This window comes from Rhizobium sp. BK008, assembly GCF_014197345.1.
Classification (GTDB): domain Bacteria; phylum Pseudomonadota; class Alphaproteobacteria; order Rhizobiales; family Rhizobiaceae; genus Rhizobium; species Rhizobium anhuiense.
Genome location: NZ_JACIFK010000013.1, coordinates 56,513 through 102,143 on the forward strand (window position 1 = coordinate 56,513; position 45,631 = coordinate 102,143).

The 45,631-nt window shown below is 56.9% G+C and carries 48 protein-coding genes and 5 pseudogenes (1 of these 53 only partly in view); 27 read left to right on the forward strand and 26 right to left on the reverse strand.

Going from position 1 to position 45,631, the window contains the following annotated elements:
• From FHT69_RS32365 to FHT69_RS32385, 5 genes are all read right to left on the reverse strand, one after another.
• Nucleotides 1-37, reverse strand: partial view of an ABC transporter substrate-binding protein gene (locus tag FHT69_RS32365; RefSeq protein WP_246721397.1) — the beginning only. Its footprint begins 881 nt before the window's first position; 37 of the gene's 918 nt are visible here — the first part of the coding sequence; the start codon lies at nt 35-37; the stop codon falls past the left edge of the window.
• Between the two features lie 8 nt (nt 38-45).
• Nucleotides 46-771, reverse strand: a complete 726-nt coding sequence (locus tag FHT69_RS32370) for an ABC transporter permease (RefSeq protein WP_183906513.1) — start codon at nt 769-771, stop codon at nt 46-48.
• A gap of 4 nt (nt 772-775) precedes the next feature.
• Nucleotides 776-1,420 carry an ABC transporter permease gene (locus FHT69_RS32375; RefSeq protein ID WP_153368342.1) on the reverse strand — a complete coding sequence of 215 codons (645 nt, stop codon included), beginning with the start codon at nt 1,418-1,420 and terminating at the stop codon, nt 776-778.
• Nucleotides 1,410-2,537, reverse strand: a complete 1,128-nt coding sequence (locus FHT69_RS32380) for an ABC transporter ATP-binding protein (protein WP_183906514.1) — start codon at nt 2,535-2,537, stop codon at nt 1,410-1,412. The genes FHT69_RS32375 and FHT69_RS32380 overlap by 11 nt, the downstream gene beginning before the upstream one ends.
• A gap of 269 nt (nt 2,538-2,806) precedes the next feature.
• On the reverse strand, nt 2,807-3,517 hold the full coding sequence (locus FHT69_RS32385) for a UTRA domain-containing protein (RefSeq protein WP_183906515.1): 711 nt from the start codon (nt 3,515-3,517) through the stop codon (nt 2,807-2,809).
• 389 nt (nt 3,518-3,906) lie between these two features.
• Here FHT69_RS32385 and FHT69_RS34465 point away from each other — a divergent pair.
• Nucleotides 3,907-4,146: pseudogene (locus FHT69_RS34465) on the forward strand (TetR/AcrR family transcriptional regulator); the annotation flags it as partial.
• Nucleotides 4,147-4,353: 207 nt separating this feature from the next.
• On the opposite strand, the gene FHT69_RS32390 reads toward FHT69_RS34465, so the two are convergent.
• Together FHT69_RS32390 and FHT69_RS32395 are read right to left on the reverse strand one after the other, a co-directional pair.
• On the reverse strand, nt 4,354-4,929 hold the full coding sequence (locus tag FHT69_RS32390; protein WP_183906516.1) for a hypothetical protein: 576 nt from the start codon (nt 4,927-4,929) through the stop codon (nt 4,354-4,356).
• Between the two features lie 76 nt (nt 4,930-5,005).
• A complete protein-coding gene (locus tag FHT69_RS32395; protein ID WP_183906517.1) occupies nt 5,006-5,881 on the reverse strand; it encodes a ribokinase in 876 nt (291 codons plus the stop codon).
• Between the two features lie 258 nt (nt 5,882-6,139).
• Between FHT69_RS32395 and FHT69_RS32400 the strand changes: the two genes are divergently transcribed.
• The 3 genes from FHT69_RS32400 (at nt 6,140) to FHT69_RS32410 (ending at nt 10,146) form a co-directional block, all read left to right on the forward strand.
• Complete coding sequence (locus FHT69_RS32400) at nt 6,140-7,009, forward strand: IclR family transcriptional regulator (protein WP_246721398.1); 870 nt, start codon at nt 6,140-6,142, stop codon at nt 7,007-7,009.
• A gap of 648 nt (nt 7,010-7,657) precedes the next feature.
• Nucleotides 7,658-9,343: an FG-GAP repeat domain-containing protein gene (locus FHT69_RS32405; RefSeq protein ID WP_183906518.1), complete on the forward strand. Its 1,686-nt coding sequence runs from the start codon at nt 7,658-7,660 to the stop codon at nt 9,341-9,343.
• Nucleotides 9,340-10,146 carry a shikimate dehydrogenase gene (locus FHT69_RS32410; protein WP_254955799.1) on the forward strand — a complete coding sequence of 269 codons (807 nt, stop codon included), beginning with the start codon at nt 9,340-9,342 and terminating at the stop codon, nt 10,144-10,146. Before FHT69_RS32405 ends, FHT69_RS32410 begins: the two co-directional genes overlap by 4 nt.
• 232 nt (nt 10,147-10,378) lie before the next feature.
• On the opposite strand, the gene FHT69_RS32415 is transcribed toward FHT69_RS32410, so the two are convergent.
• Both FHT69_RS32415 and FHT69_RS32420 read right to left on the reverse strand, forming a co-directional pair.
• On the reverse strand, nt 10,379-11,437 hold the full coding sequence (locus FHT69_RS32415; protein WP_183906519.1) for a Gfo/Idh/MocA family protein: 1,059 nt from the start codon (nt 11,435-11,437) through the stop codon (nt 10,379-10,381).
• Nucleotides 11,438-11,553: 116 nt separating this feature from the next.
• Nucleotides 11,554-12,561 carry a Gfo/Idh/MocA family protein gene (locus tag FHT69_RS32420; RefSeq protein ID WP_183906520.1) on the reverse strand — a complete coding sequence of 336 codons (1,008 nt, stop codon included), beginning with the start codon at nt 12,559-12,561 and terminating at the stop codon, nt 11,554-11,556.
• Between the two features lie 185 nt (nt 12,562-12,746).
• On the opposite strand from FHT69_RS32420, the gene FHT69_RS32425 reads away from it, so the two are divergent.
• From FHT69_RS32425 to FHT69_RS32490, 14 genes are all read left to right on the forward strand, one after another.
• Nucleotides 12,747-13,577: an IclR family transcriptional regulator gene (locus tag FHT69_RS32425; RefSeq protein ID WP_183906521.1), complete on the forward strand. Its 831-nt coding sequence runs from the start codon at nt 12,747-12,749 to the stop codon at nt 13,575-13,577.
• 145 nt (nt 13,578-13,722) lie between these two features.
• Nucleotides 13,723-14,775: an ABC transporter ATP-binding protein gene (locus FHT69_RS32430; RefSeq protein ID WP_183906522.1), complete on the forward strand. Its 1,053-nt coding sequence runs from the start codon at nt 13,723-13,725 to the stop codon at nt 14,773-14,775.
• Between the two features lie 53 nt (nt 14,776-14,828).
• Complete coding sequence (locus FHT69_RS32435) at nt 14,829-15,770, forward strand: carbohydrate ABC transporter permease (RefSeq protein WP_183906523.1); 942 nt, start codon at nt 14,829-14,831, stop codon at nt 15,768-15,770.
• Between the two features lie 11 nt (nt 15,771-15,781).
• Nucleotides 15,782-16,627, forward strand: coding sequence for a carbohydrate ABC transporter permease (locus FHT69_RS32440; protein WP_183906524.1), 846 nt, complete (start codon nt 15,782-15,784; stop codon nt 16,625-16,627).
• 50 nt (nt 16,628-16,677) lie between these two features.
• Nucleotides 16,678-17,976, forward strand: coding sequence for an ABC transporter substrate-binding protein (locus tag FHT69_RS32445; RefSeq protein ID WP_183906525.1), 1,299 nt, complete (start codon nt 16,678-16,680; stop codon nt 17,974-17,976).
• A 240-nt stretch (nt 17,977-18,216) separates the two neighbouring features.
• A complete protein-coding gene (locus FHT69_RS32450; RefSeq protein WP_183906526.1) occupies nt 18,217-19,284 on the forward strand; it encodes an aldo/keto reductase in 1,068 nt (355 codons plus the stop codon).
• A gap of 134 nt (nt 19,285-19,418) precedes the next feature.
• Nucleotides 19,419-20,222 (forward strand): sugar phosphate isomerase/epimerase family protein, encoded by an 804-nt coding sequence (locus tag FHT69_RS32455; protein ID WP_183906527.1) that lies wholly within the window; start codon nt 19,419-19,421, stop codon nt 20,220-20,222.
• Between the two features lie 4 nt (nt 20,223-20,226).
• On the forward strand, nt 20,227-21,054 hold the full coding sequence (locus FHT69_RS32460) for a shikimate dehydrogenase family protein (protein ID WP_183906528.1): 828 nt from the start codon (nt 20,227-20,229) through the stop codon (nt 21,052-21,054).
• A gap of 29 nt (nt 21,055-21,083) precedes the next feature.
• Entirely contained in the window at nt 21,084-22,016 is a 933-nt protein-coding gene (locus tag FHT69_RS32465; RefSeq protein ID WP_183906529.1) for a dihydrodipicolinate synthase family protein, read from the forward strand.
• A gap of 280 nt (nt 22,017-22,296) precedes the next feature.
• Nucleotides 22,297-22,944, forward strand: coding sequence for a 2-keto-4-pentenoate hydratase (locus tag FHT69_RS32470; protein ID WP_183906530.1), 648 nt, complete (start codon nt 22,297-22,299; stop codon nt 22,942-22,944).
• 228 nt (nt 22,945-23,172) lie between these two features.
• Entirely contained in the window at nt 23,173-23,982 is an 810-nt protein-coding gene (locus tag FHT69_RS32475) for a sugar phosphate isomerase/epimerase family protein (RefSeq protein ID WP_183906531.1), read from the forward strand.
• A 180-nt stretch (nt 23,983-24,162) separates the two neighbouring features.
• Entirely contained in the window at nt 24,163-24,951 is a 789-nt protein-coding gene (locus FHT69_RS32480; protein ID WP_183906532.1) for an SDR family NAD(P)-dependent oxidoreductase, read from the forward strand.
• 609 nt (nt 24,952-25,560) lie between these two features.
• Entirely contained in the window at nt 25,561-27,225 is a 1,665-nt protein-coding gene (locus FHT69_RS32485) for an N-6 DNA methylase (RefSeq protein ID WP_183906533.1), read from the forward strand.
• Entirely contained in the window at nt 27,215-28,246 is a 1,032-nt protein-coding gene (locus FHT69_RS32490; RefSeq protein WP_183906534.1) for a hypothetical protein, read from the forward strand. Before FHT69_RS32485 ends, FHT69_RS32490 begins: the two co-directional genes overlap by 11 nt.
• A gap of 55 nt (nt 28,247-28,301) precedes the next feature.
• Here FHT69_RS32490 and FHT69_RS32495 read toward each other — a convergent pair whose 3' ends face one another.
• The gene (locus FHT69_RS32495) at nt 28,302-28,730 is read right to left on the reverse strand and encodes a DUF4259 domain-containing protein (RefSeq protein ID WP_183906535.1); all 429 of its coding nucleotides are present in this window, start codon (nt 28,728-28,730) and stop codon (nt 28,302-28,304) included.
• A 121-nt stretch (nt 28,731-28,851) separates the two neighbouring features.
• Nucleotides 28,852-29,076 (reverse strand): annotated as a pseudogene (locus FHT69_RS34470) (GIN domain-containing protein); the annotation flags it as partial.
• Nucleotides 29,077-29,275: 199 nt separating this feature from the next.
• On the opposite strand from FHT69_RS34470, the gene FHT69_RS34475 reads away from it, so the two are divergent.
• Together FHT69_RS34475 and FHT69_RS32505 are read left to right on the forward strand one after the other, a co-directional pair.
• Nucleotides 29,276-29,563: a hypothetical protein gene (locus tag FHT69_RS34475; protein WP_246780786.1), complete on the forward strand. Its 288-nt coding sequence runs from the start codon at nt 29,276-29,278 to the stop codon at nt 29,561-29,563.
• Nucleotides 29,564-30,686: 1,123 nt separating this feature from the next.
• Entirely contained in the window at nt 30,687-30,920 is a 234-nt protein-coding gene (locus tag FHT69_RS32505) for a hypothetical protein (protein WP_246780787.1), read from the forward strand.
• A gap of 232 nt (nt 30,921-31,152) precedes the next feature.
• Here the strand turns inward: FHT69_RS32505 and FHT69_RS32510 are convergent, their stop codons facing one another.
• Nucleotides 31,153-31,686 carry a GNAT family protein gene (locus FHT69_RS32510; protein WP_312865657.1) on the reverse strand — a complete coding sequence of 178 codons (534 nt, stop codon included), beginning with the start codon at nt 31,684-31,686 and terminating at the stop codon, nt 31,153-31,155.
• 138 nt (nt 31,687-31,824) lie between these two features.
• Here FHT69_RS32510 and FHT69_RS32515 point away from each other — a divergent pair, with 138 nt between their 5' ends.
• A complete protein-coding gene (locus FHT69_RS32515; protein WP_183906537.1) occupies nt 31,825-32,436 on the forward strand; it encodes a L,D-transpeptidase in 612 nt (203 codons plus the stop codon).
• 397 nt (nt 32,437-32,833) lie between these two features.
• Here the strand turns inward: FHT69_RS32515 and FHT69_RS32520 are convergent, their stop codons facing one another.
• A complete protein-coding gene (locus FHT69_RS32520; protein ID WP_183906538.1) occupies nt 32,834-33,406 on the reverse strand; it encodes a GNAT family N-acetyltransferase in 573 nt (190 codons plus the stop codon).
• 274 nt (nt 33,407-33,680) lie between these two features.
• Between FHT69_RS32520 and FHT69_RS32525 the strand changes: the two genes are divergently transcribed.
• Nucleotides 33,681-34,580, forward strand: coding sequence for a LysR family transcriptional regulator (locus FHT69_RS32525; RefSeq protein ID WP_246780788.1), 900 nt, complete (start codon nt 33,681-33,683; stop codon nt 34,578-34,580).
• A 419-nt stretch (nt 34,581-34,999) separates the two neighbouring features.
• Here the strand turns inward: FHT69_RS32525 and FHT69_RS32530 are convergent, their stop codons facing one another.
• From FHT69_RS32530 to FHT69_RS32535, 3 genes are all read right to left on the reverse strand, one after another.
• Nucleotides 35,000-35,347: a sigma factor-like helix-turn-helix DNA-binding protein gene (locus FHT69_RS32530; RefSeq protein WP_312865659.1), complete on the reverse strand. Its 348-nt coding sequence runs from the start codon at nt 35,345-35,347 to the stop codon at nt 35,000-35,002.
• Nucleotides 35,322-35,615 (reverse strand): hypothetical protein, encoded by a 294-nt coding sequence (locus FHT69_RS34740; RefSeq protein WP_312865660.1) that lies wholly within the window; start codon nt 35,613-35,615, stop codon nt 35,322-35,324. Before FHT69_RS34740 ends, FHT69_RS32530 begins: the two co-directional genes overlap by 26 nt.
• Nucleotides 35,616-35,768: 153 nt before the next feature.
• Nucleotides 35,769-36,047: a hypothetical protein gene (locus FHT69_RS32535; protein WP_246780789.1), complete on the reverse strand. Its 279-nt coding sequence runs from the start codon at nt 36,045-36,047 to the stop codon at nt 35,769-35,771.
• Nucleotides 36,048-36,266: 219 nt separating this feature from the next.
• Between FHT69_RS32535 and FHT69_RS32540 the strand changes: the two genes are divergently transcribed.
• Entirely contained in the window at nt 36,267-36,671 is a 405-nt protein-coding gene (locus FHT69_RS32540; protein ID WP_246780790.1) for a hypothetical protein, read from the forward strand.
• Nucleotides 36,672-36,774: 103 nt separating this feature from the next.
• Nucleotides 36,775-37,503 (forward strand): Crp/Fnr family transcriptional regulator, encoded by a 729-nt coding sequence (locus FHT69_RS32545; RefSeq protein WP_183906539.1) that lies wholly within the window; start codon nt 36,775-36,777, stop codon nt 37,501-37,503.
• A gap of 123 nt (nt 37,504-37,626) precedes the next feature.
• Here the strand turns inward: FHT69_RS32545 and FHT69_RS32550 are convergent, their stop codons facing one another.
• Together FHT69_RS32550 and FHT69_RS34620 are read right to left on the reverse strand one after the other, a co-directional pair.
• A complete protein-coding gene (locus FHT69_RS32550) occupies nt 37,627-38,169 on the reverse strand; it encodes a sigma-70 family RNA polymerase sigma factor (protein WP_183906540.1) in 543 nt (180 codons plus the stop codon).
• Between the two features lie 524 nt (nt 38,170-38,693).
• A complete protein-coding gene (locus tag FHT69_RS34620) occupies nt 38,694-39,041 on the reverse strand; it encodes a CGNR zinc finger domain-containing protein (RefSeq protein WP_281414294.1) in 348 nt (115 codons plus the stop codon).
• Between FHT69_RS34620 and FHT69_RS34480 the strand changes: the two are divergent.
• Nucleotides 38,973-39,316, forward strand: a pseudogene (locus tag FHT69_RS34480) (hypothetical protein); the annotation flags it as partial. The gene FHT69_RS34620 and the pseudogene FHT69_RS34480 sit on opposite strands and share 69 nt — an antisense overlap.
• A 34-nt stretch (nt 39,317-39,350) precedes the next feature.
• Here FHT69_RS34480 and FHT69_RS34845 read toward each other — a convergent pair.
• The 6 genes and pseudogenes from FHT69_RS34845 to ligD form a co-directional block, all read right to left on the reverse strand.
• Nucleotides 39,351-39,653 (reverse strand): FAD-dependent oxidoreductase, encoded by a 303-nt coding sequence (locus FHT69_RS34845; protein ID WP_409527540.1) that lies wholly within the window; start codon nt 39,651-39,653, stop codon nt 39,351-39,353.
• 482 nt (nt 39,654-40,135) lie between these two features.
• Nucleotides 40,136-40,276, reverse strand: coding sequence for an FAD-dependent oxidoreductase (locus FHT69_RS34485; RefSeq protein ID WP_246780791.1), 141 nt, complete (start codon nt 40,274-40,276; stop codon nt 40,136-40,138).
• 226 nt (nt 40,277-40,502) lie between these two features.
• Nucleotides 40,503-40,697 (reverse strand): general stress protein, encoded by a 195-nt coding sequence (locus FHT69_RS32565; RefSeq protein ID WP_183906541.1) that lies wholly within the window; start codon nt 40,695-40,697, stop codon nt 40,503-40,505.
• A 150-nt stretch (nt 40,698-40,847) separates the two neighbouring features.
• A complete protein-coding gene (locus FHT69_RS32570; RefSeq protein ID WP_183906542.1) occupies nt 40,848-41,384 on the reverse strand; it encodes a response regulator in 537 nt (178 codons plus the stop codon).
• Between the two features lie 481 nt (nt 41,385-41,865).
• Nucleotides 41,866-42,171 (reverse strand): annotated as a pseudogene (locus FHT69_RS32575) (Tn3 family transposase); the annotation flags it as partial.
• A gap of 470 nt (nt 42,172-42,641) precedes the next feature.
• Entirely contained in the window at nt 42,642-43,691 is a 1,050-nt protein-coding gene (ligD, locus tag FHT69_RS32580; RefSeq protein ID WP_183906543.1) for a non-homologous end-joining DNA ligase, read from the reverse strand.
• A 579-nt stretch (nt 43,692-44,270) separates the two neighbouring features.
• Here ligD and FHT69_RS32585 point away from each other — a divergent pair.
• Together FHT69_RS32585 and FHT69_RS34850 are read left to right on the forward strand one after the other, a co-directional pair.
• Entirely contained in the window at nt 44,271-44,588 is a 318-nt protein-coding gene (locus tag FHT69_RS32585) for a hypothetical protein (protein ID WP_246780792.1), read from the forward strand.
• An 80-nt stretch (nt 44,589-44,668) separates the two neighbouring features.
• Complete coding sequence (locus FHT69_RS34850; RefSeq protein ID WP_409527538.1) at nt 44,669-45,025, forward strand: hypothetical protein; 357 nt, start codon at nt 44,669-44,671, stop codon at nt 45,023-45,025.
• A 227-nt stretch (nt 45,026-45,252) separates the two neighbouring features.
• On the opposite strand, the gene FHT69_RS32595 is transcribed toward FHT69_RS34850, so the two are convergent.
• Together FHT69_RS32595 and FHT69_RS34490 are read right to left on the reverse strand one after the other, a co-directional pair.
• Nucleotides 45,253-45,546 (reverse strand): type II toxin-antitoxin system RelE/ParE family toxin, encoded by a 294-nt coding sequence (locus FHT69_RS32595; RefSeq protein WP_183906544.1) that lies wholly within the window; start codon nt 45,544-45,546, stop codon nt 45,253-45,255.
• Nucleotides 45,543-45,631 (reverse strand): annotated as a pseudogene (locus tag FHT69_RS34490) (type II toxin-antitoxin system RelB/DinJ family antitoxin); the annotation flags it as partial. The gene FHT69_RS32595 and the pseudogene FHT69_RS34490, both read right to left, overlap by 4 nt.

The window sequence follows — 45,631 nt, forward strand, 5'->3', positions numbered from 1 at the left end:
TAGCGCCGATTGCAAGCATGTTTCGCTTTATCATCATCGTTCTTCCTAGCTGTTCCGTTGTTTTTCGTTTGCAAGCTGGCGTCGGCTGGCGACGCCTTTCACAGTCCGGCGCGTCAAGCCGGGCGAGACTGCGATCCTGGATGCGAGGCCGAAGAACAGGTCGACGATCAGGGCGAGAACACCCACGAGAACGGCGCCAGAGGCCATCTGCATGTAGTCGTTTTGGGCGCGGCCATCGATGATGAGCCGGCCGAGGCCACCAAGCGAGACGTAGGCAGCGATTGTCGCTGTCGAAATCACCTGCAAGGCCGCACTGCGGAAGCCCGAAAAGATCAGCGGCAATGCACAGGGAAACTCGACGGTGAGCAGCAAGGCGAGTGGTCTGTATCCCATGCCTCTGGCCGCATCGACAGCCGCCGGATCCACCGAGGTGATTCCGGAATAGGCGCCCATCATGATCGGCGGCACCGCGATCAGCACCAGAACGGCGATACTCGGCACCAGATAGGCCAGGTCCGATTTGAAGTAAGGCCCGACGAGAATGACGAGCAGGACGATCAGGCCGAGGCTCGGCAAGGCGCGCGTGGCGTTCGCAAGGCCGGCGATCAGGAAAGTCCCCTTGCCGGTATGCCCGACATAGAGGCCGGCAGGCAGGCCGATGAGCGCCGCGATGAAAAGCGAGATGAAACTATATTGCAGGTGCTGGGCAAGAAGGTTCGGGATGCCCTCCGAGCCCTGCCATTGCGCTGGATTGAGAAACCATTCGATCATGAGCTCACACCTTTCTCGGCCGCCAGGGCGTCAGCCAGCGATTGAGCAGGATGACGAGACCGTCGAGGACGACGGCAAGCAACAGGCAGAGCACGATGCCGGCGATCAGCGGCGTGACGAACCGAAGCTGAAGACCTTGCGTGAACAGCAGCCCGAGCTGCGGTGTCCCAATCAAGGCAGCGACGGAAACGATGCTCACATTGGAGACGAGCGCCACGCGCAGACCGGCGGCGATAACGGGCACGGCAATCGGCAGCTCGACCATGAAGAACCGCTGCAAGGGCCGGTATCCCATGGCGGTGGCGGCCTGCAGCGTATCCGGGGGCACGGCGCCGAGGCCATCGCTGACGGTGCGGACAAGCAGGGCCAGTGAATAGACCGTCAGTGCCACAACCACGTTGAGCGGATCGAGGATTTTCGTGTGCAGCACCAGAGGCAGAAGAACGAAGAGCGCGAGCGACGGAATGGTGTAGAGCAGGCCCGCGACCCCGAGGATCGCCGACTTGAACAGCCCGCTCTTATGCGCCAGCCATCCAAGCGGCAGCGAAAGAATGAGAGCGGCGATGACGGGAATAACGGAAAGACCGACATGCCACCAGAACAGGTTGGCAATATTTCCGGACTCACGTAGCAGCCAGTCAAACCGCATGGTCCGCTCCCTTCACCGAAGCCGCCGGATCTTCCGATCCATCCAGCAGCGCAACCAGATCCGCAACCCCGATGGAGCCCATCAGCTGGCCCTTGTCGTCGACGACGACACCGCGGCGGCTGGGCGAGCTCAAAGCCGCGTCGAGAAGCTGTCGTAGCGAGCCGTCAGCCGAAGCGAGCGTGCCACTGAGATTGAGGTCGCCCATCCGGACTGGTCCCTGCAGGCTTGCCGGTTCCGTCCAGCCAAGCGGCTCTCCGCGCTCGTTGGTGACAAGCAGCCATCGATCCTTGGTAGCACCTCGCGCTGCTTCCGGCGTATCGCCGAGGCGCACGGTCGGCTCGGTCTTGACAGCCAGTCGTCCATGGGCGCCGACGAAACCCAGGAAACGATAGCCTCGGTCGCGGCCGACGAAATTGGCGACGAAGGCATCGGCCGGTTTCGTCAGCAGCTCCTGCGGCGTCGCGATCTGCGCGAGCTCGCCGCCGACGCGCAGGACGGCGACCTGGTCGCCGAGCTTCAGCGCCTCGTCGATATCATGGGTGACCATGATGATGGTCTTGCCCATTTCTCGCTGAAGACGCAGGAACTCGTCCTGAAGCTGTGTGCGGACGATGGGATCGACCGCGCTGAAGGGCTCGTCCATCAGCATGAACTTGGGATTGGAGGCGAGCGCGCGCGCCACGCCGACGCGCTGCTGCTGGCCGCCCGAAAGCTGCCAGGGATAACGGTCCGCAAAGCTTTCCGAGAGACCGACACGCTCGAGCAGCTCCAGCGCGATCGCGCGGGCCTGCTTCTTCGGCGTGCCGTTCAGGCGGGCGGTCGTCGCAACATTGTCGATGATCGTCCGGTGCGGGAAGAGGCCGGCATGCTGGATGACATAGCCGATCCGACGCCGAAGCACCGCTTCGTCCATCCGCGATGTCGGTTCGTCGCCCAGCCGGATCGTACCGGAGCTCGGAGCCACGAGGCGATTGATCATGCGAAGCGATGTGGTCTTGCCACATCCGGACGGCCCGACAAGCACCGTCAATTTACCGGTCGGCGCCGTGAACGACAGTTCGTTCACCGCCACAACATCGCCGTGATAGCGCTTCGTCACATTTTCGAAAGTGATCAACCTGGCTCACCATACCTATATGTACTTGTATATATAGGTTACATAAAAGTGAGGGGCACGCAACCGGGCAAGGCCAGTTTTTAGCCTTTGTGGTGCATTGCACATAAAATGTGCGATTGGAGGATGGTGGCGCTTAAAGACGCGCCACAAGCTGCATCAAATGCGCTACCACGGACGCCAGGTTTCCCCCGGTCGATGCGCCAATGCTGGGATGTGGATGGCCAGCAGCGCTCGTTCCAAGATCAAAGCTGCCGCCTTCGCGCCGGTCATCAGCGGCTATCTTGAGTGATGAAAGTATGGCGGGTCCCGGGATGGATGAACCGTGTGAATGTTGTGACATCATCACCGACCCAAGTCTTTCTCGTGACAACAAGGCAAGGATCACTCTCGTTCAGTTCGAGAAGTTGTGCTTCTCTGGCAGTTGGAAGGACGGCCTGGATCTCGTTCTCGGTGCGCGTTGGAAGCGCGATCGACTGGAGATAATCTGTCGTGGAATAACTGGTGAAGTTCTGGTTGAGATAGCCGGGAGCGAAGCCAGGAGACACAAATCGGTCTTCTAGTTGCACCGGGCTGCCGTTTGCGCAGTAGACGATAAGCGAGTGGAAGATGGGAACCCGAGCTCTTGTTCCCATTCGCTGAGCAACGTCGGGCGGGACACTTGTCTGCTCGACGGCGTGCACGCGAATCGATAGAACTTCTCCGCGGTTTCGTATGTCGTCCGCAATGTTGTGCAACAACACGAAAGTAGACGAAGCTCGGGGCGGAGCAACAAACGTTCCAACGCCGGCAATCCTCTGCAGCACACCGCTCACGGTCAACTCACGCAGCGCGCGATGGGCGGTCAATCGAGATGATCCCAACTCGGCGGCAAGCTGGTTTTCGCTTGGTATTTTCGCGCCGGGCCGGAATGTGCCATCCGCGATTCGGTTTAGCACATGGAGTTTGATTTGTTCGTATAAAGGCTGCGGCTGCGAGAGCATGCAATCTCCATGTAAAAATTCAAGGCGAGCGCTTACGCCAGCGAGTTCTTTTCTTTTTCGCTGACAATGCAACCTTATAGCACGTGAACTTGTATAGGCGATGGCTCTTGGAGAACGACCCAAGGCCGACCGCCCCTGGTGATGTCAGATTAACTTTCCTTGAAGGCGTTCGCTATTAGCTGGCCGCCATGAACCTGAAACCGGTCAACTACAAACGGCATCGCTTTCACCCGACAGATCAAAAGGCTGTTGGGCGAAGAGGTGCACGACCTCCCCTCCCCGCTGGATCCGACCATTGATCGCCATCATGCTCGATCCCAACACGACGCGCCGACGGCGCTCGAATAACATGGGCCAGACGACGACATTTGAATGGCCGCTGTCGTCTTCAAGAGGTAAGGCGGCCATTTGAAGACGGTATCCGCGCTCACATCGAAGTGCTGAAGGAAATAATCGAGGACGCTAAGGCCTCCGGACAAGGTAGTAGCAGGGCCATGGCGATACTTTCTCTCATGGTAGGCCCCGTCACGCTGTCGCGGATCGCAGAGGATGAGACTTTGTCGAAAGGCATTCTCAGTGCCGCGGCAGCAGAAATCCGGCGGATAGCTCGGGGCGACGGTGCCGCCTGAATGCCAAGGCGGGTTCAACGAGTAGGCGTGGCGTTGCCAGAGTGACGACTTCGTGGTCGATGGATCTGCTGACGATGCGGATGAGCGCGAGGTGCCCTAAGCAAGCTGTCATCGCGCGGTCGTCCAGACCGGGCTGAGGAATTCGATCTTGCAGCGTCAGTATTGCAGGGTGCTCAGATGCGAGCTAGACCGATCATATGCATGGTATTAGGCTGGAAAGAGCCCCGCGGCCACCGTGCAGGATACGATAACGAGCCAGATGGACGCCGCCCGCTGAAGTATCATTAGGCGCCTCTGGGTTCGCGCACCGACCTGCGTCAAGCTGCCGATCAAACCCCAAATCGCGGCAACGATGCTTGCCAGCGCGACAAAAATCCCTAGCTTTGGCAGCAAGTCCGGCGCGGTCGGCGAAGGTAGAAGAACAAGTCCGAAGACGAGGGCCTTGGGGTTAAGCGTCGTCGTCACATATATGCGTCCCGCGGTCACGCTGCGGTCCGTGATATCTTTGTTTTCCGCCACCCAAAGCTTTGTTGCGAGATACATAACCCAAATCGCCGCTGCGGCCTTCAAAATCAGGGCGGTTTCCGGCCAACGGCTGATCAGCGCTCCCCCAAGCCACGTTAGGGGCACGATCATAGTGAGGTAACCGAGCAGTTCGGCAGGGAGTAGTTTCGGAACGAGCCAAAAACTGTTGCGTGCCGATGCCAACCCCATCAGCGTATTGGTCGGCCCGGGGCTCAAGAGGAGAATGAACACCGCCGAGATAAATGCTGGATAGCTCATTGCAGGTCGTCTGTAGTGGTAGGGTCTTCAGTCAATTTCGATGGGGGTACAGGCAGGTGCTTGCCCTTGGCTTCTCTCAGGTCCAACTATCTGTCTCGTCGTTGTGAGGAATGCTCGACTGGCTTCCCGGACGCGAGCAGGCAATCGCAGCCGCCTTTGCGGCTCGTCGCATTGCCGCGTCGAGCGAGAGGCCTCGATCCAGAGCTGACGCGAGGACGCCTACAAAACAGTCGCCAGCTGCAGTCGTATCCACGACATCAACGCGCAGCGCCGGAACCCTTGCGTTCTCGCCGTTGATAAACGCTTCTGCTCCCTCTCCTCCCATTGTGCGTAGGACACCGGTGTTGAGAACATCAGACAAGGATCTCGCGCTCGGCTCGCAACCAAGCCAACCGGCAAGGGCTTCGGCCTCGTCTTCGTTCACGATTACGATATCGACGAGAGAGAGAAGGTCGCGATCCAGCCGGTAGGCCGGCGCGAGGTTGAGAATCGATTTTGCGGGATGGTTGGAAACCCGTCTGACTAGATTTTCGATCTGGGTAGCGTCGTTTTCCATCTGCATCAGGACGTAACCTGCATTTCCAAGCAGCTCATCTTCAACACCATCAGACTGCGCGACGAGGTTGGCGCCGGCTGCAACCGCAATCATGTTGCGGCCATTGGCATCGATCATTATCGCGGCGGAGCCAGTGGGTTCGCTCGATCGAACCACGCGGCTGATATCGACCTCGCCCTCCAAATTCTGAAGGGCGATGGGGGCCATGGCGTCGTCACCCACCGCCCCCGTCATGATGACTTTTGCGCCATCCCGCGCAGCCGCCAACGCTTGGTTGGCTCCCTTCCCTCCGGCCTCGGTTCGCGATCCGCGGGCTAAGACGGTCTGACCCGCCTGAGGTATTTCGTCGACCAGGTAGATGAGGTCAACATTGATTGATCCAAACGTGACGATCATAGGGTACCAATCCTCAGCTTACTTTTGGACGGCTGCGCGAAAACGTTCGGTTCCCTGATGACCCGCCCTGTCAATGGGATCGTCGTCGGTCATCTGAATATCATCACCGGAACTCCATAATCAACACTCTCCTGAAATTGTTTTTTACTTTAGAATCGATTTCTATTTTCAGCAAGCGTGGTGAGGATTGGAGCCCTATAGCGAACGTTCCCTGTCTGCCGACGACCCGATCTAGAATTTGTGGAAGCCTATTCCAAAATGGAAACAAACCTTATAGGCTGCATAAAAAAGGAGATCTCAAGTTTGACTGTCGCAGCCGTATCACGGTGCTTGACCCTTTTGGAGGTGCTGGCTGGAGAAGCAGGATCCGTCGAGTTATCCGACCTAGCTGGACGTCTTGATATGCCAGCGAGTGCAGTGCATCGCCTTTTGACTACGCTGATTAGCCACGGTTGGGTCACCCAAGACGCTGCGAGCCAAAACTATGCCCTTTCTCTTCGATTGAGCGCCTTGGCGTTCCGGAACCTTGATGCTCGGAATGTCCCCGACGTGGTCCAATCTGTTCTGAATCGGCTGGCCGCGGAAACGAAAGAATATTGCCGTCTCGCAATCCTGGAAAATGAGGATCTGATATGGGTGGCACGGGCACAAGGTGCGACAGCCGGCCTCCGATATGATCCGGACATGGGACAAGAAATTGTTCTTCACGCAACGGCGAATGGAAAGGCGTGGCTTTCCACTCTGCCCGAAGAACGCGCGTTGGAGATCGTCTATTCTCGCGGTTTCACGGCAAAACGAACGCTTGGTCCCAATTCTGCTCGATCAATTGATGAACTCAGAGTCCGACTGAATGAAACCCGGGAGCGGGGCTTTGCAACCTCTGTCGAAGAGGGTGAAGCTGGCACCGCAGCGGTTGCGGTTCCCTTTCGAACGAGTTCTGACGCTGAAGCACCGGTCGCTGGAACGATCTCCGTTGCGGGACCTCTTATGCGCATAACCGAAGATCGTTGGCCCGACCTCGTCCGTTCTCTCAATAAGGCAGCGGCAGAACTGAGCGATATCTGGCCTCTGCGAGTTCGTCAGCGAACCCTGACGCCACTGATCGTCGCCACCGGCGCAGTCCGGTAGCTGGCGTCTACAGTTTTACTTTGAAGTACAATCACGGCTGGCGTGAATCGCTGCAAAGGATCGCCGAGCTCTGGCATTGCAGACATCATCATATGCCATCACGCAGGAGGCTCTGCGCCTCCCGCGCCCTCGCTAGGGCCGTTTTGTCCACCGGGGGTCGGCTGCGAGGCAAGCTGTTTGGGAGTACATTCCCGTTTAACCTCTGGTCTCTGCCGATATTCACTCTCCGCCTCCAATTATATTGCGGTTCCCGATGTTCTGCACCCGAGACGCACTCAACCCAATTTTTCACTGGATTTGAAAGACTGTTTCGTTTTAGAAATCATTTCCAATTAAGTCTGCAAGTAGAGAGGATTTGCGATGAGCGTAAAGCGATGGGAGGACGACGCAACTCTTTGGCACGGTCCGGATTATGGCTCGGAGGCTTTGAAATACCACCCAGACGTCAAATCCGCCGCAGTCGCAGGCCGGATCATCACCTGTGTCGAGATCGTCGATTGGAGCGGTACGGGTACGAAGGATATGCTGATTTCTGCGTGGGACGCATGCTATGACGGTCGCGTCTTCCTGCGTCGCCAGATCGGCACCAATCCTGACGGCACACCCATTCTGGGTGAAGAAGAGCTTGTCGAAGGCGTCCGCGGCTACGTGACGGCCGTCAAGGATGGGGATATCTTCCATCTTGTCTCCGCGTCGCGGCTGCGCAGGCAGATTTATGTGTTTCCCAACGTTGGTAAAAAAGGCGCGCCTGAATTTGGCGATCCCGTCCGCCTCGACCTCAATGCCGACTGGGTTAAGGGTAACGAATATTTCCACATGGCCCGGTTCCACGATATCGATGGTGACGGAGTGCCGGAACTGATTGTCGGTAGCGACTACTGGAATGACTACTGGCCGAACGGTCTCGAATGGAACGACGAAGGTTATCGCGGTTATGACGACGCGGGCCGTTGGCTCGGCGGTCCGCTGCGTGGCTTCCTCTATGCATTCAAGAACAAAGGTTCACTCGCAGCTCCCGTGCTGGAAAAAGGTCATGCACTCATTGCCGGCGAAACGCCACTTGAGGTCTATGGGCAGCTGGCGCCTGCATTCGGCAAGTTCGGGACTAAGCAGCAACACGTCATCGCAGGCGAGTTCTGGAATATCCTGCATATTGCCCGACAGCGCGAAGACGGAACCTTCGAGCCGACCAGTCTTATCCGCGATGTCGACGACAAGGTTCTGGAACTTCAACAGTGCATCCACCTCCCCTGCGTCGTCGATTGGGATGGCGACGGTCGCGAAGATATCGTTTACGGCGCCGAGGATGGCTACATCAGCTTCCTCAAGAACGTCGGAGATGGCGAAGACGGACTTCCACGTTTCGAGCAGCGCGGCCGCATCGAGACCACGAAGCCATTGATTCACGCGGGTATCCTGCCAAGCCCCGCAGCCTATGACTTCAGCGGTGACGGCCACTACGATCTTGTCGTCGGAAACAGCACAGGCGAACTTCTCTTCTACCAGAGCCGGGAAAAGGACGGGATCATTTATCTCGACAAGGAAGTCATGCTGAAGGGCGGCGACGCTCCGATCCGGCTTGCAGCCGGATTGACGGGCTCTATCCAGGGACCGTCGGAAAAGATGTTCGGCTATTCCTGCCCGACCCTTGCCGATTGGACCGGCAATGGCAGCATGGACATATTGGTCAGCGACGTCACGGGCCGTCACCGGCTATTCCGCAACACCGGCGAAAAGGTCCTGCCGCCACGCTTCGGCGAGGAGGAGTTCCTAACCTTCAAGGGCAAGCTGTTGAAGACGGTCTGGCGGGTTCGGCCGGCAGTCGTCGACTGGCTCAAGGACAACGACCTCCATTATGTTGCATTGGATGAGGACGGAGTCCTCAGCGACTGGAGGAAGGCGTCCGACACGGAACTCGTCGACAAACGTTTCCTACGTTGGGAAGACGGCGAAGCTATTCGCTTTACGGTCGATGTCGGCGGCGGGCGCGGGCGCATAAAGCTGTGCTTCTGCGATTGGGAAGGCACAGGTCGCACGGACCTTATTTTTGGTACCCATGCCCGCGCCTGCGTACCACCGGATCCAACGACCGGCGCGCCACGCAATACAACGAAGCAGGCGGGCCTCTTCTACTCCCGCAATGTCGGAACACCAGAAGAGCCGCGGTTTGCCTTGCCAATCCCCATCAAGCACCGCGACGAGACCATTCAGATGGCGATGCATGTCGCCTCCCCGGAAGTCGTCGATTGGGCCGGCCGTGGGAATCTTGATATCATTGTCGGGATCGAGGACGGCAGCATCGTCTGGCTCAAACGCGAGGAACTGTCGTGGTGAGTAGTGTCAACATTCGAGGCACAACCAGGCTGGTCGGCATCATCGGCGACCCGATCGCCCAAGCCAAGTCGCCGGCGGCGGTCAATCCGCTCTTTGCGGCGCGCGGAGCAGATATCGTATCTGTCCCGCTCCATGTACCCGCAAAGGACCTGACTACCATCTGGGCCGGTCTGAAGGCGATGCCGAACCTCGTGGGGTTCGGCATCACCCTACCTCATAAACAGACAGCGATCGATCTTTGCGACAGTCTCGACCCGGTGGCTACCCGGGTCGGCGCCGTCAATTTCGTCCGGCGTGAACGCGACGGCAGCTTTCGAGGCTACCAGTTCGATGGCAAAGGCTTTGTGCGTGGCCTCCAATCCAAGGGGATCGCGATTGAGGGTCGCGACGCGCTCATCGTCGGAGCCGGTGGTGCTTCGGTCGCTATAGCGTTCGCACTCGTCGAGGCAGGTGCCAACAGTATCACAGTGTCGAATCGTACCTTTGACAAAGCCGAAGCGCTGGCGGAGACGGTGAATGCTGACTTTGGTAGGAAGGTTGCCAAGGCAGGCAAACCCGAGCCGGCAGCAGGCCAGCTCGTCGTCAACGCCACATCGCTCGGTCTTCAGGATACAGACGCGCTCCCGCTTAATCCGGATCTCCTGCAGCCCGGAATGACCTTCGCCGAAGTCATTGCCCAACCCGAGACCACCAGACTTCTCGCACTGGCTGCAGCAAAGGGTGTCGAAACCCATTCCGGCATGCACATGATCACCGGACAAGCCGACCTCACCGTCGACCATATCTGTGAGCTTTGGGCCTAGCTGCCGGCATACCCTACCCGTCAGCATGCCGTTCTCGCGGGCCATCCGGCCTCGCAGGAAATCTCGCATTATCTCACCCGCCGCCCCTCAAACTCAACGACTGGGACGTCGGAGCCAAGGCCGCGACTCTGGCACACGGTCCTCAAAGCCAGCGTTTCGATGAAAGCACCTGGGCTTCGGAACAACGTCGCCAACTATGCGGCCAGTTTGCCTCTCTGCCGCCAGCTCGTTTCTAATCCATTGCAGTGGTGACGGGCATTCCGGTTTCTGCGGATTCGTGGATTGCTAGAGTTGCCGTGAGCGTGCGCAGACCATCTTCACCATCGATCAGTGGCGCTTCTTCACGTCGGATAACGCGGCAGAAATGCTCTAGTTGAGCGATATAAGCCTCGTTCTGCTGAATAACGCGCGATTCACGGGAGATCGGCGATAGCCAGCCTGGTTTTTCCTGGTCGACGTATCGCCAGATAAAAAGGTCTGGAAATTCGAGTGAGCCTTTTGATCCTAGAAAACGAAAAGCATTTTCCCGGCCCTGGTAAATCGCCGGGTTTTCCCCTGTGGCTGAATCCCACGACCAAGGCGCAGGAGTAGCATCGGAGGCAGTAATCGTTCCAACTGCGCCGCTATTGAACTTAAACATGGCGACCACAGTGTCCTCGACCGAATTTCCCCGCCCCTCGCTGGTGACGATCGCAGAGACTGTTTCAATCTCCCCGCAGAGATGTCGAAGCAGGTCGATTTCATGGATCAGATTAATCAGGACGGGGCCTGCGCCTTTTTCCTTCCGCCAGGACACGTCGAAGTAATCGTCTGGCTTTTTGACAGCCCAGAGCACGTTTACCGCGAGCAATCGACCGATGTCACCTTCGATCAGCAGCCTTCGTGCCTCCTTTACCGCTGAGTTATGGCGCCGATGATGCCCGATCAGGATTGGGGTATTCTTTCGCTTCGCAAGGTCAACCAACATCCGAGCGTTAGCGACCGTGTCGGCTATAGGCTTTTCAATCAGAACCGCAACGCCCCGCTCGAGCGCATTCCCGGCTGTCTCAAGATGGAGTTGCGTCGGCGTTGCAATGATCACACCGTCGGGCTTGACGCGATCAAGCAGCTCGTCAACTGACGCAAAGCAGGGGACACTAAGTTCAGCCCCGACTTTCGCAGCAACTGGTCCAGGATCGCTCACGCCGACCAGTTCGCAGCTGGAGTATGAGCCGCAATATTTCGCATGACGATACCCGATCCAACCCACCCCGATCACGCCGATCCGCGGCTTGTCTACACGCTTGTTCATTTCCAGGATGCCTTCCACCGTTGAATGAAGGTTTGTGGGCAGCCTGAAGCGCCGCGGCTGACTATCCAGCACGAGACGAGAGTCATCGCGCCGCCGGACAACTGTTAAGCACCGAACTAGGTATTAGGATCGACCTGTTCAGGGGCTCCCCCGTTTGCCGCCGAACGGTACCCCGCTTCGATGACGGCCAGTGCGCGTTCCGCTTCGAGCAGGCCTGCAACGGGAGGGCGACCATTTGCGAGATCCGCCCAGCTGCGGCGAAGGAAAACCGGGTAATACTCGTCCGTATTGTATTCGATAGTCGTCGAGCTAGCCTTCTCGGTTTCACGCGACTTCGCATAGAACTGGTCAGCGTAACCGCGAATGTAAATTTGACGATGCGAGATCGAGAACGCAAAATCTCGCTGATCCTCGGCTGTGGAGGGATACAAATAGCCAGTCTCGACTACGCTGATCTGTCCTGAACCATTGCGGCAGGTGAACACAGCCTGTTCGTCGACAGTTACATCAGGTCGGTAAATCTGGACTTGGCCTGAGACATGAGTGATCGGGGATTGCGTCAAGTTTGCAATCATGTCGATGAAGTGAACGCCAACGTTCAGCATCGACCCACCTCCCGCGAGCGCCTTGTCAAGCATCCAACCGCATCCGTTTCGCTCATAACGAGCCACCGACCCTACAATAAACCTGAAGGAGAGATGCTGGAATCCTTCCGGCGTGAATCCTGCAGCCGGCGAGAGGCGATCGCCCAGGTCGCTCACGCGCATAATGAGAGGCACGCTTACAAAGACGCCATGTTTCTCAGAAAGTTTGCGGATATGACGAACTTCCTCGAGATTTGCCCCGCATGGCTTCTCTATGAGGAAGGGCTTGCCTTTGGCGATCAGCAGCTCAGCGAGTTCAGCCATGTCGGAATGACGGCTAAATACGAGCGCGAAGTCGAAGTCCTGACTGATGAGCTCATCATTGGAACCATAAAGCTTGCAGTTGAGCAGATCGGAAAAACGATCCCCAGCAAATGAAGCGCTGTCCGAAATGCCGATTACCTCGATACCCGGATCCTTCAGCGCAGGAATGTAGAGCGGAAAATGCCAGTGGCTGACGTCGAATACTGCAATCTTCATCTCGACTCCGTTTATTGCGGGTTTATCAAGGTGAGGAGCCATGATTAAACAGATCAAGTGCGTTGGCCGGTGAAATCCAGCGATGCGCGAATTGATGTTCTAACCGCCGTTCACCCGGCTCCTTGTGAAACGCCTCTCGCAATGCTATTGGAATAGCGTTCCGATAAACCGAATATCGTGGTACCATGCGCCTTGTCAAATCCCTTCTAGACCGTTGTTTCGACGTCATCACGCTGTTGAGTGAGAACGCCACTGGACTATCGTTGGGCGAAATCAGCCGTCGGCTGGACGTCCCAAAGAGCGCAGCGCATCGCTTGCTCAACAGTCTGTGTGACCTAGGTTGGGCCGAACAGGACCCCGAGAACGGTTTCTACCGGCTTTCATTGCGCCTCGCCGTGATGGGCCAGCGCCTGCTGGCCGGGACAAGAATCCCCGATATCTGCCAACCGATTCTGGACCGATTGGCCAGCAATACCAAGGGACTTGGCAGGATTGCGATCCTGGATCCAGATGGTTTGACGTGGATCTCTCATTCGCAAGGAATGCGGTCCGGCCTGATTTACCAGCCGGAACTCGTTGCAAAGGTCCCGTTGCACACGACCGCCAACGGAAAAGCCTGGCTAGCGACGCTGGATCGGGAGGAGGCGTTGGCCAGGGCCGTTGCCAGTGGGTTGGGACGAACAGACCTGGGCGGTCCGCGTGTTATCATGTCAAAGCAGACATTTTCTGCAGCTTTGGATGAGACTGAAGAACGGGGATGGGCCACAGCGATCGAGGAAGCTGAGCCCGGCGTCGCCGCTGTTGCTGCTGTCATTCGCGTTGGAAGCCAGGTTGTTGGAACGGTGAGCATTGCAGGACCAATCCACCACTTTTCCCCGCTCGTACTCCCGCAGTTAGCGGCACAGGTAAAGGCCACTGCCGAGGAACTTTCGCAACTTTGGCCGTATCGGATTGCCTCCCCTAGCCCGCAAACCAACGCTTCGCGGACTTCCCAAGTTGTTGGAAATATTATCTAATTAGCCATTTAATTAATCAGAGTGCCCCGTGCACCACTGAGGCCTGTTGACACCCGCGTTTCTTAATGGAATAACGTTCCGATAGCGATCGGGGAGATCGCGTCAGGATTAGGTGGCCACTTCGGTGGCTGGCAGGAGGAAACAGTTGGCCAGTGTTGAGCTCAAGTCCGTTCGCAAAGCCTACGGCGCCGTACCCGTGCTTCATGGCGTGTCGGTCGACATCAATGAGGGGGAATTTGTAACCCTGGTCGGGCCCTCGGGCTGCGGAAAATCAACTCTGTTGAGGATGATTGCAGGCCTGGAAAACATCTCAGGCGGCGAGATCCAGATTGGCGGGCGCACCGTCAACGATGTTCCTCCCAAGGCCAGAGATATCGCGATGGTCTTCCAGAACTATGCGCTTTATCCGCATATGACCGTTGCGGAAAACATGGGCTTCTCCTTGAAGCTGAAAAAGGCGCCCCGCGAGGAGCGGGCGACGCGCGTTCAACGAGCAGCTGAGATCCTTAGCCTCACGAAACTCCTTGACCGCTACCCTCGCGAACTTTCGGGCGGGCAACGTCAGCGTGTGGCGATGGGCAGAGCGATTGTTCGCGATCCGCAGGTGTTCCTGTTCGATGAGCCCCTTTCGAACCTCGATGCAAAGTTGCGCGTGCAGATGCGCGCTGAGATCAAGGAACTGCATCAGCGGCTCAAAACCACTACCGTTTACGTGACCCATGACCAGGTCGAGGCGATGACTATGGCCGACAAGATCGTTGTCATGCACGACGGTCATGTTGAACAAGTCGGCGCGCCGCTCGAGCTTTATGATTACCCCGCCAACGTCTTCGTCGCCGGTTTCATCGGATCGCCGTCGATGAACTTCCTCAAAGGCAAAGTCGAGCACGGCCGGTTCGTTCTTGAGGACGGGCACATGCTTCCTCTGCCTGCGGGGGTATCCGGTACATCGGAGAAGTTGATTTACGGTGTTCGTCCTGAGCATCTCATTCTCAGTGACGAGGGACTGCCCCTCACCGTCACGGTCGTCGAACCCACAGGGTCTGAAACGCAGATCATCGCCCGGCATGGCTCTCAGACCATTGTCTGCATCTTCCGTGATCGAGTTCTGCCGAAGGTCGGCGAGACCATCACCGTAGCCCCTGATCTTTCACGCGTTCATCTCTTCAGCGAGAGCACCGGCCGTCGCCTGTCCTGAGCAGGCAACGCCCTCAACTCTGCCCGAGACGCCCACACGGGATGGGAAATCGAATGTCGACACCTCCGCTCCAAGTCAGCACCAACCAAAGCGGGACGAACCTCGCGAGCGACGTCGTGGATACCACTGACAGCGCAAACCGCTTTAGTTGGGCTCCATTTCTGTGGTTTACCCCCGCAATCTTGATCCTGTTTCTTGTAACACTCTATCCGACGATCTTCGTGATCTGGTTGAGCTTCCAGAAAACGAAATACTACGATCTCGTTGGCTTTGCGGGTCTCGCCAATTACGTCGAAGTTCTGAACTCGTCCGAGTTCTGGGACACGACGGCAATTTCCCTGACCTATGTCGGCGGATCTCTAGCGGGTGCCACAATACTTGGAATGGCCTCAGCGCTGGTTTTGAACCGGGCGGGCGTGACAGGTTCCGCACTGCGCGTTTTCATCCTTTTTCCTTGGACGCTGTCCATGTCGGTCGTCGGCAGCATCTGGCTTTGGCTCCTCAACCCCTCGTTTGGGCCCATACCATATGTAATCCAAAAGCTGGGTATCGATCCCGGACTTATGTTGGGGGATCCGGGAATGGCATTGCCCCTCCTCATAATCGTCACAGCTTGGTGGTCGTTCCCATATGTGATGGTGATGGCGACAGCAGCCATGCAATCCATTCCGAAAGAACTCTACGAAGCGGTAGAGATCGATGGAGGGGGCGCGTTCGTGAAGTTCCGTTACGTCACGTTCACCGAAATCCTTCCGACCCTGGGCAGCACTGCGCTGACTCTCTCCATCATGTACCTGACCTTGATGACGCTGATCATTGTCATGACTGGCGGGGGACCACTGGGATCGACGACCACGCTGAGTTTCGAAGCGTTTCGTGGAACCGTTCAGGCGGTCAACATTGGGCCGACTGCTGTCGTCTCGATCGTCGTCCTCATTATCAATGTCGCCCTTGGTGCTCTTTACACCCGGCTAACCGGCCGCGTTACCGGATAGGATTTTCTGATATGAGTAGCGCTCTCTCGAATCGCACAAGCGGACAGATGCCCGCGATCATGGGATCCTTGGTCATCGGGATTATTGTTCTCGGGCCGGTACTTTGGGCCTTTGCGACATCTTTCAAGACAGAAGTAGAAGCGGTGGTTGTGCCCCCGACCCTATGGCCCAATTCACCCACTCTGGAGAACTACGCCAAGGTCTTCCATGACCCGGCTTTCTTGACCGACCTTTGGAACTCTGTTGCCTACTCCGTCGGTGCCGTGATCATAGCTCTCCTCGTCGGAATTCCTGGAGGCTATGCCGCTGCTCGCTTTTCTTTCAGAGGCAAAAGAACTTTGATGCTGGTGATACTTGGAACCTCGATGGTGCCAGGAGTCGCTTTGCTGGTTCCCACGTATTACTTGCTGGAAACCGTTGGTTTGCTCAACAGCGGCATCGTGGTGACGATCATCCTTTGCGCGCGGATTATCCCACAGACTGTATGGTTCATCGCGAATTTCGTCGAAGCCGTTCCGATTGAGATCGAGGATTCCGCCATGATTGATGGCGCATCCCGGTTCCAAATTATCTGGGCTCTGATTTTACCGCTGATACGTCCGGGCATAGCGGCCGTCGCGACGATCGGCATTGTGACCACCTGGAACGACTACATCACGGTGGCAGTGTTCGCGCCCGAGGTAGCAAAACGGACCCTGCAGGTCGCTCTTGTCAATCAGGTTTTCGACGCTGTCGGCATTTCGTGGTCCTACATGATGGCCTTTGTGATGGTCGCATCATCACCGGTTATCCTCATGTTCGGCTTCGTTCAGAAGTGGTTCATCTCCGGCCTCACGGCAGGCGCCGTCAAAGGCTGATGACGTACACAAAACATCCACACACTTTGTTCAACCTGGGAGGAAGATACATGCAAATCACATCAAAACGCCACCTCATCAAAGCGGTGGCAGCGCTCGGAATCAGTACCGCCGCCCTGACTTTCCTTGCTCCGCAAGCCTTTGCCCAAAGCACGGAAATCATCTACCAGACGTTCCTGGATCCAAACAATTCAAAGGATCCCCGGTCTGCCGCTCAGACGAAAATGATCGAGGCATTTCAGTCAAAAAATCCTAACATCACGGTCAAACTTCTAGTCGATCCGACCGGAGGAGCCGCCGCACGCGCCATCAAGTCGGGCGCCCAGACACCAGACGTGATCCGTGTCGTCGGCTTTGCGGTTTCGGAATTCGCTGCCACTGGAAATCTTCTCCAGCTCGATGATTTGGTGAAGAAGGACGGCATTCCGGATGAAGATTGGCTCCTGCCGCTTTCCGGCACGAAGGTTGGCGGAAAGCTTTATGCCCTCCCCCAAGACTTCCGTATTCCGATCCTCTTCTATCGCAAGAGCATGTTGGAGAAGGCCGGGGTAAAGCCGCCAACGACCTGGGATGAAGTGTGTGCACTTGGAGCCAAGTTCGGCCAGTCGGACACGATCACGTTCGCCGTTCCACTCGGAGCGACCGGCGGGCTTGGTGGCGCTCAGAGCCTCGGAGAATTCTTCCTGAGTACGATGCTACCTGGAAACGGTGGTCAGTACTTCACCGCTGATGGCAAGATCGCGTTTTCCAAAGAGTCGTTCATCAAGGCGGCGCAAACGATCAAAGACTTCTATACGAAGTGCAAGGTGACTCCGCTGCGCAGCGCACAGATGGGGTTTAACGAGTTGCACGACGCGCTCCGGTCAGGCAGTGCAGCGACGGCAGTGTTTGGCGTTTATCGCTACAAGACGGTGAAGAACCAGGGCGGCGGTGATGACCTGGCCTGGGCTCCGGCGCCGGGGTACACGGCAAACGACAAGCAGACGGTCTACAGCTACAATATTGCGATCAACAAGAAGACAGCCAATCAGGATGCCGCTTGGACATTCGTGAAGTTCATGGTGTCGCCGGAGGCGCAAGCTTTCGCTGCCGAGGGCGGTGAGGTTGTTTCGCGGAAATCGGCATACACCGCACCATACTTCCAGACCGACGCCGGTAAGGATCAAAAGCAGTGGGCTGATCTGGTAGGCCAGCGTGGCCAAACCGTGACCTATACCCCTATTCTCTCCACGTATCACACCATCTTGGGGGAGGCTTTCCAGCGAATGATCCTCAAAGACGGATCGCCGGCAGATGCCTACGATGAGCTGATCAAGCGGTATGACGAGGCACTCGCAAAGGCGCAGTAATAAGCTCGACTTGAAGTAAGACGCTGGATGGGTCCGGCCTGTTCGATCCATCCAGCCCCTGTCACCACACGGCCATCCATGAACGTCGTTAAAATGGCGACGCTCGAATGGTGGTCTCGGTTTCCGAGCTCTCGCTTTTCTCCGATCGAAAAGCCGACGGCATCGTTGCGCCCATGCGACCGTAGATCGTGGCCGATCCTTGCCTGGACCGAGCCACACGCGAACAAAGAGAGGCACCCGATGAGATATCGTTACCTTGGGAGAACCGGAGTTCAGGTCAGCGAGTACATGCTGGGAACCATGAGCTATGGATCAGATGGGAATACCGACAAAAAAGAGTGCATGGACATCGTGCACTGTGCCTTGGACCGCGGCATCAACTTCATCGACACTGCCGACACCTACTCTCATGGTGAATCCGAAGAGATTGTTGGCAAAGCGATTGAAGGACGCCGAGACAAAGTGGTGCTGGCAACCAAGTTCCGCTTGGCGGCCGGTGAAGGACGCAACGAGCAGGGCGGGTCCCGCTACTGGATTATGAAGCAGGTCGAAAACAGCCTGCGAAGGTTGAACACTGATCACATCGATCTCTACCAGATGCATCGGCCCGACCTTCAGACCGATCTTGATGAAACACTTGGGGCCCTCAACGACCTCGTGGCTCAGGGTAAGGTTCGGTATATCGGCTGCTCGACATTGCCGAGTTGGTATCTGGCAGAGACACAATCCGTAAGCCGATTGAACAAGACGGCGCGATTTGTCAACGAAAGCTCGCCCTATTCCATCTTTCAACGGGCGGCAGAGAGAGAAACCCTTCCGGCGGTTCAGCACTACCGCATGGGATTTACCGCCTGGAGTCCCCTCAACGGCGGCTGGTTGACCGGCAAGTACAAAGCCGATGGGACAGCGCCATCAGGATCCAGGGCTGAGCGTGTAAAAGGTCAATGGGGACAGCATTACCCCATCCTACAGACACGCTTCGATATGCAGCGCGAGGGTAACAGGCGCAAACTGGAACTGCTTCCAGAACTTGAGCGCGTTGCGACCGACGCGGGTTTGTCCCTTATGCACATGGCTCAGTCGTTCCCACTTGCGCACGCCGCAGTGACGTCTGTGATCCTCGGCCCTCGAACGCTTGAGCAGTTCAAGAGCATGGAAGCGGGTTTTGAGACTGTTCTCCAGTCCGCGACGCTTGACCAAATTGACGCGCTTGTTCCGCCGGGATCACTCATCGAAGAAGCCGACCGTGGCTATGTTTCTCCGTGGCTCGCGCCAGAGGTTCGTCGCCATCCGGGGAAGGCCGCCTGAGTGAAAACCGACTGCGACCGGGCTTCGGTGTCAGAGAAAAAGGTCTTGCCAATCGACCGAAACGATCCTGACGCCGTTACCGCGACCGAGCCATGGTCACAGAACCATTCATATTCAAACATTCAGAGGGGCCGATGACAGACATTGTCTTCAACCACGCCACGGTGCGCGAGCGAGCGGATATGTTGACCTTTCTTCGGCTTTGCTCCGAGCGGGGGCTCCAGACCGTTTCCATCTGGGGAGACGAAATTGCCAAGGTCGGTGAGACAGACGCTCTTTCTGTCTTAAATGATTTCGGGATGACAGTCTCAGGCTATAATCGGGTCGGGCCATTAGCGGCGGATGCACTTGACCGGGCTGAGGCAGAGCTTGAGCGGGCCGCCAGATTCAAAGCTGACCATGTTTTTCTGTTTACAGGAGGCTTGCGTGAGAATGAAAAGGATTTGAGTTGCGCAAGACGGCGGATCGAGGATCTGGTTGGCAGTGTCCTTGAGCGCGCACGCAATATTGGTGTGAAGTTGGCCATCGAGCCGCTTCATCCTATGCTTACAGGCGACCGCACGGTCATCTCCAGTCTCTCCCATGCAAATTCTTTGTGCGAAGCGTTAGGGCCGGGCATCGGCGTGGTCGTCGATGTTTATCATTGCTGGTGGGACGAGCGACTGGCGGCCGAAATCGAGGGTGCGGGCAGGGCTGGCCGGCTCTTCGGTTTTCATGTCAACGATTGGCTGATTCCTACGCGCCACCTTCTGACCGATCGAGGCATGATGGGGGATGGGATCATAGATCTGCGCGGCATCCACTCGATGATGCGAGATGCCGGCTACGATGGCGCGGTGGAGGTAGAGATCTTCTCCACCGACTGGTGGGCTCGCGACCCTGCAGAGGTGATGGACATTGCGCTCGATCGCTGCCGTGGCTTGTTCAGCAAGGAATAAAACTATGCGAGTGAGTATTCCCAACCTTGATGGCAACTCGCGTGTCTACGCTGTGTTTGGCGATCCAATCCACCAGGTCCAGACGCCGCGCCTGATCAACCCGATCTTTGCCGCCGCCGAAGTTAACATCTACGCCGTGCCATTCCTGATTAGCGCAGAACATTTCACGGCGGCGTGGGATACATTCTCCGCCATTCCCAACCTCTGCGGTATCAGCACCACAATCCCTCACAAAGTGGCCGCGGCAAAGCGTTGCTCGACCCTCACGCCGACAGCGAAGGCAGTCGGTGCCGTCAACTGCATCCAGCGTGGGGAGGACGGACAGATGAACGGCGCGCTCTTTGATGGTGTGGGCTTCGTGGAAGGACTTGGACAGGCGAAATCGCGCCTGCGCGGCGCCCGCGCGCTAATTGTGGGAGCAGGCGGAGCAGGTCGCGCGATAGCATTTGCGCTCGCTGAGGAAGGCGTAGGGAAGATCGATCTGATGGATCTCTCGCCTGAATCCGTCGCTTTCACATCGGATATGGTCAATTCCTACCGCGGTGAAGAATGCGCAAGAGCTGCCGATGGGTCGGCTGGGTGGGACTACGATATCGTCATCAACGCCTCTCCGATCGGCGTGAAGGGAGACAGCATATTCCCTATGCCTGCCGCAGCAATACGGCCCGAAATGCTCATCGCCGATATCGCCAGCTTAAGAAGCGAGACGCCCCTACTGCGCGCTGCCAAGGGAGCCGGCGCAACGGTGTCTGATGGGAATGACATGCTGCTCGCGCAGATCCGCTTGATGGCAGGTTTCGCGGCAGGCCTGCCGGCAGGAACTGCGCTCTAACAGTCAAGAAAACAGCGAAAGATTATATCATGAATGTCAAAGCCCAGGGGATCGTCCCCGTTATGCTTACTCCATTCACCCCGGATAACCGGATCGATTGGAAAGGCCTCGAGCGACTTGTGGAGTGGTATATCGCCAATGGTGCCGATACGCTCTTCGCTGTCTGCCAGTCGAGCGAGATGCAGAAGTTGTCCCTGGCAGAGCGAGTTGAGCTTTCCAAGAAGGTTGTCTCGTTGGCGGCCGGGCGCCTGCCGGTGATCTCATCTGGGCACATCAGTGAGAGCCGCGATGACCAGCGCGCCGAACTGGTAGCGATGGCTGAGACAGGCATCGACGCACTTGTCTTGGTGAGCAACAGGCTGGACACAAGCAATGCCGGAGCCGAAGCTTTTCGTTCCAGCCTGGATGCCATCTTGAGTTGGCTCCCGAGCGACCTTGCTCTCGGTCTCTACGAATGCCCGGCTCCCTATCGCCGTCTTTTAAGCGACGACGAGTTCAAGCTGTGCCGCGACACCGGCCGCTTTGTAACGTTGAAGGATGTTTCCTGCGACCTCGAAACGGTAAAGCGACGGGTCGAGCTCTCAGGTGATTCCGGTTTTGCGATCGTCAACGCCAACGCAGCCATCGCCGCAGCCGCTATGCGCGCAGGTTCGAAGGGCTTTTCTGGCGTCTTCACCAATGTTCACCCCGACCTGTATGCTTGGCTTTTCAGGCATGCGTCAGACGACAGCGATCTGCGCCGCGAACTTGAAATCTTCCTGGCACTATCAGCGATGGCAGAGCCGATGGGCTATCCGGGTCTTGCCAAGGTTTGGCACAAGCGCCTTGGCACGTTTGAGAGCGTCCATTCGCGTGTCACAGATTATGACATTGCCGAGCGGCATTGGGCCGTGATGGATCTGCTCGACCATATCCAGCAAGGGACCGCAGAATTTCGCGAGCGGATCAAGCAGGTGGTCTAGCAAGCAGTCACGGTCGGAAAGGGCGGGGTAAAGGGACCACGCCCTCAAGAACGGGAAATATCCCGTGAGCCCGCCGCCGTCCAATACGGTCATCGTCCACGATCCCGAAACTGTCATTTAAGAGCTACGCTTTTCAGATGACCCGAGAGGCAGAATGACTCCCATGCTAGCCAGAGCCGATATAATTGCGTTGGCTCATCAACTTAGCAGCCTTCGTCATGACGGAAGCCGGGTCCTAACAGATCAGCTTGTGTCTGTGCCTTTGGTGTATCAGGACGCAATGGAAGTGCAGAGCCAGTTGTCGAAGCTTGAAGGGGTAAACGCCTCGGCTTGGAAAGTGGCAAAGTCGTCCGATGGTACCCCGGTCGCCGCACCAGTTCATCCCTACTTGGATAATCCGTCAGATCCGATAATCGCTTGGCGAAAAGGCATGAAAATCGAGGTGGAGATTGCGGTGAAGCTTCGCCAGGATCTTCCTGTTCGAACGGATAGGGCCTACGATCGAGACGACGTTGAGGCCGCAATTTCTGAGGCTTATCTTGGCGCAGAGCTGGTTTGGAGCGGCATTTCGGAAGGCGGCAGTATTTCCTTCCTCGCCTTTCTCGCGGATCGCCTTGGGAACATGGGCTATGTCAGAGGGCCGGCGCTTCCGTTGGCAGTCCTTGAGCCTGGTTCGACTTTCCCCCTTCGGCTTCTGCTGAACAACCAGGTCGCCTTTGACGCTGCTGGACAACATCCGACGAAAGACGCGCTTACCTGGCTCTGTGACTACGCCAACAATCCATTCAGGCCTGCCGCGGCACTTAGAGCAGGTTCGATCGTCACGACGGGTAGCTTGTGTGGCGCAATCGAAATTACAGATCCCGGCGACGTGTCGATCAACCTCGGCGAACAGGTTCTACTAAATTTCGCGGTTCGATCTCTTTAGGTGCGGGATTTGGCGCCATCGAACTGACCCATCACGGGCGCTTTTCGGGCGAGCACCACGAGAGTTGCCGAGAGGAGGGCGACTGCAAGTCTTCTACGCTAACGAACCTTTCCGCTCGGGACCGTCGATCGCCCAGATCTCAACTTTAATTTTGCGACGACCGTTCGGCGCTTCTGAAACCAGACCATGACCAACATTACAGACCGCCAAGGCGGCAGGGAGACATCAATGATTATCAATACCTTTTCCTATCTCTGGAAATCCACTGCGATCGAAGCGATGTCTAAACTCATCGGCCACGGCTTCAAGGTATTCGAAGTGCCTGTGAGTTCCCCACACTGCTGGCCGGACGAGATGTCGACAGGCATGCGATCGGAAGCGAGGAAGCAACTGCAGGACCACGGGGCGAGTGTCAGATCACTGAATGCTGGCGGATACGATATCAATCTCGCCAGCCCCGCGGCGAATATGCGGCGCAAGAGCTCGGACCATATCAAAGATGTCATCCATCTTGCGGTCGACTGGGGGGTAACCGACGTTGTTATCTCTCCAGGAACGCGACGCCCGATGATCTCCCCCTCCATCCCACAAACTTTTGGCTGGCTATATGAAAGTCTTGACGTGCTTCTGCCGGTTGCGAAGCAAGCCGGCGTACGGCTGCTCATGGAGAATACCCCATATTGCTTCAGGCCGACGATCGGTGAACTGGTGGGTGTCGTCGAGGAGATCAAAAGCGAAAACCTCAGCATCGTTTATGACGTCGCGAACGCGGCTTATATAAGCGAAGATCCGGTAGCCAGTCTTCTATCGCATCACAAGCATATAGGTCTCGTGCATATCTCGGATACGGGGACGGACGTGTGGGGTCACGACCCCATCGGTACGGGGATCATAGACTTTGAGGGTCTGGGTCGTGCCATTGATTCAGTCTTCAGTATCGACCGTGTGGTTCTCGAGATCATTCGCGAGCAAGAGCCGCTGTTGGAAATTCAAAAAGGCCTGCAGGAGCTCAAAAAAAGGGGCTGGACCATTGGGTGATGAAGCCCCAGTGGAACTCACTCTGCGTATGCATGGACGTACCGCGACGCTCTGTTCGTGAGGATTGGCAGAGATAGTCCAAAGAGACGCGGAGACACGGTGCGCATACATTAGAATAAAGTTGCGATTTGGAATTCAATTCCATATCTTAAACCCGGCGGAAAATTGGAGAAAGCAGCTATGAGGGTTTTAGTGAGCGGGGGAAGTCGTGGGATTGGCGCCGCAGTTTGTATCCGTATCGCCGAAGCCGCCGTATCGAGAGGCGAGCGTGCTCAAATCGCAGTGTGTGGCCTTGCGTCATCTGAGCCCCAAGAGGAAGTTGCACGTTCGGTGCGTGCGCTGGGAGGCGATGCCATTGCGTTGTCAGGCGACTTGAGCAACGTTGATGTAGCTGCAAACCTAGTAGAGGCAGCGGTATCGGAATTCGGCGGTCTTGACGCTCTTGTAGCGAATGCCGGCGTAGCAAGCCCAGGAAGCATCTGTGATTTGTCCGTCGCCGAGTGGGACAAGATGTTCGAAGTTAACCTTCGCGGTGCATGGCTTCTGGCTAAACATTCCTACCCGCATTTAAAACAGAGCCGAGGCGCGGCATGCTTCACATCTTCAATGTCTGGACAAATGCCCCATGCCGGATCAGGTGCATATAGCCCGACGAAAGCGGCTCTGACGATGCTTGCGAAAACGCTCGCCTTGGAATGGGCGCCAGACGGCATTCGTGCAAACATCGTTTCGCCGGGAATGACCCACACGCCGATGACTGAAAAAATGTACGCCGATCCAGCGATCAAGAAGGCAAGAGAGGATTTGATCCCGCTTTCGAGGATCGGCGACCCAAGAGACATTGCGAATGCCATTGAGTTCTTGATCAGTCCACTTGCGGGTTTCATAACCGGTCAGGACCTCTGCGTCGACGGCGGCTTCTCACAGTCAATCTTAAGCCATATACCTGGGCGGCCGAGTTCAAAATAGTCGTAGCCAAAGTAGATCCAGTCGCTCGCCTAACTGGTACGCCAACAATAGAACTAAATTTACTCACTTTAACGACGTTCCCACGATCATAGAGATTGTGATCGTGGGAACGTCGGCGACTCAATTTGATTTTTCTTTGATGTTCTGACCATATTCAGCGCTATTCAAGCCATGAAATACTAGTGTACGACTTCAGAACGCAAAAACGCTGTATCGGTGCCTTTATGCTTTGCAAATTGAGGAAGGAAAACGGGCAACTCGGTCGGTATTTCAGGCGAAGGTTGGACGCGGGCAGAGCGGATTGCGTCTATGCACTAATCTTGTCCAGGCCGCAGTCCGCGGTTGCATACGACGCTCTTCATAGGAATCGAACCAGCGACCCGCGGAGCGGTAAGCACCTGAATTAAATGTGATGGGCCGTACCGACCCCTAAAGGCGCATTGTCGTTCTGGGCTGGAAGCAGGCCATTGTTACGCAACGGCTTGCCGCAATTTTTCCGCAGGATCGGCAGATTGAAAAAAGAACAAAGAGTAGACAGAAATTCATCTGTATAGGATAGGTAGGCGGCAAAGACAGCGAACCCATGCGTGCACGATTCGGGAGCTAGCAGTGACTTTCGTTACCCATCGCGACCCTATCGACACTCCCGTCCTCCGCAAGGAGAGAGGCGCGTTCTTCACGCCTCCGGCGATTACCCGTTTTATTTCCAAATGGGCCATCCGCGCGTCTGAAGATCGCGTGCTCGAGCCCGCGGCTGGCGATGCCGCATTCTTGGTTTCGGCGGTCGAGCGGCTTCGTGAACTGGGTCCACGCAGGCGCTCGTGCCCGATTGTTCATGGCGTGGAGATCCATGCGCACAGCGCAGCCGTTGCCCGCAAGCGGGTCGCTGACGTGGGGGGCGAGGCCGATATCCAATTGTCCGACTTCTTTGCCGTCACGCCTAATCCAGCGTTCGACGCCGTTATCGGAAATCCTCCTTATATTCGATATCAGGATTTCACCGGCGAAGCCCGCACTCGTGCCCGAGAAGCGGCCATCAGGGGCGGCATTTCCTTAACAGGGCTCGCGTCCAGTTGGGCTGCGTTCACCGTGCACTCGGCGTTGTTCCTGAAGAATGGTGGCCGCCTGGCCTTCGTCTTGCCCGCCGAACTGCTCTCGGTGAACTATGCCGCGCCCGTCCGCAAGTTCCTGTTCAGTCGATTCCGCGACGTGCAGCTCGTATTGTTCGATGAGCAAGTGTTCCCGGAGGCGGAAGCGGACGTAGTGCTTCTCCTCGCTGACGGCTACCTGGAGGGGCCGGCGGATTTTGCAACGATCCGGCAAACCAAGAACGCTGCAACGCTCGACACTTTAGGCCCGGGACTGAGCTGGACACCGGTCGACCCTGCGGCCAAATGGACCAGCAGTCTCGTTGCTGCCGACGCGGTGCATCTTTTGCAGGCCCTCACTGGAACCGGCCTATACACGAACCTGGAGACCTGGGGCGACACGACGCTCGGAATGGTAACCGGAAACAACAAATACTTCACGCTTTCCCCCCAGCGCGCAGCAGAGCTCGGACTGCGCCCAGACGAGTTGCTCAGCCTTTCGCCACCAGGAAGCTCGCATTTGCGAGGCCTCTCGCTCTCGAGTGCCCAGCTTAAGAAACTTGGTGAAGAGGGCAGCGCGATCCACCTGTTCTATCCAAATGAACCGCCTTCCAAGGCTGCCGCGGCATATATCGCCGACGGCCACAGGACAGGCGTCGACACCGCCTATAAATGCCGGGTCCGCAAGACCTGGTATCGGGTGCCGCTCGTTTCACCCGCGGACCTCTTGCTGACATGCATGAATGCGGACACCCCCCGGATCACCGAAAATGCCGCCAAGGCCCGTCATCTTAATTCGGTGCATGGGGTTTACCTGAACGAGGCATATACTGCCTTGGGCCGCGAGCTCCTTCCTGTCGCCAGCTTGAACTCAATCACCTTGTTGCATGCCGAAATGGTCGGCCGCGCCTATGGAGGCGGGATACTGAAGATCGAGCCAAAGGAGGCAGACGTTTGGGCCATGCCGTCCCCGACCCTGGTCGCCTCTCGCGCCGATGAGCTTCGCAAGGTCAAGCGAAGCGTTGCAAAGCTGCTGGACAAAGGGCGGCTGCTCGATGCCGTTAATCTGGTTGACGAGGTACTGCTGGTGGACGGCGAGGTTTCCGCGACACAAATGGCAGCCGTCCGGAATGCACGCGCGGAACTGGCGAACCGTCGCAATTTGAGGTCAGCAAGTGGCCGCTAAACCAAGTTCGAAAGCAGAAGCCTGGGAAATATTCGATCATATCGTCGAAGCTGCCGCACCCAGCGGGGAACACAACAATCCATGGGTTCTTGGAACTGACGGCCAGCCGTTCATCAAGCCCGATTACGACACCCTTGCGCTATTGCTCGGTGTTCCGCTGCACCTGAAAGCGGGAACCCAAACAGGAGTTCCTGCCCTCGCTCTCGATGTCTGGCTCAGCTACGAACTTCGCAGGGCCGGTTTCGGCACGGACCAAGTCTGGCCAAGGCCAGCGAACCCACGCGTCCTCCCCGCGCCCGTAGCGGCATTCGTCAAGTCACTTCCCGTGGCCGTTCGAGCCAACGCGGAATCCTATTTGCTATCGAGGACGTCCATCCCCGGGGTCACCTCCTCCTCGGCATCCATTCTGGGGAAAAACTACCTGAAACAGGTGGATGTCATCATCACCGACTGGGTCACCGGCCCCGAATTGCTGATTTCAACGAAGCGCATGGATTCCTCCTATGGGAAGAATGCGCCGAACCGCATCGAGGAGTCCTACGGCGATGCCAAGAACCTTCGCTTACGCCACCCGCTGGCGGCTCTAGGGTTCTTGTTTGGCCTACGGTCTGACATCCTGGAAAAGGAGCCCAAGACGGCCGAGTGGTTGTTCGATCTCTTGGCTAAACTTGGCCGTGAGGACGATGCGTACCACTCCACCTGCCTGGTGTTGATGGAATACTCATCTGATCCAGTACTACCGGCGGCCGACGAGGAAGAACCAACCGACGGCATATTAGAACCAGGCCCGCAGCCGATAACGGATCCGGCAGAGGCTGAGATCGCGCACCTTGCGGAAAGCACGGTCGAGAGCATCGTCAAGGCCCTGCCCAAGGTATCGATCCTCGAAGAGCGAACCCCCGATGAACTCTCGCCCGCCCGTTTTCTGACATCTTTGGTTACGCGCGTTCTCGCGACTACACCCGTCAACATGCATGAGGAGGCTAGGAGGCGCAGGTCTTCAGTGTTGGCAAAGAGATAACGACCCTCCGAAACCTGGCGCGACCAGCAATCGAATGTATAAGACGCTGGTTGATTCATTGTTGAGCGAGCACCTGGAGCACGGAATCTCGCAAACGCTTACAGTCAGCTTCAAAATCACCGCCTTCACCAGCGCTCGTCCAAAGTGTTTTCAGCTCCGTTTCCGAAGCGTCCAATCGTTCCAACGCCACCATGATCCGCTGTCTGAGATTTGGGATTTTTAATATTTTCCCGGCATCGCGCCTAATCGCTAGTTTGTGATCGTCGATGGATGGAGGAGTTGGAAATCCTCCCGCGATTGCCACAACCTCACACATCGCCCAGAAGGTTTGTTCTGTCTCCGCCGGAATAGGTTTCCCTAAATCCGAATACTCAGCAATTTCTGCAAGCGGGGTAGTCACAGCAAGAAATCCCAGCCGGTCGAACAGTGCCATCCAATCACTCGCAGCATCATTTTCGAAAACGTCTTTGCCCCAAGTACCCATAGGATGTCCTGTAACTTCTGCACCAATGGGCGCGGTCTACGAAAAAATAGGAGCGACCGCAATTGATGCAAAGTTCCGCTTCAAAAGCCGCGCTCCCTTGCCGCCCCCTCGCCCTCGTGGTTCAAGGGACTTGCACAATGCGGCCGTTACCCCCGATCTCTGCACGTCGCATCGCTGGATGCCCCGACAATTCAACATTTCCGTTGCCCGAAATCGAACCATCCGCGTCTACCTGGGCGGTCATCTTTGCATTGCCGCTCCCTCGGATTGTCACCGTTGCCGATTTTGCAATCAGGCCTTCGAATTGGGCTTCGCCAGAGCCGGAAATGTTGAGCTTGATGCGTCTGCAATTCCCGTCGCAGAGGAATTCCCGCTGCCTTGATGTTCACCTCAAGCTCTGGCTGGTTGATCTTGGATAGTGTCAGGTCAACATTGTTCAGCAAATCCCATCTGGTGATCGCTGGTCCCGATAGCCTGATGTCGAGCCGGGGAAGCAAACAGCCAGGATTGCAGTCCAAGCCCACTCGGCCGGATGTAAGTCGCAAATGATTGACCAACGCCAAATCGCCGCTGACGATAGCCTCCGTCTTTTCCCCTGGTTGGTAGTGGGTGGCGCCGAACAGGGCGGTTGCCAGCCTGCCGTCCGCAACAAAAGGCAGTTAACCTACTGCTGGGTACCGCTTGCAGGCCCGCAGGTCGATCCTCCGTTCCATAAATATGCTGCGCTGGCCCAGCCAGACCCGGAAAGAACGGTTCCGAGCGCTAGGAAGGCGGACCGGAAAAACCACGCCGAAGACAATTATTTTAACAGCAGCATCGACATGTTTACTTGATGGACAGTAGTTCATGTGAATTATGGTGTGATGAGAGACTTATGCAACCCGAGATTCATCGGCATTATAGTCGTTGCTACCTTGGTGGCGGCCCTCTTGCTGATCGACGATGTAAGCTCGTCATGGCGGTCTGCAATGCTGGTAGCCATACTGGGGCAGGTTGGATGTTCCGCCTGCTCTGCCTACTATTTATTGGCCTAGCGCTGTAGGCGATATGGCAAGATGTGAAGTCGCAAACGCGCGTTGATCGGATCATCGCCCAGCGGAATAAGATCGACAAAGGTGTCCGGCGCGACGAGTGACGGGCTTTTCAACGATTTCCGCCAACAGCCACATCGCTTTAGTGTTTCTTTACGCTATAATGAGGAAGCTACGCGCTTCATTTCTGGCGGGCCGAATAGTCTGTAAAGTTCCTGTCATGTTGGGATCATTGCTGAGCTTCTCACATGACAGCATCAATCTTTTCATTAGGATTGTGCTTGGCATAGACGTTGCAATCTTCATCGCCGTTGGCACGTATTATTTCATCTTGAACGAGCGTCTTGCTTCAAAGGCATCGAAGTTCGGTGAGATTACCTACACGACACCGTTCACAATCCACACAGGGATCGCCTGGGGATCGCCAGAGTGCCCGCAAGCGATCAGAGACGAGTATTTCCATCTCCGCAGGCAAATGTGGAAGCACAGCGCTTTCGTTGCGATCCCAATTTTAATCTACCTCATTTTCCTTCGGCCCTATTATCATTAGCGAGGCAAAGTCGGCCGAACCCGGTCTTCCAACGCTTTCAAACTATTCCGAGTTTTCGATCCTGGGTTACCGGAAATCTCGGGCTTTTAGGGAATGGGCTCGGCATAGTATCGGGCTCTGGATAAATTCCGTTATGCCGAATTCGGCATAAGCGTATTAATATGTCCCGCGACTTCATTCCTTGGCCGGAAGGTTCCCGGGAATCCGGCCTACCGGGGTGCCATAAGCGAATTCACTCCCCTCGCTCGGAAGAGCGGTAAATCTTCAGGCATTCGGAGCACAAAATCTTGTCACCAGACAGCTCTCGAAGTAGCACGTTCCAATGAAAAACGAGCTTATCCACGAAATCTGGCTGATCCCGAACGTGATGGTCAGATGCTTCCTGGCCTTTGTCTTGCTGGCCCCATGGGTGATGGGTTCAGGGCACTCCTTAAGCCAGGAGCGGTAAAGGCCGCCGAACTGACGGGACATAGCCATTTCGACGCCATGACCAAATATCGGAATATTCAAGGCTGGGGCGAATACGTGGCGGAATATCTGCAAGATCACGAGCCCTATCCAGATGAATGGGCAGCAATTCAGCGCACTTTTCTCGATGGCGGAAATTGATCCGCAGTCGGGGGCTGCAGTCTGGCCCTTGTGTTCGCATTCTTTCGAATGGAGGTTGGGTCCTCACCTGGAGCTGATCGATACGAAGGTCGGGGATTCATCCCGATCCCCGATACTATGCCGAGCCCGTTCGCTAAAGCCTGATATTTCCAGTTCCAGGATCGAAAGCTCGGCATAATTCAGAGGTGCTCGAAGACAGGGTTCGGCACGACGCCGACACCTTCGGCGACGACTACGCCTGAAATTCTTTGGAAAGTATGCCCATCATCAGGTCGTCATGCCATACACCGTCTACGAAGGCGGTTTCTCGCTCCCGTCCCTCAATCACGAAGCCACACTTCTGGTAGGCCCTGATTGCTCGCTCATTGAAAGCAAGAACCCTTATGCCAATGCGGTGGAAATTCAGCTCCGTGAAGGCGTGGTGCAAAAGCAGGCGGATCGCCTCGCTTCCATGTCCTTTTCCAAGCTGCATGGGGTCATAGATTGCGATTGCCATTGATGCTCGGCGATCCTGAGCATTAATGCCGTGGAGTTTGATTTCTCCTATCAGCCGTCCCGCAACTTCAATAATCCAAGCGTAAGGGTTGGTCGCGTGGCCGTGAGCCCACGCTTCCGCCGCATCCATTGTCATAGGTTTCGTGTCGGAATGGCTCACGCCGAACATCCTCACAACGTCGGGGTTGTTTCCCAGCGAAAATCGGGCTGCGGCATCATCAGGCGAAGCGGGCCGTAGCCGCAAGCTTGGGCCTTCCATGCAAGTCATCATTACCTCGATTTCGAACCGATCAATGGAGTTAGTCTAAGTGAAACTGGGACTGGCACAATGACCGCTCATGCTTCCCTGCCATAGTGCCGCCACAGAATTCCGCCCAATCATGCCTGTATAACAAGCGGATGGCGAAGAATGAGATTGCTGGTTCTCCTTGCTGCGGCCCTCTTTCTGACAGAGGTGCATGCCCAAGCCCAAGTTTACGCGCCATATGATGGATACGATGAATACGACGGCTACGACTATGATGACCCTTACAGCCCGTATCCCCCTCCTCCCTACTACGAGCCAGAACCTGACTATCGGGAACCTTTGCAAGAACGTCGGAAGCCATCGACGCGAATTGGAAGGGGAACTATCGTCATCGCCACTCGTGAGCACACTCTTATTTACACGACGGCACAGGGCGAGCAGTTCGCCTACCCCATCGCTGTCGGTCGCGAAGGCAAACGATGGTACGGATCAACACGGGTGGTATCAAAACGAGAGCATCCCGAATGGCGACCGACGGCCAGCATGCGGCAGAAGAACCCACGGCTTCCGGCAGTCGTGAAACCCGGTCCCGCAAATCCGCTCGGAACCCGGGCGATCTACCTTGCCGACGGACTGCTTCGTATCCACGGCACCAACGACCCCTCCTCCATCGGCACTAATGCATCGAGCGGCTGCTTTCGGATGTACCGTCAGGACGTCGAGGAGCTTTACGAGATGGTCCAGCCGGGGACCCAGGTGATCGTCCAGCGGTAATCGAATATCGCTTGACCGAACTATCCCATCATTTCCATTTCGCTGCCCACTGGCGGAGTTCAGCCTTCGCCTTTTCAGGCCATGCTTTCACGTCGGGATTCACCTTGATCTTCTGCCCGGACGGCATCCAAGCAAGCTAGACAGTCCTCGAAGCCAGGTCTGCAACGACGACGGCTTCTTGATCCGTGCACATGTGTCGCGAGCAGGATCTGCCGACAAAAAGGTCACCCTTAAATTCGCCCGACCCGACGCCAAGCAGGATGTCGTTGACCAGCGCTTTGTCAGTCCCCGCTAAACGATTGATCTCTGCTGCCACCTCAGCATAGCCCAGCAACCCGCCCGGATGCGTCACCGAGCGCTCTCTCAGTTGGTCCCAGCCCTTGGACGTATCAGCAAATCACTTGTGAAACCCGAGGATGCCGCCCGGCGGGGCGGTGCAGCCGGGGCCGATCGCGCGTTGCATAAGGACGGTATCGACCCACTGGCCCAGTTTGAACCCGACTCCCGTAAACGTCCCGGTATGTTCAAAGCCCAGCTTTCTATGAAGAGCGATAGAGCCGCTGTTCTCACTATGGCCGATCACAGCGATCATTTGCCGCCACGGTCCTTTCTCCGCCTGGTCGATGAGATGGCGAAGAAGCAATTCGCCTATCCCATTGCCGGACCAATCCTTATCGACATATACGGAGTCTTCGATAGTAAAGCGGTAGGCAGGTCGAGGACGGTAAGGAGCTGCGTAACAGTATCCGACGATTTTTCCAGCAGTCTCGGCAACAAGATATGGCGCCTTGCACTCCCTGATGGACGCCAGCCTCCGGCACATCTCGGGGAAATCTGGCGGCGACTCTTCAAACGTCGCTAGGCCGCTGGTAACGAAATGCGCGTAAATCGCTGACACCTCGAACATGTCACTTTCTCCGGCATCGCGCACCGATACTTCTTCAATGGAGTGTAAGTAGGGATTGGTCATGAATGCTATTCTGCCTCCTGGGAAAATTGGAGCTATCCGTTTTGGCGGAGTGCGGAGGATCGTCGGGTTTAAACCCGATATCACGCAAAAGGCGTTCGTCTAGCTGATATAACACGTCGTGCTGGTGCATCTGGAATGTAAAGAGACGCAGAAATAGAGAGCTATCTCCGCCACCAGATTCCGCGCTGCGATAAATGGCCCCAGCATGAAAAATCATCCTGTTGACAACGGCATACTGCAGCGCGAATTATGATAAGGAAACATTTGAGTACTCATGCACAGTATGAGCAAAATTTTGCCTCGGCCCATTAATCTCGACCACCTCGCCTCGTTTATTGATGTGATTACGCTTGGCAGCTTTTCGGCTGCCGCGGAGCGGAAATCGCTAAGTCAGCCCGCGATCAGCCTTCACGTAAGGCAGCTTGAAGATTGGATTGGTGCCCGGCTTATTGAGCGTGTCGGCAAAAGAGTAACGCCCACGCTTGCCGGAAAAGAATTGGTGCGCCAAGCGCCCCACGTTTTGCGCGCCGTCGACGAGGCGGTGCAAGCGGTAAATCATACCCTCGGCGCTGATGCTGGTAGGGTCCGGATCGGAACAGGCGCTACGGCCTGTATTTACTTACTCCCTTCAATCCTCGGAACCTTGAAAATGCGGTTTCCCAAGTGGGAGGTTTCGGTGACGACTGGAAACGCTCCGGATATCGTCAGAGCGATCGAGGAAAACCTACTGGATTTGGCTTTGGTCACTATGCCAGTTGGAGGAAGGGCCCTTTATACCGAGGTAGTTTCGACTGAAACCCTGGTGTTCGTGGCGCCAAAAGGATTTGAGAGCCCGGGTCGTATTACTCCGTCCGACCTTGCCCGCTTCCCGATATTAGCTTTCGAAGAATCCGGAAACACACGGAGGTTGGTGGATGATTGGTCAAAGCGCTCCCCATTTTCACCGATCATGTCACTTGGCTCGGTTGAGGCGATCAAGGAACTCGTCAAGGAAGGGCTTGGCTGCGCGATACTGCCCGGAATGTCGATCAAAAAATCTCGAAGTCAGTTTACGGTGTGTTCCCTAGATCCTCCACTTTCAAGAGAACTTGCAATAGTTATGCGGAATGACCGGCAGGTCACAAGGGGAATGAAGGAGTTGATGGTAGCCTTGCGGAAAATACAGCTCGACTAAGGCGGTTAGGCGATCGATCGCCTAAATCAACGTAAAAGCCCATCGAACAGCGAGGCTGACTTCGGTCCATGGGGCCGCCTCTGCGGCCTACCGAGACTGCTGGTACAGCCTTGCTATTGCCAGAGATGCTCGAGACGCCCGGTTCGTCTGGCGTAGGGAGGTAGCACATCGCCAAACCGCTCGGCGAATATCTGCCTGCCGCAGAGTTCATCTCGAAGATCGTGGCATGGTGTACGAGCCGATCGACCGCTGCGAGCGTCATGGCATCCTTCCCGGTCCGCCTGCTCGGCAATCGTGGCCACAGCGTCTTGATTGTCGGTAGCCGAAGTTCGTTGAGCATGATGCCGAGCCGTGCTTCATCGATGACGTGGGCGTTCTTCATGCGGCTTCTCCCGTCCCGATCAGGGCCTCATAACCGTTTAGCGATGATGGCGGGCTCGGTTTACCTGGCTCTTGATTGTCCCGATCGGAACGCCGCACTGGTCTGCAGCGGCCTCGTAACTGACACCCTGAATAAACACTAGGTCGACAGCAATTCGAAAGTTGTCTGGCAAAGTTGAAATCGCGACCTCCAGCTCGCGCCCGCGCACCTCCCAGATCTGCGATGGTGGCAACGAAACCCAAGCGGCCAAATCGTCGATCTCACCGACATGCTCTCGCTTGGACATTTTGATTTTGGTGCAGAACCTGTTGCGCATGATTGTAAACAGCCAAGAGCGCAGCTGGGTGCCGCGCTGAAAATCACCGGAATGGGCGATCGTTGGCAAGGGTTTCCTGAACGAGATCATCGATATCATTCGCCGAGTTGTGGAAGCGCCTGGCGAAATTTCTGAGGGCAGGCATATTCTCAAGCAGTTCCGCATCCGTAAAACCGGGCCGCGCATCGGTGAGCATCGGGGTTCTCCTCTGATGACTGAACTTCCCCTCGCCTGTTACGTTCCACCTTTGCCGCTGTTTCTTGCTGGCAATTCTCCTGTCCTCCTTCGTTGGGTTCGACGTCGGGAGCACGACGATGAAATAGCTCTGGTTTTTCATAGGCGAGGCGCGACTCTTCTTGTAATTGCGTCAAACAGATAGTCGGCGATCGCTGCTGCTCTTGCTGTTCCCGTTGGCGCTCTGGGTCTTCGACCCTTTGTCGCCAATGCGCCCTCGGCTTCTCTTCGCGTCCGGCCCATCATTGCAACTTCGCTAATTTTGAGAAGAAGCCTGAGGCGAGCCCGACGACGCATCGGTTACGATCCCCGGCTTGTCCACTTCCAGATGTGCATATCGCATCAGGCCGGCCAGCTTCTGCCTGTCGCGGATGCCGCATTCAAACCAAGACACCAGCTCCCTGGCTACATACTTCGCTGCCGGACTGGCAATCTCGCATGATTTTTCATGGCACCATCCCTCCAGGACATCCGTCAACATCGCCAAGTCATCAGGCCGGATCGCAGGTTTCGTGATTCCCGAATGCTGGATCATTGGCATTCCTCCCCTACTGCGCCCGATCCTAAACCTCGGATTTCCGATTTCAATGGGTGGTTCGAAAGCGTACCAACCCCGAAAAGGATGGCGATCGAATGGATAAGGGAACCAACCCAGCGTGCTCCAGTTTCGACAGGAAACCCACTCGCGCGCGGTACCTGAACCATGATACCCACCGCCTAGGCGCGGGCCGCCCGACCGAATTGCCAGGATAGCATGATCACCTTCAAATCTTATTTAGGCGCCCTCATGAATTTGCTCAGCCGGATCGCCGGCAAAACGATCCTAATTGTCGGTGAGGCTGACTTCCTTCCGGCGGACGCGAGAAATGCGCTCGCTGCGCTTAAGGCAGCGGTGATCGGGCCAATCGTTGTCTCCAGCGCGATTCAGCGCTTGACGGAGGAGCAGTTGTTCGACGCCGTAATCATCGACGTTACAATGCCCGACGAGGCCATGCTCTGGATGAACGAATGGCTGGAGGCACGGCGGATCCCTTTCATCTTTGCCCGTAATCGACGGTCGCAAGCGGCGCCTGGCGGCTTTGTGCTGAGCGGACTTTCCTCCGATATGAAACCCATCGTGGCAACACTGTTCGGCCCGGGCCGGCCATATATTCACTGAGCTGTCCGCTTTTGCTGCCGGACCGGGCGCGGGAACCAAAGGGCGTCTTGCGAGTTGCGATGGTGAGCCGGGCTGTGACATGCTGCCCAGTTCGGAGTGCAGGATGGCAGAGATAACCATACAGCCGAGCGAGAACCATCTGCTGGCGCTCTTGCCGCAGAACGAGTACGCGGCTGTCGCTTCCCAACTTGAACCCTGCCAAACCCCTCACGGCTTTATTATCGTTAAAGCGTGTGCGCCGATCGATCATGCGTATTTTCCGTGCTCGGGAGTGGGTTCGGTCATTAACATTTCACCCGAGGGCAATCGTGTCGAAGGCGGCTTGTTCGGCCGGGACGGATTTGCACCGACCGCGGCGGCGATCGGTGCGGGTATCAGCATCACCGAGGTCACTGTTCAGGTGCCGGGTTTCGCCTACCGGCTGCCGCAAGGGAAATTGCTGGATCTGATGAAAACTCAGCCTGTCTTTGCCAGCCTGCTCCACAAGAGTGTGCATGTGCTGGCAGTCCAAGCGGGATTTACCGCCCTCTCCAACGCGGTCCACGAGGTTGATGAGCGGCTGGCGCGCTGGATTTTGATGTGCCACGACAGGATCGACGGCGACAAGCTCGCCCTCACGCACGAGTTCATCTCCGTGATGCTTGCAGTCAGGCGGCCGAGCGTCACCACGGCCTTGCATGTGCTTGAAGGCAATCTTTTCATCCGCTCCGTCCGCGGCTTGGTGATTGTCAGAGATCGCGCCGGCCTGGAGGAGTTCGCAGCCGATGCCTACGGAAAGGCCGAGGAGGAATACGAGCGGCTGATCGGACCTCTGAGGAAATCGAAGCTCTAGATCCGCAACACCGAAACATCCGACCGCGGCCGTTCATCGAACATTTCGATCCAACCGGGGCGATTTATCGCTCGAAGGGTGCGACTTCGCGCGAACCGATGGAAGGCCCCGCCAGAAGCACAATCAGTCGATCGACCGGTTTTCTAGCAATAAGCTCAAAGACTGACGGGCGCGGTTGACGCGGCTTTTCAAGGTGCCTAGCCGGCAACCGCAAATTCTCGCTGCGTCTTCGTAACTGGCTCCGGCTGCGACTAGCGTCAGGGCGCGGCGCATGTCATCGGAAAGCCGCGTCAACGCCCGTTGTACCTCGCGCTCCCTGAGCGCCCACTCCTGGGCCGGCGCTACCGAGAGCTGTTCGACCGCAGCCTCCGTTCCAACCGGCTCCCGTTTCCGTCTACGATAATCGGTGCAGAACGTGTTTCGGAGAATGGTGAACAGCCAGGATTTCAGGGAGGTGCCGGGGTGATAGAGGTGAAGGGAATTCAACGCCTTCACCAAGGTTTCCTGCACCAGATCATCGATGTCGTCATCGCTGCGCAGAAACCTTCGGGCGAAGGCGCGCAACCTTGGTGTGAGCTCGACGATCTCGGCTTCGATCGTCGCGGCTTGGTCGGCAGGGGGCTTTCTAGTTTTGGGCGCATGGTTTTGAGCTGATAAAATTGTCATTTTTTCTTTCCTGAGATGAAGGGAAAGCTCCTGCCATTCTAATCGTTGCCGTACGTTATCGAACGGACAGGCATTTCAGTCCCCAGCCAGCGCTGCAGCCCAGGTGATTCTCGGATAAGCTCGAAGTCGTCGATGGCGTGTGGGACGGCGGCAAGATCCGGCAGCTCGTCGGCGTCCCCTCAGCACTCACGCCGGACAACGCGCCGGAGGAATGTTCGAGATCGCAGAGAAGCTATGCAAGAAGTCTCGCTGACAGAGCCGATGGGCCTCAACATTATCGGCCGCGATGATGCTGGTTTGAGGCGGGCACCCGTCTCTCGATTCTATCCTTGCCATCTTTGTGTGCTTTTCACCCGGCACCACGGAATATCGGCGCGGTCCAGGGATTGCCCGGCGCCGTTCCCGGGCGAAGCACATCAGTTCGTATCCCGCCCACGTGGGAAACACTTCCACGACTTGGGTAACGCGCGCCTGGAAGACCGGCGAGCCGCCACCATGTCGCTTTCCCATGATGCAACTCAACTTCAGTCGGCCTTGACAGCTCGGAACTTGCGCACTCTCGCATGCGATCCGCAGGTTTTGTCAGAGCACCATCGCCTGTGACCGCCGCGAGATCGGTCCAGAAACAGCCAGCCACAATTGGGACCCTGGCAGGCACGCACGGGACGGCGTCGGTCTCGCGACGTCAGCAGTTCGGCAGCAAACGGGGCGACACGATTGCTGATCGCATCCAAGTCTTTGGCGTCCGTACGACGCCACTCGATGTTGCCTGCAACGCGGCGCGGTGATTGCTGTGACTGGGCAATCAGCCGCTGGTTGGGGGTGCCCTGGCTTTTGCCGTGGGCGCGGCTATCGGCGCAGCGTTGCCGCATACCGACGTCGAAGATGAGTTGCTTGGCGAGGTCTCTATTCCACCACGGACGAACTCGGCGCTCGCGCGCTGGACCTTATCGACCAAGGCAAAGAGACGGCGACGGAGTTCTACGAAAAGGCCGCTGAAGTCGCGTCAGACGCCCACGACGCCGTTAAGGACCGTGTCGTCGCTGAGTCGACGCGGTCAAGGCAGGTACGCAGGGTAGTGATCGCCCATCAATTTAAAAGTCGGACTGACAGCGGCGCGAAATCGCCGCCGCCCCGTCTGTGTTGATTAAATCCCCTGAGCAGCGACGTTCCGATGGTCATCAACGCACCAGGGTCGCTCGCTCGCCAAGTTCGTTCCGAATTGTCGTGGCAGCAACCCCTGCCTGCCCCATGGCATGGCTGATCTGGTCAAGACCGGCAACGACGTCTCCAGCGGCGAAAAATCCCGACACCGTGGTTCTTTGATGACCATCAACGCGAACACATCCTTCGTCTGAGAGCCTCGCTCCGATAGGGGATGCCAAGGTCGAACATGTGTCGGATCCGAGAGCCGGATATATGGACGCGAATGGGTAGGTTGCCGTCGGCGTAGTAATGCGGATCGTATCATTGTCCGGCTCGATCCCGCAACGGGACCTGCCACAACTATTATTCCATGTTCGGCCAGCGACAGCGCCTCGGTTTCGGACAAATCATGTACGCTGTTGGACGATACTAGCGTCAGGTCCCTTGTGTAACTTCGCAGGAAAATGGCCTCCCTGAACCCTTTTCCTCCAGTTCCAATAACGCCAACGGACTTGTCGGTGAACTCAAAGCCGTCACAGACGGGACAGTAACGTATGAGGCCGCGAGCCACGGCGTCATGGGTTGCCTGTGGCATAGCGGGCCGGCGGTTGACGACGCCGGTTGCCAAAGAACTGTCCGAGAGCGGATGCTGCCATTCTCAAATTCGCCGCAAACATGTTGTCGACCTTGCGCAGCGTCGTGATCGTCCGGCTTCGAATGGCTGCCCGTACCGCTTGGCCTTCATTCTCGCTAGCAGCTCGATGCCGCTGATGCCGTCCGGGAATCCGGCGTGGTTGTGCGACATAGGGATCATGGAAGCTCAACTGGAGTCATCGTGGAAGACCGTTACCGAAAGATGGAAGCGGGCCAGATAAATCGCCGCGGTGAGGCCAGCCGGACCACCTCCAATGACCACGCAATCATTCACTTCGTCTTCAAATGCGTTCGTCGTCAATGCCATTCTGCATCCTGCTGCTCCAGCCGGGATTTCGCCAGTGTTTGACGACATGGCCAACAATGGTTCCACATCCGCTAAAAACAACCCTCGATGCATCGAAAATCTTCGGCTGGCGCTCGCGTCATCTCCGCACTGAAACTGGTAAGAGCGATCATTACCGACGCGTATAAAAAAGGGCCGGGCAAAGCCCGGCCCCCCGGAATCGTGGCATACGCCACGAACAGGCTAATCAGCGATTGCCGCCACCGGAGTTTTCGCCGCCCTTTTTGCCGGCTTCGGAAGCGCGCTCCGGATCGTTCTTGAAGTTGCCGCCCGATGCTTGACCGCCTTTGCTGGCAATCTCCTTCTGCTTTTCATCATCCATCGATGCGAAGCCGCGCTTGGACGTATCGCCGCCGGACTGGTTTCCACTTTGGTTTGCCATTCTATTTCTCCTTACTCAGGGATCATTCCCTGGTAAGCGAACCTCAAATACCCGATAAGGTTTCCTGTTGGTCTTGCACCGTACGGACCGACTGGACACCTTTCAAGCGGGCCTACTCTACGCCGCAAGCGAGTTATCGAGCAGCGTCCCTCAGGCGATAAGCCTCAACAACTCCAACCGCGATGCGGGTTTTGAGATAAAGGCGACGCCCGTTTCAAGGTCGTCATGAGACAGCGCGATAAGGCCGGAAGTGACAATGACCTTGGTAGACGGCCAGTCCGCCCTGACTTTCTTGACAAGGCCTAGGCCATCCATGGAACCTGGCATATCGATGTCAGTGAGCAGCGTGTCGATGTCGTTCCGTCTGAGGAAGACCAAAGCCTCGTCCGCGTTCGCAGCCTCGAGAACCCGGTGCCCAGCCCGCTCGAGAATATCGACCGTATCGTAGCGAAGTATAGGTTCGTCCTCAACGACCAGAACGTTTGAACCGCTTTGGGCCTTCAACGGTTCGGCCTGCGTGCGATCAATCACTTCCTGCCCATCGCAAGAGGCCTTGGTCTCCTCCAGGAGTCGCCGCTCCAGCACGGCCTGCTGCCAGTGTACTCCATCCCCCCCGAACGGGCGGCCCGCCAGTTCCCACAAGGCATAAGCTCGCGTTGCGATCCATTCGTCAGCGTTACCGGTCATCGTCCCTGGTCCTCTAATCACAGTGCTTCAAGCGAGACTAATTTCCGAACCACATCCGGCTTCACCTGCCTCGCCAACCGCGCCGCACTAAACCTCGAAAGGCTTGAACGGGTTCCTCGCTCTGCGAAACATTTTGAGCGTCGACAGCAACCGAAGTCGGGGGCGGTGGCCTCTGTGCTCCGAATGAAACTCGCCACGTGGATCGAAGGAGGCTGCTCGGGCTGAGGGCTTGCAAAGCGCGTCGGGCGAGCCGCAGCAAGCGCGAAGACGACGGGCCGGGAGCAAACTTGTCGCCTCGCCTCAAGCGCAACACTTCGAGGCGCTAGTCGATGGGCCGCAGCAGCTGTCTTGGCCCTGTCCTCGGCCAGCCAGCGATCCCGCGGCTTGCAGCTTGCGGGTCTCGCGGCGAGAGCGACCTCGAACACGAGGTCAGAACAAGAGTAGTCCGAAATCGTACGCTAAGGTCGAACAGAATGAGAACTTATGCGACCCGCCGCAGCCCGGCTGGCAGACGAAGCGATCGAAATCCGTTCGGTAACTGATGTTCGGTATCCCATGTGTAGATGCCGGTAAGGTTGATATGCTCCCAACTGAGCGGCGAGATGCGCTTCAACAGAGTATCAGGAATATCTCGACCCGCTCGCTTTAGCTGTGTGATTGCACGGTCGAGATAGACTGTATTCCAGTGGACGATCGCACTGAGGACGAGGTTGAGACCAGAGGCGCGGAACGCTTGGCTCTCGAACGACCGGTCGCGGATCTCGCCCCGCTCGTGGAAGAACACCGACCATTGTCGACATGGAACTCGCCATCGGCATCTTTGATCGAGAAAAAGAATGTTGTCATAAGTTGCTCCGCCGACCTACTCTCGTGCGACAACGCCAAACCGGACAAAAGGTTTGCTGGGGCGAGCGATACTCAGACGGGCGACGGGCCGGCACCCGCGGCGCCGACCACATAGGTGCCATCGGTCCCAAGATTTCGGCTGCGACCGCTGAGAGATAATCGTGCTCCCGCCTAATCTGGGGAGCTGCGTTATGTAGATTGGTGCAAGGCTCACCATGTCCCGCTGGAATGCGAATTGGGCCGGGAGGCGCTGCGTTTCGCAGTCGGTCAAGTAATTGCCGGCGAGACATCGTCGGTTGCCCTCACCGAGGCAATGAAAACGCATTTTAATGGGAAGAGTTTCAGACGCTCGGGATGACGATTGGCTGCGAGCTCCGGCCCTCCAACAAGGGTTAAGGTGCGACAGCGCGGCTATTCCAGCTCGTAAACTGCCGCGCTGTCCTGCTCCTCCCTCTGGCCCTTATATGAGGGGTGGCGCAGCTTCCCGTCATGCGTCCATGCTCGATATTCGATCTCGGCAACAAGCTTGGGATCGATGAAGACGGCATTCCGCTTTCTCCCGGTATCGACAACGGGCTTGCCGATGATCAGCTTGTCCATCTGCTTGCGGAGCTCGGTGGCTGAACGTTCGTTAAAACCGGTCCCTACTCCCCCGACATAGACGAGCTCATCTCCCTTGCGCGCGGCAAGGAGAAGGCGTCCGATGCCACCGAAGGATGCCGTCGACTTCTCATAGCCAACGATCACGAATCCATTGCTCCGGATGCATTTGATCTTCAGCCAGTCGCCGAGGCGGCCGGATCGATAGGGTGCATCCCGGCGCTTGGCGATAATGCCCTCAAGACCATGCTGGCACGCACTGGCAAGCAACTGTTCGCCGTCGGCTTCGATCTCCTCGGAGAGCCGGATATCACCCTGCTCGCCGGCCGGCACCAGATCCTCAAGGAGATGCCGGCGCATGCTGAGCTCGGAATCTCTGAGATCATGCCCGTCGAAATAGAGCAGATCGAAAGCCATGAAGATGGCGTCGCTTGAGCTCTCCTTGCCGCCGCAGCCGCCGAGCGATTGTTGCAGCAGGCCGAAGTCCGACCGGCCCTGCTTATCAAGAACCACGGCCTCGCCGTCAAGGATTGCCGTGCCAACAGGAAGCCACAAGGCCGCTTGTTTGATCGCCGGGAAACGATCCGTCCAGTCGTGGCCACCGCGCGTCAGAATGCGGATGCCTGTCGACTCGACATGAACCGCCAGGCGGTAGCCATCCCATTTGATTTCATAAACCCAGTCGTCACCCCTCGGCGGCTTTGCCTTCAGCAGCGCAAGGCACGGCTCGATGCGTGGTGGCATGGGATCGAGAGGAAGGTTTGGCTGCGCGGGGTCGCGCTGTCGGCGCGGCCGGCTGCGGAGTGGCGCGTCTGCTTCACGAAGCAGCGGCTTCGAAGACTTGCGGGGCGGCGTTGTCATGCCGGCAGTTCATCAGCAATGCCTTAAAAAGCAATTGATCAAGATTGGTTATTGACTTGGATCCACGCACGCTCACACTAGTTTCCATGCGCACTAACTCGCCCCGCAATCTCGCGGGGCCTTTTTTGTGGACGAAAGCGTACCGGAACCATCGTCGCTCATCGGCTGTTATCTAATGCCGATAGCGCAGAGGGCTGGACGCCTGCCTTGCACTCTGCACCATCCTCAACAAGGCGGCTGCGGAGGTTCTGTTTTTTGCAGATGCTGGACGAAGACGAATTCACCGTCCTTTTCACAAAGCGGATTTGGGAGCTCTCGTCCGAAAAAGGCTGGCCGTTTGGCAAGGAACCCTCTGAATATGCGCGGACCGTTGCGCGGGCTTACTGGCTATCGCTCCATGCAGAAGGCTGGAGCCCTCAAGAGTGTGCTGACGAGGACGCCTCCTATTGGTCTGAAGCCCCTCACTGTCCATCATAGGGTGCCGATCTAATCGACTGACGTCTCGACGATTTCCGAATGCAGTCAGCAACAAAGCTTAAAAGCAACTCACCCAGATTGATTATTAGGCCGGCTCGGGCGATGTTCCCCAACATGTCTCCCCGATACAAACCCCTCTACAAATGGCGCGGCACGAAGATTGACGAGACCGACCGGCCGACGGATCTCGACTGGCTGGGCTATGACGGTGCGGTTATCATCGGGAGGATTCGATTTGAGAGCGGCGGCCCGAAGGGTGGCGAATGGCAATGGAGCGGCCTTGGCCCGCAGGTAAGGCAGCGGGTGGTGCCACATCAAGGATTCGAAGCCGAACCCCGCGAGGCTATGCGAAAGGTCGAGGAATATTACCACAGACTGATGCGGCACAACGGACGGCGAGGAAGCAAGGATGATCGCTGAACTCATTGTCTGCGCCACGACGGCCATCGACGGCGATACCGTCAAATGCGACGGGCAGAACATGCGACTGCTGGGGGAAGGTGTTCCATTCGTCTCGGGCAATTGATACGCCGGAGATTGGATCGCACGCGAAATGCCTCAAGGAACGGAAGCTCGCGCTGATCGCCAAAGGCAGACTGAAAGAGCTGCTGGCCGAGCGCGGCCTGAAAGTCGTGTTCAGCGGCGCGGTGGACAAGACACCCACGCCTCGCCAGGACGTCGAGCCCGAAGCGGCGGAACGACTGGTGCGACTGAACGCCCGCAGTGCCTTCTTTTTTCTCATTATCGTCCATCGTACTATCCTCCAAGGCGTGATCGCTCGCAGCATCATCAAGCTCTTGATGGAGCGCCCTTGTCGCGATGGAGCACGAATGGATAACATGACCATCGGCCGTTAGTTCCAGCGTCGCTTGCACAGACTTTTCCTCGAAAAGACAATGAATGGCGAAATTTCGTGGACGCTGGTGATAATCCTCACTCGCGGAAAAACTTGAAAATCAAGTTTTACCGAGCGTCTGCTCGGCGAGCCGGCGCGAAATTGTCACCCCGGTCGGCCCCTTCGGCTTGGCCGCCTTGAAAAGATTCGAACCACCGACCCGTTGAGACTCACCATCGAGAACAAAGCCTAGCGCGTTGGCAAAGTGTCCGGCCATTCCTGCGCGCCATGGAGGACGCGAAGAATACGAACCGCTGTTTCGGTAATTGCATACGCCGCGACGTACGGCATGCCGTTAATTGCCAGTTCGCGGGTGCCAGCAATTCTGCCAACACGACCGCTCGCGGGAAAATCTACCAACCGACGGACGGCAGCAACGATCCGTTCGTCGACCAGTATGGCGGCTGACGGATTTTCTGCTTCTATGTATGTGAAAATGGCGTCGCGATCCGATAACGCGAACGCAGACCAGATAAGCTTCACGATTTGCGCGCACCCGCGTTAAGGCGGGCTGCCGCTCGACGTTCAGCGAAATGCGCCTCGACTTCATCATCTGAGACGTCCGGTC

Bases quoted from the DNA above. Each gene is read 5' to 3' on its own strand.
- FHT69_RS32435 (WP_183906523.1), top strand. From the start codon at position 14,829: ATGTCGACACCTCCGCTCCAAGTCAGCACCAACCAAAGCGGGACGAAC.
- FHT69_RS34740 (WP_312865660.1), bottom strand. From the start codon at position 35,615: ATGAAAAACCAGAGCTATTTCATCGTCGTGCTCCCGACGTCGAACCCA.
- FHT69_RS32455 (WP_183906527.1), top strand. From the start codon at position 19,419: ATGACAGACATTGTCTTCAACCACGCCACGGTGCGCGAGCGAGCGGAT.
- FHT69_RS32415 (WP_183906519.1), bottom strand. From the start codon at position 11,437: ATGAACAAGCGTGTAGACAAGCCGCGGATCGGCGTGATCGGGGTGGGT.
- FHT69_RS32440 (WP_183906524.1), top strand. From the start codon at position 15,782: ATGAGTAGCGCTCTCTCGAATCGCACAAGCGGACAGATGCCCGCGATC.
- FHT69_RS32385 (WP_183906515.1), bottom strand. From the start codon at position 3,517: ATGCTCTCGCAGCCGCAGCCTTTATACGAACAAATCAAACTCCATGTG.
- FHT69_RS32470 (WP_183906530.1), top strand. From the start codon at position 22,297: ATGGAAGTGCAGAGCCAGTTGTCGAAGCTTGAAGGGGTAAACGCCTCG.
- FHT69_RS32475 (WP_183906531.1), top strand. From the start codon at position 23,173: ATGATTATCAATACCTTTTCCTATCTCTGGAAATCCACTGCGATCGAA.
- FHT69_RS32375 (WP_153368342.1), bottom strand. From the start codon at position 1,420: ATGCGGTTTGACTGGCTGCTACGTGAGTCCGGAAATATTGCCAACCTG.
- FHT69_RS32445 (WP_183906525.1), top strand. From the start codon at position 16,678: ATGCAAATCACATCAAAACGCCACCTCATCAAAGCGGTGGCAGCGCTC.
- FHT69_RS34485 (WP_246780791.1), bottom strand. From the start codon at position 40,276: ATGGCATTGACGACGAACGCATTTGAAGACGAAGTGAATGATTGCGTG.
- FHT69_RS32420 (WP_183906520.1), bottom strand. From the start codon at position 12,561: ATGAAGATTGCAGTATTCGACGTCAGCCACTGGCATTTTCCGCTCTAC.
- FHT69_RS32565 (WP_183906541.1), bottom strand. From the start codon at position 40,697: ATGGCAAACCAAAGTGGAAACCAGTCCGGCGGCGATACGTCCAAGCGC.
- FHT69_RS32465 (WP_183906529.1), top strand. From the start codon at position 21,084: ATGAATGTCAAAGCCCAGGGGATCGTCCCCGTTATGCTTACTCCATTC.
- FHT69_RS34620 (WP_281414294.1), bottom strand. From the start codon at position 39,041: ATGCGGCAACGCTGCGCCGATAGCCGCGCCCACGGCAAAAGCCAGGGC.
- FHT69_RS32535 (WP_246780789.1), bottom strand. From the start codon at position 36,047: ATGATCCAGCATTCGGGAATCACGAAACCTGCGATCCGGCCTGATGAC.
- FHT69_RS32515 (WP_183906537.1), top strand. From the start codon at position 31,825: ATGAGATTGCTGGTTCTCCTTGCTGCGGCCCTCTTTCTGACAGAGGTG.
- FHT69_RS32585 (WP_246780792.1), top strand. From the start codon at position 44,271: ATGTTCCCCAACATGTCTCCCCGATACAAACCCCTCTACAAATGGCGC.
- ligD (WP_183906543.1), bottom strand. From the start codon at position 43,691: ATGACAACGCCGCCCCGCAAGTCTTCGAAGCCGCTGCTTCGTGAAGCA.
- FHT69_RS32460 (WP_183906528.1), top strand. From the start codon at position 20,227: ATGCGAGTGAGTATTCCCAACCTTGATGGCAACTCGCGTGTCTACGCT.
- FHT69_RS32505 (WP_246780787.1), top strand. From the start codon at position 30,687: ATGCTTCCTGGCCTTTGTCTTGCTGGCCCCATGGGTGATGGGTTCAGG.
- FHT69_RS32525 (WP_246780788.1), top strand. From the start codon at position 33,681: ATGCACAGTATGAGCAAAATTTTGCCTCGGCCCATTAATCTCGACCAC.
- FHT69_RS32510 (WP_312865657.1), bottom strand. From the start codon at position 31,686: ATGATGACTTGCATGGAAGGCCCAAGCTTGCGGCTACGGCCCGCTTCG.
- FHT69_RS32400 (WP_246721398.1), top strand. From the start codon at position 6,140: ATGGAAACAAACCTTATAGGCTGCATAAAAAAGGAGATCTCAAGTTTG.
- FHT69_RS32425 (WP_183906521.1), top strand. From the start codon at position 12,747: ATGCGCCTTGTCAAATCCCTTCTAGACCGTTGTTTCGACGTCATCACG.
- FHT69_RS32450 (WP_183906526.1), top strand. From the start codon at position 18,217: ATGAGATATCGTTACCTTGGGAGAACCGGAGTTCAGGTCAGCGAGTAC.
- FHT69_RS34475 (WP_246780786.1), top strand. From the start codon at position 29,276: ATGATTGACCAACGCCAAATCGCCGCTGACGATAGCCTCCGTCTTTTC.
- FHT69_RS32550 (WP_183906540.1), bottom strand. From the start codon at position 38,169: ATGACAATTTTATCAGCTCAAAACCATGCGCCCAAAACTAGAAAGCCC.
- FHT69_RS32520 (WP_183906538.1), bottom strand. From the start codon at position 33,406: ATGACCAATCCCTACTTACACTCCATTGAAGAAGTATCGGTGCGCGAT.
- FHT69_RS32540 (WP_246780790.1), top strand. From the start codon at position 36,267: ATGATCACCTTCAAATCTTATTTAGGCGCCCTCATGAATTTGCTCAGC.
- FHT69_RS32480 (WP_183906532.1), top strand. From the start codon at position 24,163: ATGAGGGTTTTAGTGAGCGGGGGAAGTCGTGGGATTGGCGCCGCAGTT.
- FHT69_RS32395 (WP_183906517.1), bottom strand. From the start codon at position 5,881: ATGATCGTCACGTTTGGATCAATCAATGTTGACCTCATCTACCTGGTC.
- FHT69_RS32390 (WP_183906516.1), bottom strand. From the start codon at position 4,929: ATGAGCTATCCAGCATTTATCTCGGCGGTGTTCATTCTCCTCTTGAGC.
- FHT69_RS32370 (WP_183906513.1), bottom strand. From the start codon at position 771: ATGATCGAATGGTTTCTCAATCCAGCGCAATGGCAGGGCTCGGAGGGC.
- FHT69_RS32495 (WP_183906535.1), bottom strand. From the start codon at position 28,730: ATGGGTACTTGGGGCAAAGACGTTTTCGAAAATGATGCTGCGAGTGAT.
- FHT69_RS32545 (WP_183906539.1), top strand. From the start codon at position 36,775: ATGGCAGAGATAACCATACAGCCGAGCGAGAACCATCTGCTGGCGCTC.
- FHT69_RS32570 (WP_183906542.1), bottom strand. From the start codon at position 41,384: ATGACCGGTAACGCTGACGAATGGATCGCAACGCGAGCTTATGCCTTG.